Origin of the sequence: Catellatospora coxensis (assembly GCF_016862635.1) — a bacterium.
Taxonomy (GTDB): Bacteria; Actinomycetota; Actinomycetes; order Mycobacteriales; family Micromonosporaceae; genus Catellatospora; species Catellatospora coxensis.
Map to the genome: position 1 here is coordinate 1 of NZ_BONI01000068.1, position 51,366 is coordinate 51,366.

Annotated in this window: 46 protein-coding genes; 26 read left to right on the forward strand and 20 right to left on the reverse strand. The window is 71.6% G+C overall.

The genetic code is table 11. The annotated features are described in order from the left end of the window. Nucleotides 1–80 precede the first annotated feature (80 nt). The 3 genes from Cco03nite_RS31225 to Cco03nite_RS31235 all read left to right on the forward strand — a co-directional run bounded on the left by Cco03nite_RS31225 (nt 81) and on the right by Cco03nite_RS31235 (nt 2,846). On the forward strand, nt 81–908 hold the full coding sequence (locus tag Cco03nite_RS31225; RefSeq protein WP_239167807.1) for an ABC transporter permease: 828 nt from the start codon (nt 81–83) through the stop codon (nt 906–908). After that, on the forward strand, nt 905–1,966 hold the full coding sequence (locus tag Cco03nite_RS31230; RefSeq protein ID WP_239167808.1) for an ABC transporter ATP-binding protein: 1,062 nt from the start codon (nt 905–907) through the stop codon (nt 1,964–1,966). The genes Cco03nite_RS31225 and Cco03nite_RS31230 overlap by 4 nt, the downstream gene beginning before the upstream one ends. Before the next feature lie 124 nt (nt 1,967–2,090). After that, the gene (locus Cco03nite_RS31235) at nt 2,091–2,846 is read left to right on the forward strand and encodes a DUF6928 family protein (RefSeq protein WP_203696747.1); all 756 of its coding nucleotides are present in this window, start codon (nt 2,091–2,093) and stop codon (nt 2,844–2,846) included. Nucleotides 2,847–2,899: 53 nt separating this feature from the next. Here Cco03nite_RS31235 and Cco03nite_RS31240 read toward each other — a convergent pair whose 3' ends face one another. The 4 genes from Cco03nite_RS31240 to Cco03nite_RS31255 form a co-directional block, all read right to left on the reverse strand. Then, on the reverse strand, nt 2,900–3,493 hold the full coding sequence (locus Cco03nite_RS31240; RefSeq protein ID WP_203696749.1) for a hypothetical protein: 594 nt from the start codon (nt 3,491–3,493) through the stop codon (nt 2,900–2,902). 145 nt (nt 3,494–3,638) lie between these two features. After that, nucleotides 3,639–5,375, reverse strand: a complete 1,737-nt coding sequence (gene poxB / locus Cco03nite_RS31245; protein WP_239167809.1) for a ubiquinone-dependent pyruvate dehydrogenase — start codon at nt 5,373–5,375, stop codon at nt 3,639–3,641. 113 nt (nt 5,376–5,488) lie between these two features. Beyond that, entirely contained in the window at nt 5,489–5,947 is a 459-nt protein-coding gene (locus Cco03nite_RS31250; protein ID WP_203696751.1) for an SAM-dependent methyltransferase, read from the reverse strand. 136 nt (nt 5,948–6,083) lie between these two features. Next, a complete protein-coding gene (locus Cco03nite_RS31255; RefSeq protein WP_239167810.1) occupies nt 6,084–6,641 on the reverse strand; it encodes a GNAT family N-acetyltransferase in 558 nt (185 codons plus the stop codon). A gap of 161 nt (nt 6,642–6,802) precedes the next feature. Between Cco03nite_RS31255 and Cco03nite_RS31260 the strand changes: the two genes are divergently transcribed. From Cco03nite_RS31260 to Cco03nite_RS31270, 3 genes are all read left to right on the forward strand, one after another. Continuing rightward, on the forward strand, nt 6,803–7,207 hold the full coding sequence (locus Cco03nite_RS31260) for a hypothetical protein (protein WP_203696753.1): 405 nt from the start codon (nt 6,803–6,805) through the stop codon (nt 7,205–7,207). Between the two features lie 651 nt (nt 7,208–7,858). Then, entirely contained in the window at nt 7,859–8,659 is an 801-nt protein-coding gene (locus Cco03nite_RS31265; protein ID WP_239167811.1) for a MerR family transcriptional regulator, read from the forward strand. A gap of 32 nt (nt 8,660–8,691) precedes the next feature. Beyond that, on the forward strand, nt 8,692–9,594 hold the full coding sequence (locus Cco03nite_RS31270) for a YobF C-terminal domain-containing protein (protein ID WP_239167812.1): 903 nt from the start codon (nt 8,692–8,694) through the stop codon (nt 9,592–9,594). Nucleotides 9,595–9,695: 101 nt separating this feature from the next. Here the strand turns inward: Cco03nite_RS31270 and Cco03nite_RS31275 are convergent, their stop codons facing one another. Then, a complete protein-coding gene (locus Cco03nite_RS31275) occupies nt 9,696–11,018 on the reverse strand; it encodes an aspartate aminotransferase family protein (RefSeq protein ID WP_203696755.1) in 1,323 nt (440 codons plus the stop codon). Nucleotides 11,019–11,103: 85 nt separating this feature from the next. Between Cco03nite_RS31275 and Cco03nite_RS31280 the strand changes: the two genes are divergently transcribed. Further along, on the forward strand, nt 11,104–12,009 hold the full coding sequence (locus Cco03nite_RS31280) for a LysR family transcriptional regulator (protein WP_203696757.1): 906 nt from the start codon (nt 11,104–11,106) through the stop codon (nt 12,007–12,009). A 108-nt stretch (nt 12,010–12,117) separates the two neighbouring features. On the opposite strand, the gene Cco03nite_RS31285 is transcribed toward Cco03nite_RS31280, so the two are convergent. Beyond that, entirely contained in the window at nt 12,118–13,746 is a 1,629-nt protein-coding gene (locus tag Cco03nite_RS31285) for an MFS transporter (protein ID WP_203696759.1), read from the reverse strand. Between the two features lie 293 nt (nt 13,747–14,039). On the opposite strand from Cco03nite_RS31285, the gene chvE reads away from it, so the two are divergent. The 3 genes from chvE to mmsB all read left to right on the forward strand — a co-directional run bounded on the left by chvE (nt 14,040) and on the right by mmsB (nt 18,039). Next, nucleotides 14,040–15,164, forward strand: a complete 1,125-nt coding sequence (chvE, locus tag Cco03nite_RS31290; protein WP_203696761.1) for a multiple monosaccharide ABC transporter substrate-binding protein — start codon at nt 14,040–14,042, stop codon at nt 15,162–15,164. A gap of 69 nt (nt 15,165–15,233) precedes the next feature. Next, on the forward strand, nt 15,234–16,763 hold the full coding sequence (mmsA, locus tag Cco03nite_RS31295) for a multiple monosaccharide ABC transporter ATP-binding protein (RefSeq protein ID WP_203696769.1): 1,530 nt from the start codon (nt 15,234–15,236) through the stop codon (nt 16,761–16,763). Between the two features lie 4 nt (nt 16,764–16,767). Further along, nucleotides 16,768–18,039: a multiple monosaccharide ABC transporter permease gene (gene mmsB, locus Cco03nite_RS31300; RefSeq protein WP_203696771.1), complete on the forward strand. Its 1,272-nt coding sequence runs from the start codon at nt 16,768–16,770 to the stop codon at nt 18,037–18,039. A gap of 45 nt (nt 18,040–18,084) precedes the next feature. On the opposite strand, the gene Cco03nite_RS31305 is transcribed toward mmsB, so the two are convergent. From Cco03nite_RS31305 to Cco03nite_RS31315, 3 genes are all read right to left on the reverse strand, one after another. Further along, nucleotides 18,085–18,831, reverse strand: a complete 747-nt coding sequence (locus tag Cco03nite_RS31305) for an alpha/beta hydrolase (RefSeq protein WP_239167813.1) — start codon at nt 18,829–18,831, stop codon at nt 18,085–18,087. Nucleotides 18,832–19,180: 349 nt separating this feature from the next. Then, nucleotides 19,181–19,714, reverse strand: a complete 534-nt coding sequence (locus tag Cco03nite_RS31310) for a hypothetical protein (RefSeq protein ID WP_203696773.1) — start codon at nt 19,712–19,714, stop codon at nt 19,181–19,183. A gap of 103 nt (nt 19,715–19,817) precedes the next feature. After that, nucleotides 19,818–20,555 carry an SMI1/KNR4 family protein gene (locus Cco03nite_RS31315; RefSeq protein WP_203696775.1) on the reverse strand — a complete coding sequence of 246 codons (738 nt, stop codon included), beginning with the start codon at nt 20,553–20,555 and terminating at the stop codon, nt 19,818–19,820. Between the two features lie 72 nt (nt 20,556–20,627). Between Cco03nite_RS31315 and Cco03nite_RS31320 the strand changes: the two genes are divergently transcribed. The 3 genes from Cco03nite_RS31320 to Cco03nite_RS31330 are packed head-to-tail and all read left to right on the forward strand — an operon-like array spanning nt 20,628 to nt 22,557. After that, a complete protein-coding gene (locus Cco03nite_RS31320) occupies nt 20,628–21,008 on the forward strand; it encodes a MerR family transcriptional regulator (RefSeq protein WP_203696777.1) in 381 nt (126 codons plus the stop codon). Continuing rightward, complete coding sequence (locus Cco03nite_RS31325) at nt 20,989–21,960, forward strand: aldo/keto reductase (protein ID WP_203696779.1); 972 nt, start codon at nt 20,989–20,991, stop codon at nt 21,958–21,960. The genes Cco03nite_RS31320 and Cco03nite_RS31325 overlap by 20 nt, the downstream gene beginning before the upstream one ends. A 42-nt stretch (nt 21,961–22,002) precedes the next feature. Further along, nucleotides 22,003–22,557, forward strand: coding sequence for an SMI1/KNR4 family protein (locus Cco03nite_RS31330; RefSeq protein WP_203696781.1), 555 nt, complete (start codon nt 22,003–22,005; stop codon nt 22,555–22,557). A gap of 97 nt (nt 22,558–22,654) precedes the next feature. On the opposite strand, the gene Cco03nite_RS31335 is transcribed toward Cco03nite_RS31330, so the two are convergent. Continuing rightward, complete coding sequence (locus tag Cco03nite_RS31335) at nt 22,655–25,339, reverse strand: transglycosylase domain-containing protein (protein WP_203696790.1); 2,685 nt, start codon at nt 25,337–25,339, stop codon at nt 22,655–22,657. A gap of 419 nt (nt 25,340–25,758) precedes the next feature. Here Cco03nite_RS31335 and Cco03nite_RS31340 point away from each other — a divergent pair, with 419 nt between their 5' ends. The 8 genes from Cco03nite_RS31340 (at nt 25,759) to Cco03nite_RS31375 (ending at nt 35,693) form a co-directional block, all read left to right on the forward strand. Further along, nucleotides 25,759–26,844 carry an aldo/keto reductase gene (locus tag Cco03nite_RS31340; RefSeq protein WP_203696792.1) on the forward strand — a complete coding sequence of 362 codons (1,086 nt, stop codon included), beginning with the start codon at nt 25,759–25,761 and terminating at the stop codon, nt 26,842–26,844. Between the two features lie 426 nt (nt 26,845–27,270). After that, entirely contained in the window at nt 27,271–28,263 is a 993-nt protein-coding gene (locus Cco03nite_RS31345) for a pyridoxal-phosphate dependent enzyme (protein WP_203696794.1), read from the forward strand. Then, nucleotides 28,260–29,180: a diiron oxygenase gene (locus Cco03nite_RS31350; RefSeq protein WP_203696796.1), complete on the forward strand. Its 921-nt coding sequence runs from the start codon at nt 28,260–28,262 to the stop codon at nt 29,178–29,180. The genes Cco03nite_RS31345 and Cco03nite_RS31350 overlap by 4 nt, the downstream gene beginning before the upstream one ends. Nucleotides 29,181–29,182: 2 nt before the next feature. Next, complete coding sequence (locus tag Cco03nite_RS31355; protein ID WP_203696798.1) at nt 29,183–30,271, forward strand: ornithine cyclodeaminase; 1,089 nt, start codon at nt 29,183–29,185, stop codon at nt 30,269–30,271. Then, nucleotides 30,268–31,248, forward strand: coding sequence for an ornithine carbamoyltransferase (locus Cco03nite_RS31360; RefSeq protein WP_203696800.1), 981 nt, complete (start codon nt 30,268–30,270; stop codon nt 31,246–31,248). Before Cco03nite_RS31355 ends, Cco03nite_RS31360 begins: the two co-directional genes overlap by 4 nt. A gap of 29 nt (nt 31,249–31,277) precedes the next feature. Then, on the forward strand, nt 31,278–32,636 hold the full coding sequence (locus Cco03nite_RS31365; protein ID WP_203696802.1) for an ATP-grasp domain-containing protein: 1,359 nt from the start codon (nt 31,278–31,280) through the stop codon (nt 32,634–32,636). 70 nt (nt 32,637–32,706) lie between these two features. Then, nucleotides 32,707–34,467 (forward strand): carbamoyltransferase family protein, encoded by a 1,761-nt coding sequence (locus Cco03nite_RS31370; protein ID WP_203696804.1) that lies wholly within the window; start codon nt 32,707–32,709, stop codon nt 34,465–34,467. Continuing rightward, the gene (locus Cco03nite_RS31375) at nt 34,467–35,693 is read left to right on the forward strand and encodes an MFS transporter (protein ID WP_203696806.1); all 1,227 of its coding nucleotides are present in this window, start codon (nt 34,467–34,469) and stop codon (nt 35,691–35,693) included. Before Cco03nite_RS31370 ends, Cco03nite_RS31375 begins: the two co-directional genes overlap by 1 nt. Nucleotides 35,694–35,716: 23 nt before the next feature. Here Cco03nite_RS31375 and Cco03nite_RS31380 read toward each other — a convergent pair whose 3' ends face one another. From Cco03nite_RS31380 to Cco03nite_RS31405, 6 genes are read right to left on the reverse strand one after another with little or no spacing between them, the layout of a single operon-like run. Further along, nucleotides 35,717–36,724 carry a glycosyltransferase family 2 protein gene (locus Cco03nite_RS31380; RefSeq protein ID WP_203696808.1) on the reverse strand — a complete coding sequence of 336 codons (1,008 nt, stop codon included), beginning with the start codon at nt 36,722–36,724 and terminating at the stop codon, nt 35,717–35,719. Then, a complete protein-coding gene (locus Cco03nite_RS31385) occupies nt 36,718–38,121 on the reverse strand; it encodes a cytochrome P450 (protein WP_203696810.1) in 1,404 nt (467 codons plus the stop codon). The genes Cco03nite_RS31380 and Cco03nite_RS31385 overlap by 7 nt, the downstream gene beginning before the upstream one ends. Then, a complete protein-coding gene (locus tag Cco03nite_RS31390; protein ID WP_203696812.1) occupies nt 38,118–39,206 on the reverse strand; it encodes a hypothetical protein in 1,089 nt (362 codons plus the stop codon). Before Cco03nite_RS31390 ends, Cco03nite_RS31385 begins: the two co-directional genes overlap by 4 nt. Beyond that, on the reverse strand, nt 39,193–40,440 hold the full coding sequence (locus Cco03nite_RS31395) for a glycosyltransferase (protein WP_203696814.1): 1,248 nt from the start codon (nt 40,438–40,440) through the stop codon (nt 39,193–39,195). Before Cco03nite_RS31395 ends, Cco03nite_RS31390 begins: the two co-directional genes overlap by 14 nt. Continuing rightward, complete coding sequence (locus Cco03nite_RS31400) at nt 40,437–41,666, reverse strand: MFS transporter (protein ID WP_203696816.1); 1,230 nt, start codon at nt 41,664–41,666, stop codon at nt 40,437–40,439. The genes Cco03nite_RS31395 and Cco03nite_RS31400 overlap by 4 nt, the downstream gene beginning before the upstream one ends. Nucleotides 41,667–41,669: 3 nt before the next feature. Beyond that, entirely contained in the window at nt 41,670–42,293 is a 624-nt protein-coding gene (locus Cco03nite_RS31405) for a flavodoxin family protein (RefSeq protein ID WP_203696818.1), read from the reverse strand. A gap of 314 nt (nt 42,294–42,607) precedes the next feature. Between Cco03nite_RS31405 and Cco03nite_RS31410 the strand changes: the two genes are divergently transcribed. After that, a complete protein-coding gene (locus Cco03nite_RS31410) occupies nt 42,608–42,928 on the forward strand; it encodes a hypothetical protein (RefSeq protein ID WP_203696820.1) in 321 nt (106 codons plus the stop codon). Nucleotides 42,929–43,048: 120 nt separating this feature from the next. Here Cco03nite_RS31410 and Cco03nite_RS31415 read toward each other — a convergent pair whose 3' ends face one another. The 3 genes from Cco03nite_RS31415 to Cco03nite_RS31425 all read right to left on the reverse strand — a co-directional run bounded on the left by Cco03nite_RS31415 (nt 43,049) and on the right by Cco03nite_RS31425 (nt 46,100). Then, entirely contained in the window at nt 43,049–43,984 is a 936-nt protein-coding gene (locus tag Cco03nite_RS31415) for an NmrA family NAD(P)-binding protein (RefSeq protein WP_203696822.1), read from the reverse strand. A gap of 20 nt (nt 43,985–44,004) precedes the next feature. Next, entirely contained in the window at nt 44,005–45,483 is a 1,479-nt protein-coding gene (locus tag Cco03nite_RS31420) for a dihydrolipoyl dehydrogenase family protein (RefSeq protein WP_203696824.1), read from the reverse strand. A 143-nt stretch (nt 45,484–45,626) separates the two neighbouring features. Continuing rightward, on the reverse strand, nt 45,627–46,100 hold the full coding sequence (locus Cco03nite_RS31425; RefSeq protein WP_203696826.1) for a VOC family protein: 474 nt from the start codon (nt 46,098–46,100) through the stop codon (nt 45,627–45,629). A gap of 356 nt (nt 46,101–46,456) precedes the next feature. Between Cco03nite_RS31425 and Cco03nite_RS31430 the strand changes: the two genes are divergently transcribed. The 3 genes from Cco03nite_RS31430 (at nt 46,457) to Cco03nite_RS31440 (ending at nt 49,496) form a co-directional block, all read left to right on the forward strand. Beyond that, nucleotides 46,457–46,909 (forward strand): MarR family winged helix-turn-helix transcriptional regulator, encoded by a 453-nt coding sequence (locus Cco03nite_RS31430; RefSeq protein ID WP_203696828.1) that lies wholly within the window; start codon nt 46,457–46,459, stop codon nt 46,907–46,909. Nucleotides 46,910–47,027: 118 nt separating this feature from the next. Continuing rightward, nucleotides 47,028–48,338, forward strand: coding sequence for an alpha/beta fold hydrolase (locus Cco03nite_RS31435; RefSeq protein WP_203696830.1), 1,311 nt, complete (start codon nt 47,028–47,030; stop codon nt 48,336–48,338). A 69-nt stretch (nt 48,339–48,407) separates the two neighbouring features. Continuing rightward, nucleotides 48,408–49,496, forward strand: coding sequence for a PIN domain-containing protein (locus Cco03nite_RS31440; RefSeq protein WP_203696832.1), 1,089 nt, complete (start codon nt 48,408–48,410; stop codon nt 49,494–49,496). Between the two features lie 59 nt (nt 49,497–49,555). Here Cco03nite_RS31440 and Cco03nite_RS31445 read toward each other — a convergent pair whose 3' ends face one another. Further along, nucleotides 49,556–50,473 (reverse strand): hypothetical protein, encoded by a 918-nt coding sequence (locus Cco03nite_RS31445; protein WP_239167814.1) that lies wholly within the window; start codon nt 50,471–50,473, stop codon nt 49,556–49,558. A gap of 68 nt (nt 50,474–50,541) precedes the next feature. Between Cco03nite_RS31445 and Cco03nite_RS31450 the strand changes: the two genes are divergently transcribed. Next, on the forward strand, nt 50,542–51,216 hold the full coding sequence (locus Cco03nite_RS31450) for an alpha/beta fold hydrolase (protein ID WP_203696834.1): 675 nt from the start codon (nt 50,542–50,544) through the stop codon (nt 51,214–51,216). The last annotated feature ends 150 nt before the right edge of the window (nt 51,217–51,366 follow it).

The window sequence follows — 51,366 nt, forward strand, 5'->3', positions numbered from 1 at the left end:
TCCGCGCTGGCCCTGGACATGGTCGTGGTGGCCGCGCTGGTCATGGCGATCTACCTGCCCCTGCAACGACGGAGCGCCCGTTGGCTGCGCTGACCCGCCGCGCCCGCGCCTGGCACGGCTTCGTGCTGGCCCTGGCCGGGCTCTACTTCGCCGTACCGCTGGTCGCGTCGTTCGTGTTCACCGTCGACGTGCCGGGGCAGGGCCTGACCGGGCAGGCGTACACGCGGATCCTCGGCGCGCCCGGCTTCCTCGACGGGCTCGGGCTGTCGCTGCTGCTGGCCGCCGCGACGATCGTGCTGGTGCTGGCGCTCGTGGTGCCCGCGCTGGTCGCGGTGCGGCTGCGACCCGGCCGGCTCGGCTCGGTCATCGAGGTGCTGTGCACCCTGCCGCTGGTCGTGCCGCCCATCGCGTTCGTCGCCGGGATCGGCTCCATCCTGCGGCTCGGCCCCGAACGGCTCTCCCACACGCCGCTGTACCAGACGTTCCTCGCCGTGCAGGACGAACGTTTCCCGCTCGCGCTCGTGCTGTCGTACACGGTGCTGGCACTGCCGTTCGTGTTCCGCTCCCTCGACTCGGGCCTGCGCGCCGTCGACGTGCCGACGCTGACCGAGGCCGCCCGCAGCTGCGGGGCGAGCTGGTGGCAGGTGCTCGTCCGGGTACTGCTGCCCAACCTGCGCAGCTCGCTGGCCGGGGCCGCGTTCCTGACCCTGGCGCTGGTGCTGGGCGAGTACACCATCGCCCGGATCCTGACCTTCGAGACGTTCCCGGTGTGGATCGTCAAGGTCAGCGGCAGCGAGGCGCGGCTGTCGGTCGCGGTGTCGCTGCTCAGCCTCCTGATCACCTGGTTGCTGCTGCTCGCCCTGTCGAGCGCGGGCACCCGGACCACCAAGAACGAGGAAAAACGATGACCATGTCGGCGACGAAGCCGGGTGCCGGCGTCGAGTTCCGCGCCCTGCGCCGCACCTTCGGCAGCACCGTCGCGCTGGACGGCCTCGACCTCACCATCGCACCGGGCGAGCTGCTCGCCCTGCTCGGCCCGTCCGGCTGCGGCAAGACCACCGCCCTGCGCATGGTCGCCGGGTTCGACCACCCCGACTCCGGGCAGGTGCTCGTCGACGGGGCCGACATCGTCGGGGTGCCCGCCAACAAGCGCGACGCGGGCATGGTGTTCCAGTCGTACAGCCTGTTCCCGAACCTCACCGCCCGCGACAACGTCGCGTTCGGGCCGCGCATCCGCAAGGTCGACGCGGCCACCCGCCGCGCCCGCGCCGACGAGCTGCTCGCGATGGTCGGCCTGCCCACCCAGGGCGACCGGTATCCGCACCAGCTCTCCGGCGGGCAGCAGCAGCGGGTGGCGCTCGCGCGGGCGCTGGCGCTGCAGCCCCGGGTGCTGCTGCTCGACGAGCCGCTGTCGGCGCTGGACGCGCAGGTGCGGCTCACCCTGCGGGAGGAGATCTCCCGGCTGCAGAAGAACCTCGGCATCACCACGATCTTCGTGACCCACGACCAGGAGGAGGCGCTGTCCATGGCCGACCGGGTCGCGGTGCTGCGCGACGGGCGGCTGGAGCAGTGCGCGACACCGGTCGAGCTCTACCACCACCCGGCGACCGCGTTCGTGGCCGAGTTCGTCGGCACGATGAACCGCGTGCCGGGACGGCTCACCGGCGAGGGCCGCGTCGAGGTGGCCGGACAGCGACTTCCGGTGCTGGGTGACGTCCCCGCCGAGAACACGGTCGACGTGCTGATCCGGCCCGAGGACGTTCGCGTCAGCGCGGACGCCGACGGGGCGGCCCGGGTGGTGACCGTGTCGTTCCTGGGGCCGACCACGCGGCTGTACGTGGAACTTCCGGACGGGGTCGGGGTCAAGGCCGACCTGGCGACCCGCCAGGCCGCGGGCCTAGGTCCCGGTGCCGCCGTCCGGGTGGAGCTGGCCGAGCACCCGGTGCGGGTGGCCGCGTCACGCTGACGTCGCGAGCGGGCACGGCAACGCTCTGGAGCGGCCGTTGCCGTGCCTCCCGGTGCCACCGCTTGTCGTCGGACCCGCACCGTAGTCTGCGTGGCCTCGGTCCGGTGGATTACTGGGAGTGGTGATGGGCGCGAAGACCGCGTTGCTGGCGTTCGCGGACGGGGACGTCCGTGCGGCCCTACGGGGCGCGGCACCTGCCGGGCAGGCGGAGGCGGAACGGGCGGTGCGCCGGATCCACCCCGGCCATCAGGTCGAATTCGACGACGAGACCACTCTCGACGCCACCTACCCCGCCGACGACGTCACCAACGTGACCGTACTGGCCGGTGCGGAGATCTTCTGCGACCGCCGGCTCGTCCTCGACCGGCCGTCGGAACTGCCCGAGCATGTGCTCGCCCTGGGTGCGGGCCGGCGGATCGTCATGCACGGCATGCACTCGGTCGTCGACTGGCTCTGCTTCGCGGTCTGGGAGGACGGCCGGCTGGTCCGGTCGCTGAGCCTGTCGCCGGACAGCGGCATCATGGAGAACATCGGCGAGCCGTACGCGTTCGAGCTGCCGTACTGGGCCGGCGAGCACCCGGTCGAACCCTGGCCGGGCGAGGACGACGAGCCCTACCCGCTGCCGTTCCACCCGCTTGAACTGGGCGAAGAGGCGCTGCGGGAGCTGTTCGGCTTCGTCCTCGAAGGGTACCCGGAACCGGACGACCTCGACGTGGAGTCCGTGCCCATGTTCGGTTTCCAGGTCACCGATCCCACCGGGGCCGAGCAGGCCGCCCGGGAGGCCATGTACGCACAGATCAGCGCGTCGATGGGGCCGCCGAGACTGTTCCGGATGGGATCGGACGGCCGGATGCACGAGGTCGGCCTCGACGAGCTCTGAGCACCCGACGTGCCGGTGGCCGCCATCGGGCTGCCACCGGCACGGTGCACAGATCAGGGCAGGGTGTACTTGACCTGGTAGGAGCCGCCGTCGCCGACGTAGTACGCCCAGCCGCCGATGCTGCTGCTGGCCGTGGCGACCATGTCGTCGTTGGACAGGTAGGTCGCGGTCGTGTTGCGCAGTGCGGCCCGCATCTCCGAGATCAGCGTGGTCGTTGGCTTCCAGAACGACAGCTGGTACTGGTTGTACATGTTGGTGCCGATGTCCTGGAGCTCAGCGGCGTTGAGGTCGTTGTCGTAGTCCTCCTCCACCATCAGCGAGATGAGCCGCCAGCTGCTGCTGCTCACACCGCTGACGATCGAGGCGTTCGGGCTGTAGGAGTCGCCGGTGGCGATCTCGGCGTCCCAGCCGCCGGGGCCCCACTTGCCGAAGGCCGTGGCGCCCGGGTTGGTCGTGCTGGCGGCGAAGACCAGGAAGTACGGGCTGTCGTCGCCGATCTCGTCGGTCTCCTCGTTGCAGATGACGGTCGCGACCTTCAGCGTGGTGGCGGCCTGCGCCGGAGTGCCGACGGCGAGACCCGCGGCGAGCGCGACGCCGGTCAGCGCGCCGAGCGCGCCGAGCCTGCGCAGGAGGGAGATGGTCTGCATGGGGGACTCCGTTCCGCCGCGGGCCGGGTGGACCTCGCGGCTGCTGTGCGGGGAACGGGCCGGTGGTCCCGGCCGCTGGGGGCAGCGAACGCGACCGGGGTTGTGACGGGGTTGTGTCCGGGTTGTCGTGCAGGTCAGCGGCCGGTCATTCGGTGTCGAGGTCGCGCAGGTTCGTCTTGGCCAGCTCGACGATCTCGGAGCCGCGCCCGGACAGGATGGTCCTGGTGGCGTACAGCGTGAAGCCCTTGATCTGGCCGAAGGTGAGCTTGGGCGGCAGGGACAGCTCCTGCCGCGCGGTGCGCACGTCGAGCAGCGCCGGGCCGGGATGCGCGAACGCGGCCCGCACGGCGTCCTCCAGGTCGCCCGCCTTGTCGACGCGGGCCCCGAACAGACCGGCGGCCTCGGCCATCGCGGCGAAGTCGGGGTTGTCCAGCTCGGTGGCGAAGGTGACGAAGCCCGCGGCCTTCATCTCCAGTTCCACGAACGACAGCGCACCGTTGTTGTACACCACCACCTTCACCGGCAGCCGTAGCTGGCGCAGCGTGATCAGCTCGCCGAGCAGCATCGCCAGCCCGCCGTCGCCGGACAGCGAGACGACCTGGCGGGCGGGGTGTTCGGCCTGCGCGCCGATGGCCTGCGGCAGCGCGTTGGCCATGGACCCGTGGTTGAACGAGCCGATGAGCCGGCGGCGGCCGTTCATGTGCAGGTAGCGGGCGGCCCAGATGCAGGGCGTGCCGACGTCGGCGGTGAAGATCGCGTCGTCGGCGGCGAGCCGGTCGATGACCGCGGTGACGTGCTGCGGGTGCAGCGGCGAGTCGTCGGCGGCGGACTCGGCGAGCCGGTCGAGCTTGGCGCGGGCCCGCCGGTAGTGGGCGGTCATCCGGTCCAGGTGCGCCGAGTCCGCCTTGGCCGTGAGCCTCGGCAGCAGGGCGTCGACCGTGTCGCGGACCGTGCCGACGAGCGGCACGTCGACGGGCACCCGGCGGCCGATCTGCTCCCCGCGCACGTCCACCTGCACCACCGGCACGCCCTCGGGATAGAACTGGCGGTAGGGGAAGTCCGTGCCGAGCATGAGCAGCGCGTCGCAGTGCTCCATCGCCCGGTAACCGGAGCTGAAGCCGATCAGCCCCGTCATGCCCACGTCGTACGGGTTGTCGTACTCGACGAACTCCTTGCCGCGGAACGCGTGCACGACCGGAGCCTGCAGCGCCCCGGCGACCGCGAGCAGCCGGTCGTGCGCTCCGGCGCAGCCCGCCCCGGCGAGGACGGTGACCCGCTCGGCGGTGTTCAGCACCGCCGCCGCCGCGTCGAGCGAAGCGTCGTCGGGTCGCACCAGCGGCGTCACGGGGCGGATCGCCAGCGGCTCGGCGTCGTCCGGCGCGTCGGCGAGGAACACCTCGCCGGGCACCACGACGACGGCGACCCCGCCGCGGGCCAGCGCGGTGCGCAGCGCGGTCGCCAGCACCTGCGGCAGCTGGCCGGGGACGCTGACCAGCTCGCGGTAGACGGAGCACTCGCGGAACAGCTCCTGCGGGTGCGTCTCCTGGAAGTAGCCGGAGCCGATCTCGTCGCGCGGGATCTGCGCGGCGATCGCCAGCACGGGGACGCGGCTGCGGTTCGCGTCGAACAGGCCGTTGATCAGGTGCAGGTTGCCCGGTCCGCAGCTGCCCGCGCAGACCGCCAGCTCGCCGGTCACGGCGGCCTCGCCCGCGGCGGCGAACGCGGCGGCCTCCTCGTGGCGTACGTGCTGCCAGGTGATCCCGCCGTCGCGGCGCAGCGCGTCGGTGAGCCCGTTGAGCGAGTCGCCGGGCACCCCGTACATGCGGCGCACCCCGGACGCCTGCAACGTCGCGACCATCAGGTCGGCCACCGTGCGTGCCATCGTCGCCCCCATCGCCGGCATGGACGTGGTATCGGTCCCGGTTGCGCAGGCCGACGGGGGCTCGCACCATTATCGCCCGCGATGGGCGCGGTGTGCTGCGGAAAGAGCGAGGTTCAGGCGAAGTACTCCGACATCAGCTGGTCCACCCACTCGGGCTGCCGGACGTCGCGCGGGACGAACTGGCGCATGACGGGTTTGAGGTCCAGGACCGGGGTGCCGTCGATCGCGTCGAGCCCGCGGACCCGCAGCTCGCGGCCGTCGACCGCGACGATCTCGGCCACGGTGCAGCCGATGCGGTTGGGCCGCCGCGGCCCGCGGTCGGCGAACACGCCGACCTCGGGCAGGTCGGCGCGGCCGCGCGGGCGCAGCGGACTGCCGTAGTCCTCGCGTTCGGCCAGGCGGTCGAAGAAGAAGAGGACCTCGACGTGCGAGAAGTCGGCCAGGCCGGTCAGGCCGGCGTCGCCGAATCGCGCGTCGACCACGATCGTGCTCTCCTCGCCACCCCAGTGGTCGGAGTTCTGCGGGTCGGTCCGTGCGTTGTGGACCGTGCCCACCGGGGTCATGTCGATCATCGTCTGCTCCCGAAGTGGTGATACTCGTCGCCGGGGTGCCGGTGCGCGCCCGAAATGCAGAACACCGCGATGATCGTGGGAGATTCCCGATAATCCGATCATTCCCAGGCAGCCGGCGGGCCGCAACCGGTCCGGACTACGGTTGCCAGTCGCGCCGGAGCAGGCCGTAGACCCACGAGTCGGAGACGTCGCCGTTGACGATGCAGTCTTCGCGCAACGTGCCCTCGCGTACGAAGCCGAGCTTCTCCAGCACCCGGGCGGATGCCACGTTGCGGGTGTCCGCCTCCGCCTGGACGCGGTTGAGGTCCAGCGTTTCGTACGCCCAGCCCAGCAGGGCGCGCCCGGCCTCCGTCGCGTACCCGTGGCCCCATGCCGCCTCGCCGAAGCAGTAGCCCAGCGACGCGCTGCGGTAGTCCGGATTCCACCGGTTCAGGGTGCACCAGCCGAGGAAGGCGCCGTCCGCGCCGCGCTCCACGGCCAGCCGTGCTCCGGTGCCCTCCTCGGCCAGCTGCCGGCAGACCGCGAGGAAGCGCGCGGCGCGCGCGGGTTCGGTCCACGGCGGCGAGTCCCAGTAGCGCAGCACGTGGGCGTTGCTGTGCAGCGCGAAGAGGTCGTCCGCGTCCGCGTCGTCGAAGGGACGCAGGCGCAGGCGGGCGGTGTGCAGGGTGGGGGTGGGCAGCGACATGCGGGTCATGTTCCTTCCGCGATCGGGGTCGATCAACCAGACATCTGATGCCCGCCGCTCGCAACGGGTTTTCCTGGCGCTCGACAACCGCGCGGGTGGGAATGTCTGTCTACTGTGGTCGGAGGTTCCCGGCGGAGATGCCGCCGGGACCATTACGAAACGGGGTAAACGTGTCCACCCTTCGGACCAAAGCATTCCGGGCGCTCGGTGTCGCCGGTGTCGCGCTCGCCACGACGCTGCTCGTGCACGAGGTCGCGCTCGCGGGCACCGCGCAGACGCCGGTCGGCCAGCTGACCAGCAGCCTGGAGGGCTGCAACGACCACGGTGGGGAGGTGCTGGTCGTGCTGACCGGCGGACAGCCCAACACGGTGTACAGCGCGAGCACCGCCCGTGGTTTCCACCACGACGACACCTTCACCACCGACGCGAGCGGCAACGGCCAGGGCTACTTCCACAACGCGTGGGCCGACGTCGACCCGCACTGGTCCGGCCAGGCTGTCATCACGGTCACCGGGAACGGTCAGACCGGCACCGTGACGGTGCAGATCGACTGCCTGGACCCGAAGGGCGAGTAGGCTCCGCCGCGCGGGTCCTGCCGGCCGCGCCGACGGAAGGAACGTCCGCTGACAGGGGCCGAGGCTGCCTGCCGGCGGACGTTTCGCGTCGGTCGCGATCGAGGCGCTGTACGCGGACAGCCCGGGGGCCGACGCGGCCAACGCCCTGCACGGGTAGGTGTCCCGGCTGCGGCGTGTGCTGCACGGCACCGGGGCCCTGCGGCGCGCCACGGAGAGGCGCTGGTCACGGTCGGCGGCGGCGAGGACGCGGGCCTGGCCCGCCTGAAGGCCCTGCGCGGACTGGGCTGGGTCGCCGCGTTCACCGGCCGCGCCGAGGAAGCCGCCCGGCACCACCGCGCCGCCCTCGGCGAAGCGGTCGGGCGGGGCAACTACCTGCTCGCCGCGGACGCGGTCGCCGGCCTCGCCGGTGCCGCCCTGCAGGCCGGGGACGGCGTACGGGCGGCACGGCTGCTCGGTGCGGCCCGCGCCGTGCACGGCGGGCGGCTGGCTCCGGGCTCGGACATGATGCGGGTGGCACGGGCGACGCTGGAGTTGATCGGCTCGGCGACGTACACGGACGCGGTCGCCGACGGCCAGGCGCTGAGCCGGGCGGAGGCGCTGGCGGTGGCCACGGGTTGACCTCGCCCCAAGGGCACGCCGCAGACTGGCCGGGTGGCACAGGATCATCTGCTGGCGGGGGAGTTCGGGGCGGCGGCGCGGCTGTCGCCGAAGGCGCTGCGCCTGTACGCCGAGCAGGGCCTGCTCCCGCCCGCGCGGGTGGACCCGGCCACCGGCTACCGCTACTACCGCCCTGACCAGCTGCCCCGCGCCCGCCTGATCGCCCGGCTCCGGCGGCTCGGGCTGCCGCTGGCCCGGATCGCCGTGCTGGCCGACCTGAGCCCGCAAGACCGGGCGCTGGAACTGCGCGGCTGGCTGCACGCCCAGCGCTGCCTGCTCGACGACCGGGCCGCCGTGGTGGAGGCCGTGCAGGGCTCATCCGACGGCTCGGGGCTCGCCGCGGCCGTGGCGCAGCGGGACGTGCCGGTGACGAAGGTGCTCGGCCGCCGTCGCCGGATCGACTCCACCGCGCTGCCCGGCTTCACCCAGTCGGCCGAGCGGGACGTCCGCGCCCAGCTCCGGGCCTGCGGGCTGGCCGCGGACGGTCCCCGGTTCGTGTTCTTCGAAGACCTGATCACCCCGGACAGCGACGGGTACGTGGAGGTCGCGGTCGCCTGCGACGGGTGCGTCGAACCGGTCGACGACCTGCACGTCCGTCTCGTGCCGGCGCACACGGCGGTGTACCTGCCCGTGCCGCCCGGCTACGAGGACCTGCCGCTGATCCTGCGCGTCTACGACGCGATCGAGGCCTGGACCGACGCCCGCCCCGGCGTCGTCTGCACCGGCCACCCCTACGAGATCTGTCCGGGCACCGGCACGCGCTTCGACGTCGCGTACCCGGTCGCCGTTCACTGAGCGAGAGGCTTCCCGTGCGTCACCTTCCCTACGTGGGCAGCGGCCCCTACTGCTACTCGAACTCGTTCGCGATGCTGCTCGGCGCGCAGGCGCCGTCGACCGCGGTCATCGAGGTCGCCACCGGCGGGCCGTTCGGCATGCAGCTCATCGGCGGCACGCTGGTGTTCTTCGACGCGTACGGGTGGGACCCCGAGCAGGGGTTCGACCGGGCGCTTGCCGCGATCGGCTGGACGTCGACCGTCAGCAAGGGCGGCGACGCCGATTCGGCCCTGGCCCGCCTCGCGGCCGCCGTGCGGCAGGGACCGGTGTGGGTCGGGCCGGTCGAGATGGGGCACCTGCGCCACCAGCCGGAGATGACGGGCCCGATCGGGGCCGATCACTTCGTGGTCGCGCTCGACGTGGACGACGAGCGGGTGCTCGTGCACGACCCGCACGGGTATCCGTACGCCGAGGTGCCGGTCGGCGACTTCATGACGGCGTGGCGGGCCGAGACGGTCAGCTACGGCGACGCGTACACGATGCGCACCGGCTTCGCGAAGGTCGCCGAGGTCAGCGACGCCGACGCGATCCGCTCGATCATTCCGGCCGCGCTCGACTGGCTGTCGATGCGCACCGAGGCCGAGATGCCGCCCGGCAGCCTCGGCAACGGCGCGGCCGCCGAACGGGTCGCCGGGCTGGTCGAGGCCGGGGCCGGGGACGGGCTACGCGAGCACCTGATGTACTTCGCGATCCGGGTCGGCGCGCGCCGGCTCAGCGACACCGCCGACTGCCTGCTGCTGGCCGGCTACGACGAGGCGTCCCGGATCGCCGCGGAGCAGGCCAGGCTGGTCGGCTCGCTGCAGTACCCGATGGTCACCAAGGATTTCCCGGCGGCAGCCGCCGCGCTGCGCAGGCTCGCTCCGACGTACGACCGGCTGCGCGCGGCGCTCGCTTAGCGCGGGTCGAACCCCGCGCTGGTGGGTCACGCGGTGAGTGCCTACATCTATTTTGATGTGCCCACATCGAAAAAGATGTAGGCACTCGGAGCGTTGCCCAGTCAGTCCGTGGTGGTGTCGGTGAGTGCCTGATCGAGGATCTCCAGGCCGAGAGCGAGTTCGTCCTGGGTCGCGGTCAGCGGCGGTGCGATGCGGAACGTGCCGCCCATGCCCCGTAACTGCACCACGTTCAGGTGCAGGCCGAGGTCCAGGCAGCGGCGGGTGACCTGCGCGCCGAGCGCGTCCGCGCCCTGCTTGGTGGCCCGGTCGACGACCAGTTCGAGGCCCTGCATCAGCCCTCGGCCGCGCACGTCGCCCACCACCTGGTGCCGCTGCTGGAGCTGCAGCAGCCCAGCACGCAGGAACGCGCCCAGCTCCCGCGCCCGCACGTCTAGCTGCTCCTGCTGCAGCACGTCGAGCACGCTGTTGCCGACCGCCGCGACCAGCGGGTCCGACACGTGCGTGGTGTAGAACAGGTAGCCGCGCTCGTGGGCCCGCTGCTCGATCTCCTCGCTGGTGATCACGGCGGCCAGGGGCAGCCCCGCGCCCAGCGTCTTGGACAGCGTGAGGATGTCGGGCACGATGCCGTCGCGCTGGAAGGCGTACCAGTCGCCGGTGCGGCACAGGCCGGTCTGCGCCTCGTCGACGATCAGCAGCATGCCGCGCTCCCTGCACTTGGCGGCCAGCGCCGCGAAGTAGCCCGGTGGCGGTTCGATGACGCCGCCGGAGCTGAGGATCGGCTCGACGATGCAGGCCGCGAGGCTGCCGGTCGACTGGGCGTCGATCATGGCGAAGCCGTGGTCGAGCTGCCGCCGCCAGTCGAGCTCGCCGTCGGCGGTGGTGAAGTCGGGACGGTACGGGTTGGGCGTCGGCAGCGCGAAGTTGCCGGGGGCGGTCGGCCCGTAGCCCTGGTGGCCTGCGCTGTACGTCGCGGCGGCCGCGGCGCCGGTCATGCCGTGCCAGGAGCGGGCGAACGCCACGATCTCGTGCTTGCCGGTGACGAGCTTGGCCATGCGGATGGCGGCCTCGTTCGACTCGGCGCCGGTCGTCAGCAGCAGCACCTTGTCCAGCGGAGCGGGCAGGGTCTCGGCGAGCCGGCGGGCCAGCTCTACGACCGGGCGCGACAGCATGCCGCTGAACAGGTGGTCGAGGGTCGCGATCTGCTGCTGCACCGTCGCCACGATCGCCGGATGGCAGTGGCCGAGGATGGCGCTCATCTGCCCCGAGGTGAAGTCGAGGATCCGGCGGCCGTCGGCGGTGTACACGTAGCTGCCCGCCGCCCGCTCGATGATCTCCGGCGTGAACGGGCCGCCGTAGCGCACCAGGTGACGATCCGCGTCGGACCAGAACTGCGCGGCGGTGGACTGCTCGCTCGTCAGCGTCATGCCCCTCACGATAGGGACCGCCGCTGTGCACGAAAAGCTCTGATGTCCGGCTAGCCTGTGCGTATTCCGTGCACAGGGAGCCGCGATGCGACTGAACACCACCCGCCTCGAAATGCTCAGCCTGCTGGACAGCCTCGGCACGGTGCGGGCCGTCGCAGCCGCGCTGCACCTCAGCCCGTCGGCGGTGTCGGCGCAGCTGGCGGTGCTGGAGGCGGAGACACACACCGACCTGCTGCAGCGGGTCGGCCGCCGCGTCCGGCTCACGGCCGCCGGGCGCACCCTGGCCAGGCACGCCCGCGTCATCCTCGACCAGGTGCGGGCGGCCGAGGCCGAGTTGCGCGACCTCTCCGGGCAGCCGGCGGGACCGGTGCGCCTGGCCGCGTTCTCCAGCGCCGTGCGCAAGCTGGTAATCCCGCTGGCTGCCCGGTTGCGGCAGGTCCACCCGCGCATCGAGCTGGAGGTCAGCGAGCTCGATCCGCAGGCCAGTCGGCCGGCCCTGCGGCGCGGCGACTGCGACATCATCGTGGCCGCCGATTTCGTCGACGGGTCCACGCCCCCGGACCCGGAAGTTCACACCATCCCACTGCTCGCCGACGCCATCGTGCTGGTGACTTCGCGGGGTCAGGCGGGGCCGGACGCACCGGTGGACCTGACCGACTTCGCCACGGCGGCGTGGTCGGTCGACCTGCCGGGAACGTACCTGTCCCGGCTGGTGTCGAGCAGCTGCCGCCAGGCGGGCTTCGAGCCGATCGTGGCCGGCCGGTTCAGCAGCTACGATCTGCTCCTCGCGCATGTCGAGGCGGGTCTGTCCGTGTCGCTGCTGCCCGAACTGGCGGTGGACGGCAGATACCGGGTGGCGGCCCGCCCGCTGCGCGAACCGCTGACCCGCCAGGTGTACGCGGCCGTGCGCAGCCCGTCGGCGCTGACCGCCGCCGGCCGGATCGTCCTGAACGAACTGCGCGACCTCGCGGCGGCGCGCACCCGCGCCTGAGGCCAACCCGTGATCGTCCAACTTGCCTGGCATTCGTGCGTATCTTGAAGCTCCATTTCCACAGGTGCCTGGCAAGTCGGGTGACCTTGGCGCGGTCGGCGACCGGGCTCACGTCCGGGGTGGGGGAGCCGGTTCCGGTGTGCCCGGCTGGTGGACGGGGATGCCGCGGGTGAGGAACAGCGCCGCGAGCGCGATCAGTGCGAGCAGGCCGAGCGCCGCGCGCAGGCCGTCGAGCCGGGACTGCTCGTTCTGCTCGATGGCGGCGGTCGCGGTGGCCTGGTCCACGCCGGCGTCGGACAGGGCCGCGGCCAGCTGTTCGTTCGACAGGAAGGGGACGCCCGCCGCCAGCTGCACCTGCGCCTGCGCGGACAGGTCCGCCGGGATGGCCGGGTTGGCCTGTATCCCGGTGAGGAAAGAGGTGGTGAGACCCGCGATGAGCACCGCGCCGGCCAGCGCGGTGCCGATGGACGCGCCCAGGTTGGTCACGGTGTTCTGCAGGCCGCCCACCTCGGCGCTGCGCTCGTCGGGGACCGCCGACACGGTGACGCTGCCCAGCTGGGAGGCCAGCGCGCCGATGCCGAGCCCGGCCAGCAGCAGCGGCAGCGTGACGATCTCCGGTCCGGCTTCGGCGTTCAGTGCGGCGGCGAGCGCGACGATCCCCGCGAACAGGGCCGCGAAGCCGAGCTGCACCACGCGGCGGGGGGACGCGTCGGGGAAGAACCTGGGCACGCCGACGGCGGCCAGCAGCAGCGTCAGGGACAGCGGGAGGATGCGCAGGCCGGTGTCGATCGCGGACAGACCGAGCGCGACGGACAGGTAGAGCGGCACGGTGAAGAACAGGCCCGCCTGCAGCAGGTACTGGAACAGGAACGAGTTGAGGCCGCCGCGCAGCAGCCGGTTGTCCAGGAGACCCGGGTCGAGCAGCACCGGTTGTCCGCGGCGCCGGCGGGCCCGTTCCCGGGACAGGAACCAGCGCAGCACCAGGCCACCGGCGATGACCAGCCAGAACACGGGCGACAGGCCGAGCCAGGCCGGTCCGCCGGGTTTGGGGTTGAGGAAGCCCCAGGTGCCGCCGCGTAGCACGCCGAAGACGACCAGCACCAGGCCGAGGCCCGACAGGGCGGTGCCGCCGAGGTCGAGGCGGGTGGCGCGGTCGGGCGGCAGGCCGCGCATCCGCCGGGTCAGCAGCAGGATGCCCAGGACCACGACCACCTCGCCGGCGAACACCCAGCGCCAGGAGGCGTACGTGGTCAGCAGTCCGCCGATCAGCGGACCGACCGCGACCGCGATCGCGCCGAACGCGGCGACCAGGCCGTATGCCCGGGGGCGTTCGCTGCGGCCGAAGTTCGTCGCGACCAGCGCCACGATGGCGGGCAGGATGAGCGCGGCCCCGATGCCTTCGAGCAACGACCAGCCGATGAGCAGCACGGTGAGGTCCGGTGCCAGCGCGGTGGTCAGCGAGCCCACGCCGTAGATGACGCAGCCGATCGCGAACGAGCGCTTGAAGCTGATGATCTGGCCGATCTTCCCACCCGTGATCATCAACGCGGCCATGACGAGGGTGTACATCGTGATCGCCGTCTGGATGCCGGTCACGGTGGTGCCCACGTCCTCGGCGACCGTCGCGATCGACACGTTCATGACCGAGCTGTCCAGCGTCATCAGGAACTGGCCGCAGGCCAGGGTGAACAGCACTGTTCCGGTCGCGACCTGGCGATCGCCTGATGTCGGGGCCATGGCCCGCTCCTCCGCGATCGGTCCCAGGCTGATTTGACAAGTTTTCATCCTATATGACCCTTGTCTGCGTCGGAGGGTGCGCGCCGCTCCAGGTGCGCCTCCGAAGGCCTCGGCCGTAATGCAACCGTGATCTGGTGTCCATTGACCTTGCCCCCCTCGCCGTCGAATTATGTGAGCGTTCACAAGCCCGTAATCTGCGAAAGTCGCCGGTTACCGAAAAAGTTTGTGAGCGCTCACAGCCTGCCGCCTGTCCTGGCGGCCGGTGGGCCGTTCCCGTCGGGAGAAGGAGCGACATGAAGATCGCAAGATTGGCCGCCGCCGCGTTGGGACTGGTCGTGGCCACGAGCCTCGCCGCCTGCGGTTCGAGCACCAAGACCGCCGACCAGGAGCAAGCCGGCGGCACGGAGGGCGCGCTGGTGGGCGTGACGATGCCGACCAAGTCCTCCGAGCGCTGGATCCACGACGGGGAGAACCTGAAGACCCAGCTGGAGGCGCTCGGCTACAAGGTCGACCTGCAGTACGCCGAGAACGACATCCCGACCCAGGTCAACCAGATCGAGAACCAGATCACCCGGGGCGCGAAGCTGCTGATCGTCGCCTCTATCGACGGCACGGCGATCACGACGCAGCTGCAGCAGGCCGCGGACAAGAAGATCCCGGTCATCGCGTACGACCGCCTGATCCGCAACTCGCCCAACGTCGACTACTACGCCACGTTCGACAACTACAAGGTCGGCGTGCAGCAGGCGACCTCGCTGCTGGTGGGCCTGGGCCTGAAGAAGGCCGACGGCTCGGACGGCACCGCGAAGGGCCCGTTCAACATCGAGCTGTTCGCCGGTTCGCCCGACGACAACAACGCGACGTTCTTCTTCAACGGCGCGATGGACACCCTCAAGCCCTTCATCGACAAGGGCACGCTGGTCGTCAAGAGCAAGGAGACCGAGTTCAAGACGGTCGCGATCCTGCGCTGGGACCCGGCGACCGCGCAGAAGCGCATGGAGGACCTGCTCACCAAGACCTACGCCAAGGGCGACAAGGTGCAGGGCGTGCTGTCGCCGTACGACGGCCTGTCCATCGGCATCCTGTCCGCGCTCAAGAGCAGCGGCTACGGCACCGCCAACCAGCCCTACCCGGTGGTGACCGGCCAGGACGCCGAGGTCGCCTCGGTCAAGTCGATCATCGCGGGCGAGCAGTACGCGACGATCTACAAGGACACCCGGGAGCTGGCGAAGGTCACCGTGAAGATGGCCGACGCGGTCCTCAAGGGCGGCAAGCCCGAGGTCAACAACACCAAGGACTACGACAACGGCATCAAGGTCGTCCCGTCGTACCTGCTCGAGCCGATCGTCGTCTACAAGGACAACTACAAGGCGACCCTGATCGACACCGGCTACTACACCGCGGACCAGCTCAAGTAGCACCGCCGCGCCCGTCCGGCCGGTCACCCCGGCCGGGCGGGCGTCCCGCCGAACCGGAGGAGGACGACCTTGACCGACGTGATCCTGCAGATGCGTCACATCACCAAGACGTTCCCGGGGGTCACCGCCCTCGACGACGTCAACCTCACGGTCCGCCGCGGGGAGATCCACGCGATCTGCGGCGAGAACGGCGCGGGCAAGTCCACCCTGATGAAGGTCCTGTCCGGGGTCCACCCGCACGGCGACTACAGCGGTGAGATCACCCTCGACGGCCAGCCCTGCCGGTTCGCCAACATCCGCGACAGCGAACGCCTCGGCATCGTGATCATCCACCAGGAGCTGGCGCTGTGCCCGAACCTGTCGATCGCGGAGAACATCTTCCTCGGCAACGAGCGGGCTCCCGGCGGCGTCGTGAACTGGAACCGCACCCACGCCGAGGCCGCCGAACTGCTGCACCGGGTGGGCCTGCACGAGAACCCGGCCACGCTCGCGATGGACCTCGGCGTCGGCAAGCAGCAGCTGACCGAGATCGCCAAGGCGCTGTCCAAGCGGGTGCGCCTGCTCATCCTCGACGAGCCGACCGCCGCGCTCAACGACGAGGACTCCGCGCACCTGCTCGACCTGCTGCGCGGCCTGCGCGACCAGGGCATCACCTGCGTGATCATCTCGCACAAGCTCAACGAGATCCGGGAGATCGCCGACACCACCACCATCCTGCGCGACGGCCGGACCATCGAGACCCTCGACATGTCCGCCGGTGTCACCGAGGACCGCATCATCGCCGGCATGGTCGGCCGCGACCTGGAGCACCGGTTCCCCGACCACGAGCCGAACATCGGCGACGAGGTGCTGCGCATCGAGGACTGGACCGTGCACAGTCCCACCCAGCACGGGCGGGTCGTGGTCCAGGGCGCGAACCTCAACCTGCGCCGCGGCGAGATCGTCGGCCTGGCCGGGCTGATGGGCGCGGGCCGCACCGAGCTGGCGATGAGCGTCTTCGGCCGCAGCTACGGCATCGGCATCTCGGGCCGGATCTTCAAGGACGGCCGCGAGATCCGCCTGAAGACCGTCGGCGACGCGATCCGCCACGGCATCGCGTACGCCACGGAGGACCGCAAACGCTACGGCCTCAACCTGATCGAGGACATCAAGCGCAACGTCTCCGCGGCCGCCCTGAACAAGCTCGCCACCCGCGGCTGGATCCACGACAACGAGGAGTACCGCGTCGCCGACGGCTTCCGGGCCGGCATGAACATCAAGGCCCCGAACGTCGCGGCCGTCACCGGCAAGCTCAGCGGCGGCAACCAGCAGAAGGTCGTCCTGTCGAAGTGGCTGTTCACCGACGCCGACGTCCTCATCCTCGACGAGCCCACCCGCGGCATCGACGTCGGCGCCAAGTACGAGATCTACTCGATCATCAATCACATGGCCGACCAGGGCAAAGCCGTACTGGTCATCTCCTCCGAACTGCCTGAGCTGATCGGCGTCTGCGACCGCATCTACGCGATGTCGGCCGGACGGATCACCGGCCAGGTCACCCGCGAGCAGGCCACCCCCGAGCGGCTCATGCAGTTCATGACCAAGGTGAAGGAGCAGTAGGACCATGACCAGTGTCGGCCCCACGACCGGCCCGGCCACCGCAGTGCCGGCGACCGCGAGCGAACTCGCGGTGACCAAGGCACCGGACCGATTCGGCGGTCGGCTCTTCTCGGCCAACCTGCGCCAGAACGGCATCTACATCGCGTTCGCGCTGATCATCGCCCTGTTCGCGTACCTCACCGACGGAGACCTGCTCGCCCCGCAGAACATCTCCAACCTGGTGGTGCAGAACTCCTACATCCTGATCCTCGCCATCGGCATGATCCTGATCATCATCGCCGGGCACATCGACCTGTCCGCCGGCTCGGTCGTCGCCGTCACCGGCGCGATCTCCGCCGTACTCATGGTCAACAACGATGTGCCGTGGCCGCTGGCCATCCTGATCACCCTGATCTGCGGCGGCCTCATCGGCGCGTGGCAGGGCTACTGGGTCGCCTACTTCGGCATCCCCGCGTTCATCGTGACGCTGGCCGGCATGCTGCTGTTCCGGGCGCTCACCCTCGCGGTGCTCGGCAACCAGGGCATCGGCCCGTTCCCGGACGAGGTCCGCACCATCGCCAACGGCTTCATGCCGACCACCCTGGGCAACATCGGCCTCGGCCCGCTGGGCGGCGCGGACCTGCTCACCCTGCTGATCGGCGTCGCCTTCGTCGCCGGCATCGTCGTCACCCAGTGGCGCAGCCGCGCCGGACGCGCCCGCTACGGCCAGGTCGTCGAGCCGACCGCGCTGTTCGTCACCAAGATCGCCATCGCCGCCGTCGTCGTGATGACCGTCATCGTGCAGCTGGCCAGGTTCAAGAACCTGCCCTGGGTGCTCGTGCTGCTGGCCGCGCTGGTCCTGGCGTACTCGCTGCTCACCGACCGGGTCGTGTTCGGCCGCCACATCTACGCCATCGGCGGCAACCTCAACGCCGCCACCCTGTCCGGCATCAAGGTCAAGTCCGTCACGTTCTGGCTGTTCGTCAACATGGGCGTGCTCGCCTCGATCGCGGGCATCGTCTTCGCCGGGCGGCTCAACCAGGCCGGCCCGACCGCGGGCAACGGCTTCGAACTCGACGCCATCGCGGCCGCGTTCATCGGCGGCGCGGCCGTGCAGGGCGGCGTCGGCCGGGTCGTCGGCGCGATCACCGGTGGGCTCATCATGGGCGTCATCAACAACGGCATGTCCCTGATCGGCGCGCCGAGCGAGCGGGTCATGCTGTTCAAGGGCCTGGTGCTGCTGGCCGCCGTCGCGTTCGACGTCTTCGCCAAGCGCCGCGCCGGAACCGCACGCTGACGGGGGAGGTCGGGGCCGCTGCCGTGCGGCGGCCCCGACCACGTGTCAGCTGCTGAGGCGCTGGATGAAGGCGACGCTGCCGTCGAAGATGCGCGGCGCGTCGTGGTCCAGCGTCGCCACGTGGTAGCTGTCCTGCAGGACGATCTCCTGCACATCCGTCGACGTGATGTGCTTCAGCACGATCTCGCTGTTGACCGGCTCCACGACGTGGTCGTTGGCGGAGTGGTACAGCAGCACCGGCTGAGCGACCTTGGCCAGGTCCTGACGGACCACCGCCTGGAAGCGGCGCAGCGACGCGGCGGCCCGCACCGGCGTACGCGGGTAGGCACCCTCGTCGACGCCGGGCTTGGCGATGTCGTTGCCGATCGCGGGCACCGACGGGACGAGCATGCCCAGCACGGGCAGCAGCTTCGCGTCCCAGCGCAGCATCGTCACGGCCGGGTTCACCAGCACGATGCCGGCCAGGTCGGGGTGCTGCTGGGCCAGGCGCAGGGCGAGCGTGCCGCCCATCGACAGGCCGACGGCGTACACCGAGGTGCAGTGCCCGCGCAGCTCGGTGACCGCGCGCTCGACCTCGGTGTACCAGTCCTGCCAGGTGGTGCGGTTCGCGTCGCGCCAGCTCGTGCCGTGGCCCGGCAGCAGCGGCAGCCGCACCGACCAGCCCTGCGCGGCCAGGTGCCGGGCCCAGGGCCGCATGCTGTGCGGCGAGCCGGTGAAGCCGTGGCAGACCACGACCCCGATGCCGCTGTCGCCGTCATGGTGCAGGGGAGCGTGGTCGATGGCGTTGTCCATGGGTGCTCCAGCGGCGGGGTGAACGGGGTGTGGGACGGGTGCCGCCATACTGCCATGTCCCGGTGCGGGTGGGCAGGGTGCGAGCGGGCGAATGCACATCGGTGGGCCAGGTCGTCGGTGAAACCGGCGATCGGTGCGGGTGGGGCAGGGCGAGAAAGCGGGACGATGGAACGTGCGGGGCGCGAGTCACACCGAGGTCGTTCGACTTGCCAGAAACCTGGTGGATTCGGGGCTCAAGATACGCACAGGTGCTGGGCAAGTCGGATGATCGAGGGCTTGGCGTGGAGGATGCGGGTGACCCGGAACTCAGCTGAACCGGCAAACTGCGCGGCGGCGTGGTCGAGTCCTCTCAGCGCAACACCTGGCCCGGGAACTCGGCACACCCGGTCGAGCCCACAGAGTGGATCCTGAAGCCGGAGGGCGGAATCGAAGCTTCTACGCATGCGTAGGACCAGAAGAGTGCGAACCGCATGCCATATCGCCGGTCGAGAGCGAAGGTGGCGGTATGAGTGATGCCACTGCGTGAGTTCTCGAACGTCTTTCGGGGATGCCGGATGCAGTCCCAGTCATCCGCCTCCAGCCAGGTGCCGTCCTCGAATTCGATCCGTGGGATGGTTCCTGTCTGCAGGTAAGGCCCTAACGGGCCGGGCCTCAGCTCGGAGTGCACGGGCTTCGGGCAGCTCACCGACTCGCCGGGAGGGTAGAAGACGGAGAACACGATCGTCGTGCTACGTACCTCGACCCTTCGCAGTCGCATGTGGCCGTCGGGGGTCATGTGAACGTCGCCCGTCGTGACTGCGGGGCTCGGCTGCACGGCCGCCTCGATGCGCCGATCCGCCTCCCACTGAGCCACCTTCATGAACACTGTGAGGACCGCGATCATTCCGCAAAAGCAACACATGAGAAGTATTGCGGCGATCAGCTTTAGCGCCCGGAAATCCATGGATGCCGTTGTCCAATGTCGAGCTGAGCTGAGCTGAGCTGAGTCAATCCTCGTCCCCTTCGTCTTCCGGGACCATCAGCCAATCGCCCGGTAGCCTGTCCCGCACGGCTTGCACCGCCGCCGGGGTCCGGCCGTGGACCCACAGCCACGTGCCGCTGTCCTCGCGCAGCAGCACGTCGGGACCGGCGAACCAGCGCACGGGCGACTGATCCGGAGCGGCCCAGAGCGGGAGATCCGGCAGCGGCAGGCGTACGAACATCGCCCTCAGTGCCACCCGGGCGGCATCGTCGAGGTCAGCCCGGTTGTCGACGGTCTCCTCGTCAGCCGAGAACATCGCCTCCGACAGCACCATCTCGACCAGGGCGATCGACAGCCGATCGGCGTACGGCATCCAGCGGCCGCCGGTGCTCATCAGGACCGGCGGGTCGTCGTGGGCGTCGGACTCGGGCGACACGCCCCACGACGCGCAGTGCTGGTTCTCGACGCGGAACACGAGGACACCCTCGGCATCGCACCGAAGCTGGCCGGGTGTCAGCAGGCGGTCCTGTGCGGCAGTCAGGTCCCTGCGTCGCCCGAACAGCAGGTACGCCTCACGCAGCGCAGCCGGTAGCGCGATGCCGAGCCGTTCCTCGGCGGCCCGCAACCGGTCGGCGTCGACACCGTCGCCCTCGACCACGGGGCGGCCGTACGCCGCAGCCTGCGCGTGGACGAACTCCCACCCCCGGCGGCAGTCGCGGTCCTCGCCGCACAGCGCCTGAAGCGCGTCGAGACCGTCCAACATGCCGCCAACCCTACTGACTGACGCATTGTGCGGCTTGACTTCGAGTGTGCTCCAACTGCGAGGCTGGGCGGCATGGAGGAAGGGCTGTCGGTAGGCGAGGTCGCGGCCAAGACCGGGCTGACGGCATACACCCTGCGCTGGTACGAGCAGGTCGGGCTGCTCGACCCGATCCCGCGCGACCACGCGGGCCGCCGCCGCTACCGGCTGCGCGACGTCGAGCGGCTCGACCTGCTGACCAAGATGCGCGCCACCGGCATGCCGGTGCGGGAGATGCTCCGCTACATCGAGCTGGTCCGCGCGGGCACGCACAACCGCCGGGAAAGGCTGGAGCTGCTGGAACAGCACCGTACGACGGTGCTGCGCCAGATCAGCGAGCTGGAGCGCGACCTGGCCGTCATCGATCGGAAGATCACCAGATATCGGGGGTACCTAGATGCAGAGCAGACTGATTGACCCGGCCGGACCGGCGATCCCGGCGCTCGGCCTGGGCTGCATGGGCATGAGCACCAACTACGGCCCGGCCGACCAGGACGAGTCGCTGGCCACCCTGCACCGGGCGCTGGAACTGGGCGTGGTGCACTTCGACACGTCGGCGTCCTACGGCGAGGGCCGCAACGAGGAGCTGCTGGCGCGGTTCCTGCCCGGCAACCGCGACCGGGTCTTTCTGGCCACCAAGTTCGCCATCCGGCGCGACGGCGGCGTGCACCGGGTCGACTCCAGCCCCGGCTGGGCCCGGCAGTCCTGCGAGAACTCGCTGCGCCGCCTCGGCGTGGACGTGATCGACCTGTTCTACCTGCACCGGCGCAACCCCGAGGTCCCGATCGAGGACACCGTCGCGGCGATGGCCGACCTGGTCGCGCAGGGCAAGGTGCGCCGGCTGGGGCTGTCGGAGGTCGGTGCGCAGACGATCCGGCGGGCGCACGCGGTGCACCCGATCAGCGCGTTGCAGATCGAGTACTCCCTGTTCAGCCGTGACATCGAGGACGAGGTGCTGCCGGTGTGCCGGGAGCTGGGCATCCGGCTCGTGGCGTACTCGCCGATCGGGCGGGGCCTGCTCACCGGCACGATCCGGTCGACCGACGGCCTGGACGGCAGCGACAACCGGCTGAACCACCCGCGTTTCGCCGCCGGCAACCTCGATCACAACCTGGCGCTGGTCGACCGGATCCGTGACATCGCGGGCGCGGCCGGGTGCACCCCGGCGCAGGTGGCCATCGCGTGGGTACTGGCGCAGGGCGACGACGTGCACGCCATCCCGGGCACGACCCGCCGCACCCACCTGGCCGAGAACGTCGCCGCCGCCGACGTCGTGCTCACCGAGGAGCAGCTCGCGGCACTGAGCGGGCTCGGCCCCGCGGCGGGGGCGCGACTGTCGGCGTTCGCGCAGACGATGGTCGGCCACTGATGCCTGGGTGGCGCTCAGGTCGTATCGCGAGCGGGGAGGGCCATGATTGTGCCGTCCGAGGTTGACTTCTCCCGTGTTCTGCAACTGCTCCGGAGGGTTCCTTTGCCCCCCGAGGGCGAGGTTGTCCAAGGTGCGGACGACGCCCAGGTTGCCGCGATCGCAGAAAGATACGGCCAGCCTCTACCCAGTAGTTATGTGGAATGGCTGCGTGTCTGCAACGGTTCATCTGCGGGGCCGGGCGGGATATTCGGCGCACGTGTCCAGGCGAACCGGCCGGATGCTCTGGACATCCTGGATTTCCATCCCGAGTGGATCGATTTCGGCTGGATACCCGTGGCGGGCGATGGGTGCGGAAATTACTATGTGTTGGATTTCTCCAGGCGGTATATAGATCGGGACGCCGTTTTCTTTGTGGATTCCATGGATGGTGAAGGGCTGACCTATGTAGCTGCGAGCTGCCTGCCGATATTCCTTGAATCCCTGCTGGAGAGGGAGTTGGGCGAGCGGAGCTGGCCCTTTTCGGCTGCCTATGTCAAGGACAAGGATCCTGACATCATGCTGATTCGGGACGCGATTCTACTGCCCTGGTACGGCTGATCGCCTTCTCGGATGGTGCCGTCGCGCCGACATGCCGGCGCGACGGCCCTTCTCGGTGTGGATATGTTCAGGTCGTGCGCAGTGGTGGACCTGCCGGTCAGTCCGAGGCGGACGGCAGAGGGCCGGGTGGTGTGTGGCCCGGTCCCTGTCCGCCGGTCGAGGGCGACGGCACCAGGTCGGCGTTGCCGGGAACGTTCGGGCTGGCCCCGAGGCACAACGGCATGGGTTTGCAGCCGTCCGGCTTCGGCTTCTTCGACGGTTCGACGCCGTCGCCCACGCCCTCGGACTCGCCGAGCTTGCCGTTGGTGCCGTTGGCCAGGGGTTCCAGCGGGAGTTTCATGTCGGCGTGGGCCTGGTTCATGAAGCCCTGCCAGATCTCGGCGGGCAGGCCGACGCTGGTGATGTTGCCGCCGCCGAGCGCGGCGGGCCGGTAGATCGGGTCCGAGGCGTTCTTGACGTTGCCGACCCAGATGGCCGAGGCGATCTGCGGGGTGTAGCCGACGGTCCAGACGTTGGAGTGGGCCTTGTCCTGGACCTTGCTCTCCCAGGTGCCGGTCTTGGCGGCGGCCTGGCGGCCGCCCGCGAGCGCCCGGTAGTAGCTCTTGGGCAGCTGCTTGAGCATGCCGGTGACCTCGTCGGCGACTTCCTGCCGGATGCGCCGCTCGGCCTTGCTGACCTCGCCGGTGTTGGGCACCAGCCGGTACTTGCCGTTCTCGTCCTTCTTCTCGACGCGGAGCACGACGTGCGGCTTGTTGTAGACGCCGTGGTTGGCGAAGGTGGCCATGCCGGTGGCGTGGTCGAGCACGGTGATCGGGTACTGGCCGAAGCCGACCTGGTAGTCGAAGGAGGCGCGGCTGGTGTCGGTCTCGGGCTTGGTGAGGTCGCGGGCCTTGCCGTCGCTGACCGCCCACATGGTGTCGATGCCGGCGGCGTGGGCCATGGCGACGACGTTCTTCGGCTCGATCTTCTTGGCGATCTTGAAGAACGGCACGTTGAGGGAGAGCCGGGTGACGTCCTGCAGCGTGCACTTGCGCTTGCACTTGAGGCTGCCCGCGTCGCGGCCGGCGTTCTCCACCTCGTACGGGCAGAGCTTGTACTTGTCGCAGTTCCTCTTCTTGCCGGTGGCGACGATGGGCGTCGGGTCCCAGGTGGACTTGAGCGAGATGCCCGCGTCGATCGCGGCGGCCAGCGTGTACACCTTGAACGACGACGCCGGCGGGTGGCCGCCGTCCTCCCAGATGGTGCCCTCGTTGATCTTTCCGGCGTAGTCGATGCCGGTGCCGTCCGCGCCGCCGTAGTAGGCCAGGATGCGGCCGTTCCTCGGGTCGATGGCCACCCCGGCCGCGATCACGTTCTTGGGATAACCCTTGATCTTCGTGTACGCCCCGTCGACCTTGTGGTCCACGGCCTTGACGACGTCGTTGGTGCACTCCTTCTCGTCGCCCTTGCCCTTGCAGGTCTCCTTCCACTCGAACGTGCGGTACAGCTGCGCCTCCAGCGCCTTCTGCGCCTTGGAGTTGATCGTCGTGGTGATCCGGTACCCCTTGTTGCGCCAGTCGGTGATGCCCCAGGCGGCCATCTCCCGCTCGACGTATTTGTTGATCACGAAGCCGGTGCCGGTGCCCTGGATGCCGGTCTCGCCGGACCGGGCGGAGTACTTGCGCAGCGTCTTGTCCGGGTAGACCATCGCCGCGCGCTTCTGCGGGTCGAGCCGGCCCATCTCGACCATGTTGTCGAGCACGTAGTTCCAGCGGGTGCGGGCGGCGTCGGGGCTGAGGTGCGGGTCGTAGCCCTTGGTGCCGTCGTAGTCGTTGGGCTCGGGCTGCTTGAGCACCGCGCCGAGCACCGCCGCCTGCTCGACCGTCAGCTGGCTGGCCGACCTGTTGAAGTAGGCCTTCGCGGCCGCGCCGACGCCGCTGGAGCCGCGGCCGAACCAGACGGTGTTCACGTAGAACCCGAGGATCTCGTCCTTGGAGTGCTCCTCCTCCAGCCGCCGCGCCATCACCGCCTCGCGCAGCTTGCGGGCGTAGGTGACCTCCAGGTCCTTGGCCGCGTTGCGGGCGTACTGCTGGGTGATGGTCGATGCGCCCTGGGTCTCGCCGCCGGTCAGGTTGTTCCAGGCGGCGCGTGCGATGCCCCACAGGTCGATGCCGCTGTGGTTGAAGAAGTTCTTGTCCTCGCCCGCGATGAGCGCGACCTTCACCTCGTCGGACAGCCGGGACATGGGGACGATCTCGCGGTTCTCGCCGCCGAGCTTGGCGATCTGCTCGCCGTCGGCGGAGTAGACGAAGGTGTTCTCGTTGGGGCTGAAGTCGGCGGGCTCGGGGACCGAGTCGTAGAGGTAGGTGACGCCGATCAGGCCGCCGCCGGCGAGCATGACGACGATCGCCGCCGAGGCCAGCACGATGCTGCGCCACTTACGCCGCCAGCCCTTGCCCTTGCGGCCGGGGCTCTTGCCGGAGTTCTTGCCGTCCGGGTGGTCGCCGTCGGCGCCCTTGCTCGTGGGCAGCACGGTGGTGCGGTTCGTGCCGCCGACCGTGGCCCGGCCGGTGACGCCGCCGACGCTCGCCCGTCCGGCGGCGGACGGCACGGGGGCGCGGCCGGCGCCGGGGCGCAGCGGGGCCGGACCGGCCGGCGCGGGGCCGTGGCCGCCGCTGGTGCGGCCGGCCCGGTCGCCGCCGGGGCCGGGCCGGTCGGGGCGGACGCTGGGGCCGGGAGGCTTGCCGGGGCCGTCGGATGGCGCCGAGGCGCGGGCCGAGCCGGGTGCCGGGGGCGTGGTCATCGAGTCAACCCTTCCGGTCGGAGATGAGCTGAGTGCGGGGACAGGGGGAAGGAGCGGTGCGGCACCGCCCGGTGGGGCCTCGGCCCACGGCCAGGTGCGCCGCGTGGTGCTCAGGCGGCCCCGCTCAGCCCCCGGGAGACACCGTTCTCATGGGCGGCGAGGGCGACCTGTGCAAAGGCCACTCCACGTCCGACATCCTGCCTCACAAATCGGGTGAAGTCCGGCAAGACACCACGCTGCGGGCGTCGCGCCCGGCAGGGAGAAGCCCTGTGGCGTATCCCGAAAGCGGCGAGAAGTCCTCCGTGATGCGCCTGAGCTGGGGCAACGCAAGATCTGGACTTGACGGTCCAATTCTGCGGAGCTACGTTGGACCGAGCGGTCCAATACCGGCCGCGAGACTTCGATCAGGGACGGCGGCTGTGAACGACTACTACCTGCTCGGCAGGTCCGGGCTGCGGGTGAGCAGGCTGGCGCTGGGCACGATGAACTTCGGCGTGGACGGCTTCCATGCCGCGTACGGCAAGACCGAGAGCGAGGCCGAGCCGATCTTCCGGCGCTACCTGGAGGGCGGCGGCAACTTCATCGACACGGCGGACTTCTACACCGCGGGCGAGAGCGAGACCATCCTCGGGCGGCTGATCGCGTCCGCCGGGGTGCGCGACCGGGTGGTGCTGACCAGCAAGTTCACCAACACCGTCGACCCGTCCGACCCGAACGCGGCGGGCAATGGCCGCAAGCACGTCATGCGCGCCGTCGAGGCGTCGCTGAAGCGGCTCGGCACCGACTACCTCGACCTCTACCTGCTGCACACCTGGGACCGGATCACCCCGGTCGAGGAGGTGGTGCGCACCTTCGACGACCTGGTGCGCGCCGGCAAGATCCGCTATGCGGGGCTGTCCGACGTGCCCGCCTGGTACGCCGCCCGCGCCCAGAGCCTCGCCGAGGCCCACGCGCTGACCCCGATGATCAACCTGCAGCTGCCGTACTCCCTGGTCAATCGGGGCATCGAGGCCGAGTATCCGGCGATGGCCCAGTCGCTGGGCATGGGGCTGACCGCCTGGAGCCCGATCGGCGGCGGCCTGCTGTCGGGCAAGTACCGGCGCACCGGCGACGGGCTGGCCGGGGACGGGCGGCTCGGCGGGGGAGCGCAGCCGGTCGCCGAGCGCGACTGGGCGGTCATCGAGGTCCTGGAGCAGGTCGCGGGCGAGCTCGGCCGCAGCATGGCCCAGGTCGCGGTCAACTGGGTGGCGACCCGGCCCGCCGTGGGCTCGGTGATCATCGGGGCGAGCAGCGCCGGGCAGCTGGACGCCAACCTGGCCGCGCTCGACTTCACCATCCCGGCCGAGCTGCGCGACCGGCTGGAGCGGGCCGGAGCGCCGGAGCCGGGCGGGCCCTACGCGATGTTCACCCCGGGGTACCAGTCCTGGATCGTGAGCCCGGGTCTCGGCATCGGCGACAAGCCGGCCGGGTATGCCCCACCGGTCTGGAACGGCGCGGCCGCCTGACCTCAGCCGGCGCCGCTCCTCGCCGGGCGGCGCCGGCTCGCTCTATTTCGGACGGTCATTGCCGACCTGAGCTGCTGATATGCGGCATACTTGCATGTGTTCGGGCCGAAATCACGACCTTGTATGGTTGACACTGTCGATGCGTGTCGCAAGAATTACCTCCGGTCACCCCCGGGTGCGGCATCGCGACTGATGCTGCGCTCCCTCACCCCTGCCGGATCGTGCCGCCACGATCGCCGGACGGGGTGCCTTCTTGCTGCCCTCAGCGGGCCAGCGACTGCGCGCAACGGGGCTCGCGGACGATCCGTCACGCCATGATGCAGCCAGGGTCCGAAAGAGATGCGCCGTGTCCGAACGAACCATGCCCTCGTTCCGGGAAGTTCGCGCCGCAGCCGTACGCGCCGGGGAACCGGCGAGGCCGGCCCGGTGAGCTCCGCCCGCGGCACCTGCTTCGTCCCGCTGATGGTGGGCAACACCCCGCTGGTGGTGGTGCGCCTGCGCGTCGGCGGGCGGGCCGCCACCCTGCGGCTGAAGCTGGAGTCCTTCAACCCCTGCGGATCCATGAAGGACCGCACGGCGGTCGCGCTGTACGACTCGGTGGCGGACAAGCTCGACCCCGCCGTCGGCATCGTCGAGTCGACCTCCGGCAACCTCGGGGTGGCCCTGGCGAGCCTGGCCCGCGCCAACCGCGTCCGCTTCACCGCGGTCGTCGACCCGCGGGTGCCCTCGGCTGCCCTGCACGAGCTGCGCCGCCTCGACGCGACCCTGGTGCTGGTCGACGAGGAGGACGGCCGCGGCGGCTACCTGATGAACCGGCTGCGCCGGGTGCGGGAGCTGCTCGCCGAGCAGCCGGCCCTGTGCTGGACCAACCAGTACGACAACCCCGCCAACCCGCGCGCCCACGAGTTCGGCACCGCGCCCGAGCTGGCCGCGCAGGTGCCCGGGGACAGCGTGGTGCTGGTCGCGGTGTCCACCGGCGGCACGCTGGCCGGCATCCGCCGCTACGCCGCCGGGGCGACCCGCTGGGACGTGCGCGGCGTCGACGTGTACGGCTCGTACGCCGTCGGGCACGTGCCGGGCCGGCGGGTGCTGCCCGGCATCGGCTCCAGCCGCCGCTCGGAGTTCGCCGCGGCCGTCGACGGCCCCACCGAGTGGGTCGGCACCGACGACGCGGTGGCTGCCTGCCTGTGGCTGCTGGAGTCGTGCGGCATCGGCGTCGGGGCCAGCGCCGGGGCGCTGGTGTCGGCGGCGCTGCGCCTGATCGAACGCGAGGGTCTCGACGACGTCGTGTGCGTGTGCCCGGACGGGGCCCGCAACTACCTGAGCACCGTGTACTCGGCGGGGTGGCGGCGCGCGCACGGGGTCGACCCGGTGCCGCCGGCCGCCGTGTGCGAGTCGGTGGACTGGGAGGCGCCGTGAGCGAGTCGCCGCTGGCCGACTGGCACGAGCGGGCCGGGGTGCGGGTCGATCCGCGCCGGGTGCTCGGCGGCGACCTCGACGCCGGCAAGGTGCTGTTCCCGGAGCGGCTGATCCCTTACCTGGCGCATCCGCTGGTCGCCGGGCTCGACCCGGGGACCCGCGAGCAGCTGGTGGCGCGGCACGCGTACCAGTACTTCGCGTTCACCGCGCACTTCGAGACCCGGGTGGTCAACCGGGCCACCGAGCTCATCGCCAACGGCCGCACCGACGTCGTGCTCGGCGGCGACGTGCGCGAGGACGCGTACAAGATCTACTGCGACGAGGCGTACCACGCGCTGTACTCGTTCGACGTGGTACGGCAGCTGGAGGCGGCCACCGGCGTCGCCGCGCTGCCGTACACGTTCGAGCCGGTGATCACCGAGCTCGACGCCGTCGCCGCCGAGTGCCTGCCGCAGGCCGGGTCGCTGCCGTACCTGCTCCAGGTCGTGGTGTTCGAGACGCTGATCACGAGCCTGCTCGCCGAGCTGCCCAACGATCCCGACCTGGTCGGCCTGGTGCGCACCACGGTTCGCGACCACGCCCGCGACGAGGGCCGCCACCACGCCTACTTCGCCCGTTTCTTCCGGGAGCTGTGGACCGGCTGCGACCTGCGTACCCGGCGCGAGATGGCGACCGCGCTGCCCCGGCTGATCACCCAGAGCCTGCGCCCGAATCAGGACGCCGTCGCCGCGACGCTGCGCGCGGCGGGACTGGCCGAGCCGCAGGTGCGCGACGTGCTCGCCGACGTGTACGCCCCGGACCGGGTCCGGCAGACCGCCCGTGAGCAGTCCGTGCAGTCGGTGCGGCTGTTCCGGGCCGCCGGAGTGCTCGACCTGCCCGGCGCCGACGAGGCGTTCGCCCAGGAAGGACTGATCTGAACGTGTCCACAGAGGAACTCACCCGGACGCCCTGGTTCACCGCCGGGCTGCGCGGCCTGGGCGGCGCGGGACCGGTGCTGCTGATCTCCCGGGACGAGGTGGCGCGCTGCCTGGCGCTGCTGGATCCGGTGGCGATCGTGCGGGAGGCCCTGGTCGACCACCACGCGGGCCGCACCGTGCTGCCCGCCGAGGCGTACCTGCGCTGGGACAACGACCAGGGGGCCTACACCCGCTCGATCGCGATGCCCGGCGGTGTCGTGCGCGACGGCGGCCCGGCCGCGTACGGCATGAAGATCATCAACGCGAGCGTGTCCAATCCCGCCGCGGGCCTGGAACGGGCCGGCGGCGTCGGGCTGTGCTTCGACCCGCAGACCGCCCGGATCAGCGCGATCATCGAGATCGGCCTGATCAGCTCGGTACGCACCGCCGCGGTGTCACTGGTCGGCGTGCAGGCGGCCGGGCACGCCGACGCGACCTGCCTGGCCGTGCTGGGTTGCGGCACGCAGGGCGGCACCCACCTGTTCCTGCTCGCCGACCGGCTGCCCGGCCTGCGCCGGGTCGCGCTGCACGACGCCGAACCGGCGGCCGCCGCGGCCCTGGCCGAGCGGGTGCGCCGGCACCGCCCCGGGATCGAGGTGGCGGTGCTGCCCGACGCCCGAAGCGCGTTGCGCGACGCCGAACTCGTGGTCACCGCGACCACCGCCGACGACGGCTACCTCCCGCCGGACTGGATCAGGCCCGGCGCGGCGGTGGTCAACGTGTCCCTGGCCGACCTCACCGCCGAGGCCCTGCTGCAGGCCGGGCGGCTCTACGTCGACGACGTCGAGCTGGTGGAGCAGAACCCGCGCCGCCCGCTCGGCCGGCTCATGCAGCAGGGCCTGGTCACCGCCCCGGGTTCGACCGGCGGCGGCCGCCCGATCGACGCGACCATCGGCGCGCTCGCCGCCGGGGCCGTGACCGCCGCGCCGCCGGCGCCCACGTCGTACACGGTGATCAACCCGTTCGGCATGGGCGTGCTGGACGTGGCGCTGCTCGACGCGATCCGGCGCGCCGCGACCGGCCTGGGCCTGGGCACGGAGGTGGCGCTGTGACCACGACGCAGCCCCCGCAGGTCACGCCCGCGCTCGTCGACGTCGCGCGCAACCGCCGCCGCAGCCTGCTCAGCGTGCGGCAGCTGACCGCGGCGCAGCTCGACGCGCTCGTCGAGCGGTCGGTGGGCATCGCCGCCGCGCCCGCCGACGTCGCCCCGGTGCTGGACGGGCTGGTGGTCGCCACGCTGTTCGAGCGCACCTCTACCCGCACCCGCACCGCGTTCAGCGTCGGCGCGCTGCGCCTGGGCGCGAAGCTGCTCACCTACGACGCGGCCGGGCTGCAGCTGCAGACCGGCGAGACCATCGAGGACACCCTGCGGGTGCTCGGGCTCATGCTCGACGGCGTCGTCATCCGCAGCACCCGTACGCTGGCCGAACTCGACGGGCTGCTCGACCGGGGCGCGCCGCCGATCGTCAACGCGATGGCCCGCGAGGAGCACCCCACTCAGGCCGTCTGCGACCTGGCCACGATGCGCGCCCACCTCGGGGCGCTCGGCGGGATCTCCGTGCTGTACGTGGGAGAGGGCAACAACTCCGCCTCCGCGCTGGCGTACGCGCTGGCCCGGGTGCCCGGCGCGAAGCTCTCGCTGTACGTGCCGCCCGGCTACGGCCTGCCCGAGGAGCAGCTGGCGCTCGCCGTCGCCGACGCCGCGGCGCACGGCGCGCAGGTCCGGCAGGTCGAGCGGGCCGACGAGCTGCCCGACCACGTCGACGTCGTCTACACCACACGCTGGCAGACGACAGGCACCAGCAAACCCGACCCGGCCTGGCGCGAGACGTTCCGCCCGTACCACGTCGACGAGGCGTTCCTGGGCCGCTGGCCGGCCGCCCGCTTCCTGCACGACCTGCCCGCCCACCGCGGCGAGGAGGTCACCGGCGCGGTGCTCGACGGCCGGGCCAGCCTGGCCTGGCAGCAGGCGCGGATGAAGCTGTGCAGCGCCATGGCGGTGCTGGAGACCTGCTGGACGGCGCGATGACCACGCCGTGGCGAAAGGACGGATGAGGCATGCAACCCGCGGTTCTGCTCGTGTACGCCAAAGGCGGCCCGGCCCTGGAGTTCCTGCTGCCCCGGCTGGTGAGCCGGGCGCTGGTGGACGTGCTGCTGATCGGCGAACCCCAGGCTTGGCAGCGTGAGCTGCTGGAACGGCTCTGCCGACGGGTTGTTCCCGCCGATCCGTCGGCCGCCCTGCCCGACGAGATCGTCCGGGTGGCCACCGAGCTGCGCAGCGACGGGGTGCTGACGTTCTCCGAGTTCTGCGTCGTCGCCACCGCGCAGGCCTGCCTGCGGCTGGGCATCCCGGGGCCGGGGGAGGGCGCGGCCCGCTCGCGCGACAAGGTGCTGATGCGCCAGGCGTGGCAGGCGGCCGGCGTGCCCAATCCGGCGTTCCGGCCGGTGGACTCGCTGGCGGAGCTGGAGGCGGCCCGCGCCGAGATCGGCGGCGACGTGATCGTCAAGTCGGCGCTGGGCGCGGGCTCCATCGGGCAGGCGATGCTCAGCCCGGGTGAGGACGGCGCGGCGGTGTGGCGCGAGGTCGAGGCCGCCACCGAAGCGGCCCGCCGCTCCGGCATGAGCGAGCACGGCGACCGCACCGGCCCGCGCTACCTGGTCGAGGAGATCATCCAGTCCAGCGTGGACGGCTGGTACGACCAGCCCGGCTACGGCGACTACCTCAGCGTCGAAGGCCTGGTGGCCGGCGGGGTCTACCACCCGGTGTGCCTGACCGCCCGGCTGCCGACCGTGCCGGTGTTCGTCGAGCTGAGCAACCACGCGCCCTGCACGCTGGCCCCCGAGCTGCAGCAGCGCATCGCCGACGTGTGCCGCCGGGCGGTCGACGCGCTGGGCCTGGACACCTGCGCCACGCACACCGAGGTCAAGCTGATGCCGGACGGCACCGTGCGGCTGCTGGAGTCCGCCGCGCGGGCCGGTGGCGCGGCGGTCACCCGCGAGCTGGTCGAGGCGTACGGCGTGGACCTGATCGGGCTGCAGCTGGCGGCCGCGCTCGGGGAGCGTCCCGCGGTGCCGGACCGGTTGCTGCTGCCCGCCGACGCGCGTGGCGCTGCCGCGTCGCTGTCGGTCATCGCCGTCGACTCCACCGGCAAGCCCTGGTCGTCGCTGCCGCCGTTCCGGCCCGACCTGGTCGCCTGGGAGGAGCTGGTGTCCGCCGGCACCACCGTCGAGCTGGTGCGCGGGCAGTCCCAGCCGCTCGGCGCCCCCATGCCCGCGTTCCACCCGCACACCGGGGTGCTGGCGTACGCGGGCCTGCTGCTGGTCCGCGCCGCCGATCCGCTGACCCTGCGCGACGACTGCTACCGCATCCTCGACGGCCTCGAAGAGGCCATGACCAGGGCCGCTGCCGACGCCTGACCGAGCACCACCGCCGATCGAGTACGCACCGCCGCCGCCGCGGCGGCATCCGAGCGAAAGCGAGACTGCCATGTCCCTCGTGCTGGGGCTGAACCTGAGCCACGACCGTTCCGCCTGCCTGGTCCGCGACGGCGAGATCGTCGTCGCGATCGAGGAGGAGCGGCTCGACCGGATCAAGCACTCGGAGGGCTTTCTCATCCAGGGCCACTTCGAACGCCTGACCAAGACGATCCCGATCAAGTCGGTGGCGTACTGCCTCGACGCCGCCGACGTGGGCATCGACGACCTGGACCTGGTGGTCGGCAACCGGCCGCTGGGCGACGGTGCGGTGTGGCGCATCCGCCGCGACCTGCCGATCCGGGACAAGTCGAAGATCCGGGAACTGCCGCTGCCCGGCCACCACCTCGGGCACGCCTCGGTGGCGTTCTACCCGTCCGGGTTCGAGCAGGCCGCGGTGCTCGTCGTCGACCAGGCCGGCGCGCGGTGGCCGGGCACCGGCCGGATCGAGAAGCACACCCTGTTCCGGGGTGAGGGCAGCAGACTGACCCGGGTCGCGGCCGTGGACTACCCGTCGGACTACTCGGACATGAGCCTGGGCCTGTTCTACGACTTCTTCACCACCAAGCTCGGCTTCGTCACCCGCTACGGCACCGCCGACTGGGGCGTGTTCGGCTGCGGCGGCTACCCGGAGGCGGGCAAGACGATGGGCCTGGCCCCGTACGGGCGGCCGCGGCCGGACTGGGGCAACTGGCTGGCCTTCGACGGGTTCGACATCAAGGTGTCGCAGCAGTCCCTGGAGGACATCTGGCAGCGGCTGCTGGCCGCCGAAGGCGGCGAGTTCTCCGCCGCCGACCCGCTGCGCTGGCAGACCCAGTTCGCCAAGGACGTGGCCCGCAAGATCCAGGACGAGCTGGAGACGGCCATGCTGCACCTGGCCGAGCACGCCCGGGAGGTCACCGGGTTGGACCGGCTGTGCCTGGCCGGCGGGGTGCTGCTCAACTCGGTGGCCAACGAGCGGGTGCGGGCCGAGTCCGGGTTCACCGACGTGTTCATCCCCGCCCCGGCGGGCGACTCCGGCGTGGCCATCGGCGCGGCCCTGTACGGCAGCATCGAGCTGCTGGGCGAGGCCCGGCCGGCGCCGATGCGGCACGCGTCGTTCGGCCGCGCGTACACCCGCACCGAGGTGCTGGAGGCGCTGGCCACCGTCACCGGCTACACCGGCGTGGAGCTGACCTGCCGCGACGCGGGCCCGCGCGACGTCGCCGAGCTGCTGGCCGGGCACCAGGTCGTCGGCTGGTTCAACGGCGGCTCCGAGATGGGGCCGCGGGCGCTGGGCCACCGCAGCATGCTCGCCGACCCGCGCCACCCCGAGATGCGCGACTACCTCAACAACGTGGTCAAGCACCGCGAGCCGTTCCGCCCGTACGCCCCGTCGGCGGTGGCCGAGGAGGCCGGCAAGTGGTTCGACTTCTCCGGGGAGAGCCCGTTCATGCTGCTCGTGCCGAAGGTGGCCGGGCACGCCCAGCAGCTGCTGCCCGCCGTCACGCACGTCGACGGCACCGCGCGGCTGCAGACCGTCTCGGCCGAGGCCAACCCCGCCTACCACCAGGTCATCGCCGAGTTCGGCGCGCTGACCGGGGTGCCGATCGTGCTCAACACGTCGTTCAACGACGCCGGTGAGCCGATCGTGGAGACGCCGCTGCACGCGCTGTGCACCTTCGTACGCACCGAGATGGACCACCTCTACCTGGACGGGCTGCTCGTCTCCAAGGCCGGCCGGGACCTGCCCGCCGCGCACCCCGCCCGCTCCCCGCTGGCCGCGGCCCGCTGATGGAGCAGCCCGCGCCGTATGCCCGGATCAGCAACGGCTTCCTCGTCAGCCAGGTGTTCTTCGGCCTGGCGACGAGCCTGTTCGACATGTACTACGCGCTGCACCTGCAGCAGGTCGGGATCGGCCCGGCCGGGGTCGGGCAGATCTTCTCCGTCGGCTTCATCGTGATGGCCGTGGTCGTGCTGCCGCTGAGCGCGGTCACCGACCGGTTCGGGCTGGAGCCGTCGATGGTGGTCAGCAGCGTCGGCTTCGGCCTGACCATGCTGGTCATGCCGCTGTTCGACGGGTTCGCCGCCCAACTGCTGCTGTTCGCGGTCAACAGTGTCGCCGCGGCGATGATGCTGGTCAGCGTGAACGCGGTGGTGGGCGCGTCGATACCCGACGAGCAGCGCCGGCTGAGCCTGTTCCGCCACGGGTTCGTGGCGTTCCTCGCGGCGTCGGCGGCGGGCAACCTGCTGGGCGTCGGGTTGGCCGCGTTCGGTGAAGCCGCGACCGGTGACTACCGGTTCGAGCTGCTGCTGTCCGGGGCGCTGGCGCTGCTCATCGGTGCGGCGCGGGCGATGATGTGGCAGCGCGGCACGGTGCGGTCCGCCCCGGCCGGCGGCACCATGCGCGCGCTGCGGGACGCGGTGCGCGACCACGGCGCCCGGCTCGGCGAGCTGCTGCTGCTCGCCGGGCTGGTCGGCGGGGCCGGGGTGCTGGCGATCCGGTTCGTGCCGCTGCTGGTGGTCAACCACCTGGGCCTGGACGAGCAGTGGCTCGGCTGGGTGCTGGTCGCCGACCGGGTCGCCAGCGTCGTCGGCATCTTCGTGCTGTTCCCGCTGATGCACCGGGGCGGGGTGTTCCGCGTCGCGGGCTGGGGCATGTGCGCGGCGCTGCTGTTCCAGGGCCTGGGCGCGGCGGCGACCGGCGCGGCGCTGTTCCTGCTCTGGTACCTGCTGCGCCAGGGCAGCCACTACGCGCAGATGCCGGTGCTCGACCACACCGCGAACCTGCTCGCCCCGACCGGGGCCCGCGCGTTCGTCAACGGCGTGCAGCGCATGGGCATCTTCGTCGGCAGCGCCGTAGCGTCCCTGGCGTACGGCGCGCTGATGGACCACGGCGCGTACCGGACGGCGATCGTGCTGTCCGGGGCGCTGTCGTTCCTGGCCGGTCTGCTGTACCTGCGCCGCGCGCGGGCGGAGCGACGGGTCCCGGTCGCCGTGGAGCAGGCCGTGTCCCGGTGACCGCGGGTGCGCCGGCCGCGCCGTCAGCGGTCGGCGTACAGGACCGCCAGCTCGCGGCGCAGCAGCGGCGGGCTCTGCTCGACGAGCTTGAGCAGCGCGTCGGCCTCGGCGAGGGTCATCGCGTGCTCCCAGCGCCTGCGGAACAGGAACGCGTCGAGGGCCTGGTGCCGGCGGCAGAAGTGGTCCAGGTTGCGCATCAGCTGGGCGCGCATGACGCGCTGCGCCACCGCCGGGTTCGGGTCGGCCAGCGGGTGCACCTGGTGGTAGTTGACCGCCGTGGTGCGCACCGAGAACGCGACCCCCGCCCGGTGCAGCCGGTAGCTCAGGTCGGTGTCCTCCAGCCCCCAGCCGGTGAACGACTCGTCGAAGCCGCCCACCTCCTTGACCGCGGCCCGGCGCACCGACAGGTTCGCGGTCGTGGCCAGGGCCCAGCCGAACCGGAAATCGGCCAGCTCGGGTCCGTACTGTTCGACGATCGCGTGGTAGTTGTCGGGCTCGTCGCCGAGTTCGGTGCGGGCGAACGCGGCGGCCGGGTCGGCGGCCACCTCGCCCGGCGCGAGGAAGTGGATCGGCACGGCCAGCCGCTCGACACCGCCGACCCGGTCGACCAGGGTCAGCAGGTCCTGCTCGCCGAGCGGCAGGAGGCCGGGCCGCCACCAGGTCAGCGCCCGGCGCTTCCAGCCGATGACGCCGTCGCGGTCGTGCCGCGCCGCCGCGACGTGCTCGGCGACGAACTCCGGCGCGGCCATCCGGTCGTCGTCCAGGAAGACGATCAGCTCGCCGTCGGCGTGGGCCAGCGCGGTGTTGCGGGCGGCGGCCCGGCCCCGGTTCTCCTGGGTGATCAGCCTGATGTCGAGCCGGTCGCGCAGCGGCGCGACGACGTCCTCGACGCCGCCGGCGGTGCCGTCGTCGCAGAGCACGACCTCGAATCCGGGGTACGTCTGCGCGAGCAGCGACTCCAGGGTGAGTGCCAGGTACTCACGCTTGTCGCAGGTCGCCATCACCAGGCTGACCGGGAGCCGTTCTACCATCCGAGCCTCCACCGCTCGTCGCCGTACAGGTCCACCATCTCGTTGAGGTCGCCCTCGACCCGGTCCACGCGCGACGGCACCGCCGACACGGGGTGCGCGACCACGGGCACCGGCCCCTTCGGCGACATCAGCAGCCCGACCTCGCGCGAGACGGGGTTGCCAGGCACGGGGACCAGCACGTGGCGGCTGAGGATCGCGCCGAGCACGATCTTCATCTCCAGGTCGGCGAAGGCCGCGCCGATGCACACGTGCGGCCCGGCGCCGTAGGGCAGGTACTCGTACCGGGTGGGGCTCGCCGTCTCCCAGCGCTCGGGCTGGAACCGCAGCGGCTCGGGGAATCGGGCCGGGTCGCGGTGGGTGACGTACTTGCTGGTCACGACCTGGCACCAGGCGGGGATCTCGTGCTCGCCGAGCATCGTCGGCGCGACCGTGATCCGGGCGGTGTTCGGCCCCGGCGGCAGCAGCCGCAGCGTCTCCTTGAGAATGCGGTCGAGCACCGTGGACCCGGCGTGCTCCTCCGGAGTGCGCCCGGCGGCGGCGTCGAGCACCTCGTCGAGGTCGGGGCGGTGCTGCGAGAGCAGGATCAGCGCCCAGGACAGCGTGCTGGACGACGTCTCGTGCCCGGCGACCAGCAGCGTCGTGAGCTGCCCGACGAGCTGGTCGTCGGACAGGCCCCGGCCCTGCTCGTCCCGGTCGGCCAGCAGCGACTGCAGCAGGTCGGGCTGCTCGCCGGCGGACCGCCGGGCGTCCACGATGGAGGCCAGCGCGTCGTCCAGCCGCCGGATGACCGTCAGCAGCCGCCGGTACGGCGTGCCGGGCAGGTCGAACGGGAAGTAGCGGATCGGCGTGGCGAAGTAGCGCAGGGCCAGCATCTGCTGCACCAGCGCGCCGATCGAGTCGGCGTCGCGGGCGATGTCGACGCCGAAGAAGCACTGGCAGGCGATCCGCAGGGTGAGCCGGCGCATGCTCGCGGTCAGGTCGAACGCCCGCCCCGGCACCCACGAGTCGACCTCCTCCGCGGCGAGCCGGGCGATGACGGCGGCGTGGCGGCCCATCGCCTGCGGTCGGAACGACGGCGTCACGGTGTGCCGGGCCGCGCGGTGGTCGGGGCCGTTCATGTTGAGCAGCCCGATGCCGCGGCGCGCCTGCCGGATCCGGGCCGGGATCGCGTACTCCAGCACGGTGTGGAACACGTCGCCGCCGGTCAGCACCGTCCGGTTGTGCTCCGCGCCGAACGCGAACACCTGCCGGCGGTCGCCGTGCACCAGGCCGCTGACCGGGCCGAACTCGTGGTGCAGGCGCGCGGTGTAGGCGACCGGATCGGCGGCGTACGCGTGCGCGTTGCCGCGCCGGCCCGTCCAGCGCGACGGCGGCGGACCCGGGACCGGCCGGCTCACTCGGCGTACCAGCCGGGATACGGCCGTTCGAGGCCCGCCTGCCCGCCGTGCCGGAACGCCGTTGCCGCGAAGCGCCCAGCCGGCCCGCGCAGCGCCGACACGGTCGTCATCGGCAGGTAGCGCCGGAACAGCCCCGGGAACGCGGTCGCGAACGCGCGTTCGGCCAGCGGTCCGGGCTCGGGGCGCACCGGCTCCGGCGTGGCCAGCCCGAGCATGAAGCAGGTCGTCCAGTACTCGAACAGGGTCAGCTCGCTGACCGCGCCGGTCAGCGCCGGCTCGGCGGCCAGGTCGGCGTAGAAGCGCCCGGACAGGTCCGCCTTGCGTTGCCCGTCGGGCAGCCTGGTGTCGGCGAACTCGCCGAGCCAGGCCAGCTCGCCCTCGTCGCCGCAGTAGAACCACTCGGCGTGCACCCGCATCCAGGACGCCCACGGCACCCAGGTCAGGCCGTCACCCGCCACGGGGGTGCCGAAGTCGACGGGCGCGTCGCCGTCGGCGGGGCAGGCGGCGTGCCGCAGGCCCTGGAAGCCGTTGCCGGTCAGGCTGAGGTGGTCGTCGTGCTCCAGCAGGTGCGGCACGGTGACCAGGGTGCGCCGCCCGGTGGCGCGCAGGTGCGCCGCCAGGGCGAGGTCGTCCGCGCCGGTGGGGTCGGTGATGCTCGCGGCGAAGTCGAGCGCCGCCTGCCGGGGCAGCACCAGGCCCTGCGACGGGGTGTACACGTCGACGGCCCGCGCCCAGGACCAGCCCTGCCAGGCGGCGGCGCGGACCAGGCCGGCGGTGCGCGAACCCCACTCGCAGAACAGGCTGACCGCGTCGTCGGGCCGGGCCCGCACGGCCCGGTGCAACTGCTCGGCGAACCCGGCGCAGGGGATGACGTCGTCCTGCAGCACCAGGTGGTGGGTCGCGCCGTCGCCGGCCGCGGCCCAGGCCCGTACGGCGTTGCCGAGGTTGCCGCGCCCCGGCTCGCCGGTGTCGACGACCAGGTCGGGAGACAGCTCGGTGAGTTCGTCGGCGAGCGCGCGGGCGCGGTCGGCCCGCGCCGGATGAGTCATGATCACCGTCGACAGCCGGACGTCACTGTGCGGCATGGACGCTCCTCGTGATCCGGTGCAGGGCGACGGCGCGCTCCACGTGGTCGATCATCGCCTGCGCGCCGTCGGCGGCCCGCAGCGTGGCCGCGAACGCCGTGTGCGCCGCGCGGTCCGGCGGGGCCAGTATCGACCTGATCTTCTCGGTGACGGCCTCCACCGGATCGTCCGGCGCGACGGTCGTGCCCAGGCCCAGGTCGGTGATGCGGCCGGCGTTGCCGCGCTGCTCGGCCGAGTGCGGCACGAATACCAGCGGCGTCGCGCACAGCAGGCCCTCGATCATCGAGGAGTGGCCGCCGTGCACGACGGCGGCGGTGGCGCGGGCCATCAGGTCGACGGCGTCGTGCCGGAAACCCACGACGTCGACCTCGGCGTCGCCTGCGGCGGCCCGCACCTGCGCGGCGAGGGCTTCGCTGCCAGGACCTTCGACGCCCAGCGTGACCGCCATCGGCACGCCGAGCCCGCGGGCGGCGGCGACCACGCGGAGCAGGTCCTTGTCCCCGGCGCCGCTGCCGCCGAGGGTGATGTTGAGCAGCGGCGCGCGCTCGCCGTGCTCCGGCGCCGTGCCGCTCGCGCCTGCCGCGACCGCCGGCACCGCGCACAGCTCGGCCGGAATCAGGGCTCCGATGTGGCGGATCTCGCTGACCAGGCTGGTGACCAGGCCCATCGTCTCGGCGGGCACGTCGGACAGCGGGTCGAGCAGCGCCAGATCCGGCACCAGCATCGCGTCGCCGAGCACCTTGCCGGCGTGCACGTCGGCGATGCCGAGCTGGTCGAGGGTGATGAGCACCTCGGGCAGCACGGCGTGCATCGGGTGCCGGAACAGCCGCAGGTTGTGGCAGGTGACACTGGGCAGCCCGCGCATGGCGGCGGCCACCGAGGCGGTGTTGCGCATGTCGCTGACCACCAGGTCGGGCCCGAAGCCGTCGATCGCGCGCAGCTCGTCGGCCAGGCAGGTCTCGACGTACGCGGGACTGGCCAGCCGGGTGCGGGCGAACGCGCGCAGCTCCGCGACGTCGTCCATGCCGCGCCAGGCGGGCGCGGGCCCGATCTCGTCGATGCCGATCCAGGGCAGCCCGGCCCGTTCGACGATCGGGCGGACCTCCTCGTGGGCGGCGACGGCGACCTCGTGCCCGGCGAGCCGGAAGCGCTGCGCGGCCGTGCGCATCCGGGTGACGTGGCCGAGGCTGGAGCGGCTGAACGCCACGAACAGCACCCGCAGCGGAGTGGTCATCGGACTGCTTCCTCCAGGGTGAGCGTGCGCGGGGTGCGCACGGCGACGACCAGGCCGGCCAGGGCGCACGCGGCCAGCAGCGCCAGGGCCTGGCGCGGCCCGGCGACCTCGGTGAGCCAGCCGCACAGCAGCGTGCCCAGCGGCACCGAGCCCCACGCGATCATCCGGCCGACCGCGTTGACCCGGCCCTGCAGGCTCAGCGGGGTGATCACCTGCCGTACCGAGATGCCCACCACCATGAAGCAGGTGTGCACGGTGTTCCAGCACAGCAGGGCGGCCAGCGCCACGGCCCAGTTCGGCGCGGCGGCGTACGCCAGCAGCAGGACGAGGTCCGCACCGATCAGCCAGCGTGCGGTCGGGACCGGGGGCGCGTTCTTGAGCCGCCGGGCCGCGAGTGCCCCGAGCAGCGCGCCGACCCCGCACGCGGTCATGATCCAGGCCAGCCGGTAGTCGTCGGTGGGCAGGCCGAGTGCCCGCGAGGCGAAGACCACGAGCATGCCGTACACCGCGCCGGCGCTGATCCCGACGCCGATGTTGACGATCGTGTACGCGCGCAGCAGCGGCTGCCCGCCGATGAACCGCAGGCCCGCCCAGATCGCGCCGCGCTCCCGTGCCCGGCCCGGCTCCGGCGCGGCGGCGTCCGGCAGCCGCAGCAGCGCGATCAGCACCGCCGACACCAGGTAGAAACCGGCCAGCACGGCGAACGTCGGGCCGAGCCGCAACGCGTCCAGCAGGAAGAAGCCGACGGGTGCGGCGACCGAGGTGACGACCGTGCCGGCCATCCACAGGTAGCTGTTGGCGCGGAACACCCCGTCCTTGCCGACGACCGCCGGGATGGCCGCGGAACTGGCCACCTCGAACCACACGTACACGGTGGCGGAGGCGAAGCCGACCAGGATCAGCGCCGCGGGGTGCGTGCCGACGGCGCCCGCCAGCAGCGGCACGCACAGCAGCACGGCGGCGTTGCCGGTCTCCATCCACACCATGACCCTGGTCGGCGACGACCGGTCGACGACCGCCCCGGCGAGCAGCCCGAACACCAGGAACGGCAGCACGTTGACGGCCGAGGCCAGCGCCGCGACGAGCGCGGACCCGCTGGAGCGGTACACGTACAGCGGCAGCAGCACCCACAGGATCGAGTACGCCACCGTCGAGGCGAACTTGCTGGCGACGAGCAGGCCGAGCCCGCTGCCGGCGGACGAGCCGGCCTTGGCGATCACGGTCACGGGTCAGGAGGTCCTTCCGACGCGCCGCTCGACCTCTTCGGGCCGCGGCAGCCTCGTCCCCGACTCGATCAGCGCCGTGCCGACGTCGACGATCCGGTCGACGGTGCGGCGCAGCGCGTCCATGCCCTCGGTGTCGGACAGGATGCCCTGCTCGCCGCCGGAGTGGATGGTCACCGGGAAGCCGCTGCCGACCAGGATGAAGCGGTTGAGCAGCAGGTTGTGCAGCAGCTGGGCGTGCACGTCGAGGTGGCCGTAGCGGCGGCCGACGACGATCGCCGCGCCGATGGTGTTGGTCAGCGGCCGGGTGAACCGCAGGTGGCCGACCCCGGCGCGCTCGATGAAGGTCTGCATGAGCGACGACAGCCCGAATCCGTGCACCGGGGCGGCGAAGACGACCGCGTCGGCCTCGATCATCGCGGCGACCACCTCGCCGACGCTGTCGTCGACCGGGCAGGGGTCGGGCCGGGAGTTGCAGGCCCCGCAGTCGCAGGCGAGCACCCGCTGCTCGGCCAGGTTGATGACCTCGGTCCGGCAGCCGCGCTGCTCGGCGTGGGAGGCGACCTCCTGCGCGGCCTGCCACGTCGAACCCCTGCTGCGCTCGGATCCGTTGATCGCCAGAATCTTCATGCTCACCCGATCATCTGTGCGGGATGCCCACGGCGTACGCATCGTCGCGTGATCGGGCATCGTCCCCCGGCCGCCGACCTGATTCGGTCCAATCAGGAGTCTAGCCACACCGTGGGAGCGCGATCGGGACCACGCATGTGCATGTCTCAAGGCGTGGACCGTGCCGCATAGCGGGCCGGGTCAGGCGGGCGCAACCAGGTCACCCGGCCGAGGACAGATCTTTGACGTAACTGCCGGTGACCGAGGCTTCACTGCCACGCTGGCTGTGGCGGCGTCCCGCACCGGGCGGCGCGTACAGGTGGCGGGGGTCGGACATGGGTGGGGTCTGGGTGGGAGTCGGCTGGTTCGGCCTGGCGCGGCGGCGTGTCCCGAATTCGGCGGTGATCTTCGCGGTGCGCCGGGACTGGCCGGACTGGCATACCCACGATTTCGTGGCGCCGCGGTCGACCGAGGCCGAGGCGGTGCGGGCCGCGCACAACGAGCTGGCGTACTGGCGGCGCGGCCCGGCCCGCCCGGCGGTGAGCATCGTCCGGATGAGCGTCAACGACTACCGCATCCACCGCGACCGCCGCGACTGCCGAGCCCCGGACTGCGCGGCGGCGACCTCACGCCGGGCCGGCCAGGCCCGGTCGTGACGTCGCCGCGTTCAGTACACCTGGGCGAAGCAGCCCACGGCGACGACCAGTGACAGCATCGCCATCGACAGCACCATGAGGGGTTTGGGCATACGCATCGTGCTTCTCCGTTTCGTGTGATCAGCCGGCAACGGCTGGTGTTTCCGCAGCTCCACCCAGGTAGAAGTCCTTGCGGGCGGCCACGAACGACGCGATCGTCCGCGCGGGCGAGCCGGTGACGCGTTCGACGCCGTCGGAGGTGCGGTCGTAGCGGTTCTCGTGGTGCAGCCGGGCCATGGTGGCGATGTGCTGCTCGGTGTGCGGCGGCAGGCCCGCCTTGGCCAGCACCTCGGTGCGCCACCGGTCCAGCGGCACGTCCACGTACCTGATCTCGCGGCCGAGCGCGCGGGAGAACTCCTCGGCCAGCTCCGTCATGTCGACGGTGCGCGGCCCGGTCAGTTCGTACACGTGCCCGACGTGCGGGGCCGGGTCGGCCAGCACGGTCGCGGCGACCCGGGCGACGTCGTCGACGGCGATCGGCGAGGTGCGGCCGGTGCCGAACGGCAGCGCGATGGTGCCGTCCGTGCGGATCGTCGCCGCGGCCAGGGTGGTGAACAGCGGGTTGTCCAGGAACGAGGTGGGCCGCAGGTGCACCATCGGCAGGCCCGACCAGTCGAACACCTGCTCGGCGAGCCAGTGCAGCCGCTGCTGGTGGGACTCGGCGGTGCTGGTCGCGGTCATCTGCGACACCGTCATCTGGGACATGTCGACCAGGGCCGCCAGCTGCCCGTACTCCCGGGCCACGCTGGCCGTCACGGTCGCCGCCAGCAGGTGGTCGGGCGACACGGGCATCGCGAAGTACATTCGCCCGACGTCGCGCAGCGCGGCCGCCACGGTCTCCGGGCGGGTCAGGTCGCCGAGGACCACCTCCGCGCCGCGGGCGCGCAGCCTGTCGGCGTGCTCGCCGTCGCGGCGCACCATCGCCCGTACCGGCACGTCCTGCGCCCGCAGCTTGTCGAGGACGGCGCTGCCCACGCCGCCCGCGCCGGCGATGAGCACCAGCTCACTGGTTGCCATGGGGTTGCTCCTTCGGTGGATCAGTGCGTGGGCGGCTTGCGCCGGGGCTGGTGGCGGTCGCGGTAGGTCTCCAGCAGGCGCAGCCACACCTCGCTGATCGTCGGGAAGGCGGGGACCGCGTGCCAGAGCCGTTCCAGCGGGACCTCGCCGGTCACGGCGACGGTGGCCGAGTACAGCAGCTCCCCGACGCCCGGCCCGACGAACGTGGCCCCGGCGACGATGCCGCGGTCCAGGTCGATCAGCAGGCGGGCCTGCCCCCGGTAGCCCTCGGCGAACTGGTGCGCGCCCGCGACCCGGGCGATGTCGTAGTCGACGACCTCGATCCGGCGGCCGCTGCCGGCCACGTCGCGGGTGGTCAGGCCGACCGTGGCGACCTCGGGGTCGGTGAACACGACCTGGGGCACCGCCGTGTGGTCGGCCGTCGAGACGTGGGCGCCCCAGCGAGCGTCGTCGACCGGCTCGCCGTTGGCGCGGGCGCCGATCGCGGCCCCGATCATCCGGGCCTGGTACTTGCCCTGGTGGGTCAGCAGCGCCCGGTGGTTGACGTCACCTGCGGCGTAGAGCCAGCCGTCGGCGACGGCGGTGACCTGGCCGGTGTCGTCCACGGTCAGCCAGTCGCCGGGAGTGAGGCCGACGGTGTCCAGTCCGACGTCACCGGTCCGCGGGCTGCGCCCGGTGGCGTACAGGATCTCGTCGGCGGCCAGCGCGGTGCCGTCGGCCAGCGTCATCCGGGCTTCGCGGCCCTCGCGGTGCACCGTCGCCACGGTCGCGCCGAACCGGATCTCGACCCCCGCTTCGCGGAGCCCGTCGGCGACCAGCTCCCCGGCGAACGGCTCCAGCTTCGACAGCAGCCCCGCGTCGCCGCGCACCACCATGGTCACCTGGGAGCCGAGGGCCTGCCAGGCGGCGGCCATCTCGACGGCGACCACGCCGCCGCCGACGATGACGAGCCGGCCGGGCACCTCGCCGGCGCTGGTCGCCTCGCGGCTGGTCCACGGGCGGGCGAGGTCGAGGCCCGGGGTGTCCGGCAGGGCCGCGCTGGTGCCGGTGCAGACCGCCACGGCATGCCGCGCGGTCAGCCGGACGGTCCCGCCGTCCGGGGTCTGCACGGTGACCTGGCGCGGGCCGTCGAGCCGGCCGTGGCCGCGGATGAGGTCGACATCGACCGAGTTCAGCCAGTCGACCTGGTCCTCGTCGTGCCAGTGGTTGGCCAGGTCGTCGCGGTGGGCGAGCACCGCGGGCACGTCCAGCGGCCCGACGGACTGGCGCAGCCCCGGCACCCGGCGCGCGTCGGCACGAGCGATCACCGGCCGCAGCATCGCCTTGCTGGGCTCGCAGGCCCAGAACGAGCATTCACCGCCGAGCAGCTCGCGCTCGATGATCACGGTGCTGAGCCCGGCCGCGCTGGTCCGGTCGGCCACATTCTCGCCGACCGGACCAGCGCCGACGACGATCACGTCGTACGTCCGGGCTGCCTCGTTCGTCGCTGCTTCGCTCATTGCTGCTCCTGTGGGTCGGATCGAATGCTGTCGGCTCCCGTTCTCCCGATCATCGCGGAGAGCGGCCGGGCGCCACGGGTGCGCCCGGCCGGGCCGCTGGGCGAGTTCCCGCCCCAGCGGCCCGGCGCCGGCGTCGTACGGTGTCAGCGGCCGGGGGCACGCATCCGGACCTCCTGGAGCACCCAGCCGTTGCCGTCCGGGTCGCTGAAGGTGGCGAAGGAGCCGTAGTCGGCGCGCTCGGGGTGCCTGCCGGTGACGCGGCCCTGGCCGGGGCCGTCGTGGGTGATGTCGCCGCCCCCGTGGCCGTGGTACACCAGCGCGTTCGCGTCGTGGAACACCTCGCTCACGGCGACCCCGCGGGCGACCAGCTCCGCGCGGGCCTGCTCGATGTCGGGCACGACGAGGTAGAGGCCCTGGACGGAGCCCGGAGCGGCGGCGGTGAGTCCCTTACCGAACATGATCGAGGCCTCGGATCCGGGCGGGGTCAGGTGCACGGCACGCCACTGCTCGTTGGCGGCCTTGTCCAGGTCCAGGCGGAACCCGGCCGACTCGTAGAAAGCCTTGGCCCGATCGACGTCGGATACGGGCAGCACGATGAGTTCGAGCTTAAGGTCCATGAGTTCGTCCTTCTTTCCCGACGCGGTCAGATAAGTCGACCGGTCTACTATTTCTGGCCGCGGCGGTTTCAACCGTCGCCGGCCACCTGGTGTTCCCCGGTCGGGGAGGGCACGCCCGCCGCCTGTCTCATCGTCCGCTGCCCGTCCGGGCTGTGACCACCAGATGCGCCTGCTGGTCATGACTCTGTAAGGGCTGGGGCGTGCGGTGGAACGATACGAGCATATGCTCCTATCGGCTCGCGACAAGGAGGTCGGCGTGCCCGCCGGCCGGGCTGTCAGGAGCGGCTGCGGGCGGGTGCTCGCAGTTGCGAGCAGCTACTCGTATTCTTGGTCGGGTAGACGGGGAGGGGGAGACGGTGACCACAGCGGGTGGCGACCCCACCGACGCGTGCAACAACCTGGCGCTGCGCAAGGCGGCCCGATACCTCGGCGCGACCTACGACAAGGCGCTGGCCCCGTCCGGCCTGCGCGCGACCCAGTTCACCATCCTGCAGAAGCTCAACGCGCACGGCGAGCTCACGATCGGCGGCCTCGCCGACGCCATGGCCATGGACCGCACGACGATGGCGTCCAACCTCAAACCCCTCGCCCGGCAGGGCCTGGTCACCGTCGAGCAGTCGGCGAGCGACCGCCGCGCCCGGACCGTCACGCTCACGCCCGACGGCCTGGCCCGGATGAAGGCGGCGCTGCCGCTGTGGCAGGACGTGCAGGCCCGGTTCGAGGAGAGGTTCGGGCACGACGAGGCGGCCGGGCTGCGGGCCTGCCTCAAGGGTGTGCTGGACACCGGATTCGACCCCTGGGCCGAGTGACGCTCGGCCGGCGACCGGACCGGCAGCCGACCGGCGATTCTGCCGACTCGGCCGGGGCCCCCGCCGCCATAGCATCGGACCTCCTCATATCCATGGACGAGAATGGAGTACGGATCCGATGCGCACCGTTCTGCCGGCCGTCACCGCCGCGCTCGTGCTGACCGTCGTACCGGCCGCCGCGGGCTTCGCGGCCACGCCGCCCGCCCACGCCGCCGCACCGCCGCGGCCCATCGTGTTCCTGCACGGGGCGGCCGGGTCCGCGGCACAGTTCGAGACCCAGGCCAAACGATTCGCGAGCAACGGCTACCCGGTCGAGGTCATCGACGGCATCGACTACGACTACTCGTTCGGCGCGGAGAGCAGCAGCGCCGTGCTGAACCGCCTGGAACAGCGGATCGACCAGCTGCGCCGGCAGACCGGGGCGGACAAGGTCGACCTGGTCGCGCACTCGCTGGGCACGTTCCTGAGCCACAGCTTCCTGCGCACCCGGTCCCGGGCGGCGAAGGTCGCCCACTACGTCAACCTCGACGGGGCGACCGCGCTGAGCCGCCCCGGCGGCGTGCCCACCCTCGCCATCTGGGGCGAGGGCTCCACCAGCCGGCGCATCTGGGGCGCCACCAACGTGTACCAGAGCGACCAGTCCCACACCCAGACGGTCACCTCTACGCAGAGCTTCGTGCAGATGCACCGGTTCCTCACCGGCGCGGACCCGGCCACCACCGCGGTCGCCGCCGAGACCGGCCCGATCACCCTTACCGGCCGGACCGTGCTGTTCCCGTCGAACGCCGCCGCGACCGGGGCACGCGTCGACGTGTACGAGATCGACGCCGGCACCGGCCGCCGCCTGACCGCGCAGCCCTTCGCCCGGTTCACCGTCGCCGCCGACGGCGGGTTCGGCCCGCTCACCGCCGCGCCGCAGGCCCGCTACGAGTTCGCGATCGTGCACAGCGAAGGCCACGTGCAGCACCACTACTTCCAGCCGTTCCAGCGCACCGACCGGCTGCTGCGCCTGCTCACCAACCGGCCCGGCGAGGGCATCAGCAGCCGGGTGCCCGTCGACCCGCGGCACAGCGCGCTGTCGCTCACCCGGTACAAGGAATGGTGGGGTGACCAGGGCACGGGCAGCGACCACCTGACGGTCAACGGCGTCGACATCCTCAACGCGGTCACCGCGCCGCGCGACAAGCGGGCCAGCCTGTTCGCCCACGACCAGCTCGTCGACCAGCGCACCGACCTGAACGCGGCCATCCCCGACTTCGACGAGGTGTTCATCACCGCCGCCGACGTCTACATTCCCGCCGCCGCCGACGCCTCCGGCACGGTCACCGTGACCATCCAGTCCCGGGCAGGCGGCGGCGCCCAGCGGTTCACCGTGCCGAACTGGCCGTCGCACACCGACCGCATCACCCTCAACGCCCTCGACCTCTGACGAGCACCGCCCGGGGAGGCGCCACGGTCCTCCCCGGGCGCACGCGCCGCAGGGCGTACGCTGACCTGCGTGGATCAAGAGGAGCGCATTGCCCTGTTCCTGGACTACGAGAATCTGGCGATCGGGGCCCGTGATCACCTCGGCGGGATGACGTTCGACCTGCGCCCCATCGCTGATGCGCTCGCCGAACGCGGGCGGGTCGTGGTGCGCCGGGCATACGCCGACTGGTCGTACTTCGACGCGGATCGCAGGCTGCTCACCAGGTCGCATGTGGAGCTGATCGACATCCCGCAGCGGATGGGCGCCTCCCGCAAGAACGCCGCCGACATCAAGATGGCCGTCGACGCCCTCCAGCTGGCCTTCGAGCGGGACTACATCTCCACGTTCGTGTTCGGCACCGGCGACAGCGACTTCACGCCGCTCGTACACAAGCTGCGCGAACTCAACAAGCGTGTCATCGGTGTCGGCGTCGAGCAGTCGACCTCGGCGCTGCTCCCACCCGCCTGCGACGAGTTCCTCTACTACGACCGGCTCGAAGGCGTCGAGATCAGGCCGGCGCGCACCCGGCCCGGCCGGACCCCCGCGCCGGCCAAGCCCCAGGAGACCGCACCGCAGCCGGTCGAGCAGGAGATCGAACTCCCGGTGGCCGCCGAGGAGTCGCCCCGTGACGTCGACACCCTCGCGGTGCTCGCCGCGCAGACCGTCGCCGGGCTCCAGGGCAGCTCCGGCGGTGCGGTGACCGCGTCGACGCTCAAGCGCACCCTGCTGCGCAAGGACCCGACGTTCAACGAGGCCGACTACGGCTTCCGCACCTTCGGGGAGCTGCTGCGGTATCTCGCCGAACGCAACGTCGTCGAGCTGGGCGAGGGTCCCGCCAAGGGGGACCCGGAGGTCTCGCTGCCCGAGCCCGGCGGTCCGGAGGCGGAGTTCGGGCTGCTCGGCTCGGTCGTCGCCGACCTGAGCCGGAACGCCGGCCCGGTGGCGCTGTCCGGCCTGAAGAATCAGCTGCGCCGGGCGAAGCCCGATTTCAGCGAGAAGAAGCTGGGGTATCGGAGCTTCCTGCAGTTCTGCAAGGCGGCGGCGACGGCCGGGGTCGTCGACCTGCGCTGGGACCCCGAGACCGACGACTACCTGCTCACCACCGTGCCGCGACCCTGAACAGGAGGGGAGTCGGATCCGAGCGTCCTCGGATCCGACTCCCGATCATGCAGCCCCGTCTACTGGTGAAGAGTCGCCACCTGGATCGCGTTCAACCGCGAGTCCCGGACGAACCCGCTCTCGGCGTCGCCCCCGTTGTCGATTTCGCAGGTGAGGCTGACTTCGGTGTTCGCATCGGTCAGCACCGCGCCGGCCGTCAGCGTGAAGGGCACGGTGTTGTTGGGCAGCTCATGGATGTCGATCCGAATGTTCGACAGCTGATCCGTGTCTGCCAACAGGTTGCAGACCACGGACGAAAGTCCGTCGCCGCCCGCCACGCCGTTTGCGATGAGCAGGAACGACCCTGCGGGCAGGGTCACGCTTGCCACCTCCTCCGGTTGCTGGTCCGGTGGCAGGGTTGCGTTGCCGCTCGGCTCCATCACCCATGCGTCGCTGGGTCCCCGCAGCCCTGGAGGTCCGCTGGGTCCAGGCAGGCCTTGTGTCCCCGGAGCGCCGCTGGGTCCGGGTACGCCCTGTGCCCCCGTGGCACCCGGTGGGCCGGGCGGGCCGGGAATCCCCGGCAGGCCGGGCAGGCCCGCGACTCCCGGCAGGCCTGGCAACCCGGCAGCGCCCGGCGGCCCCGGGGGGCCGGGCGGACCCTGCTGGTTCCAGGTCAGCGGTGACTCGTTCTTGCCGCACTTCTCCTTCTCGGTGATGACCCGCACCTCACCGCGGGCATCCCCGGACCCGACGCACGACTTGATGCGGTCGCGGCCCTCTCCGTTCTCACCGTTCATCGCGGACGCGGCCGTGCCGCCCAGCACCACGACGAGCATCGCGCCGGCCACGGCCAGCCAGCGGCTACGGCGAAGGCCCCACCTGGTAGTTGATCTCAATGCGCGCCCCTCCGGCCTGTTCGGCATCCGGTCCGTGCCGAATGCCGCAAATCGACGACCCTCAGGGGGATCATGCCGGTCGTGACGGCGTTTGCGCTGCATGCGGGCAGTGTGTCGAACGGGATCGGCAAACCGCGGCAATGACCGTCGAGCGCACTAACCTGGGTCGCATGACGACCTTCGTGCTCATTCCTGGCGGGGGCGGCGACGCCTGGTACTGGCACCTTGTCGAGGCCGAACTGACCAGGCGCGGCCACGACGTCGTCAACGTGGACCTGCCCGCCGATGATGAGAAGGCAGGCCTGCGCGAGTACGCCGACGTGGTCGACGCGGCGGTGGGGGAGCGGACCGACCCGATCCTGGTCGCGCTGTCCATGGGTGGGTTCACCGCCGCGATGGTGGCCGCGCGGCGGCCGGTGTCCGCGATCGTCTTCGTCAACGCGATGATCCCGCTGCCCGGGGAGAAGCTCGAGGACTGGGGAGAAGCCACCGGTCAGTCCGCGGCCCAGCGCGAGCAGTCCGTCCGGGAGGGCAGAGATCCCGACGCAGACTTCGACCTGCGCGCCGCCTTCTTCCACGACGTGCCCGCTGACCTCACCGAGTACGCCCTCAGCCACGATCGCGACCAATCGGAGCGGGCCTTCGGCGATCGGTGTGAGTTCGAGGCCTGGCCGTCGGTGCCGATCCGCGTGCTCGCCGGTCGTGACGACCACCTGTTCCCGGCGGAGTTCCAGCGGCGCGTCGCGCACGAACGGCTCGGCGTGGAGGCGGAGCTGGTGCCGGGCGGTCACCTGGCGCCGCTCAGTCACCCGGTCGAGCTCGCCGACCGCGTCGAACGGTCCTGACCGGCGCGCTGCTCGTTGCCAATTAGGCACGTATTGGCTGGTCAGAGCGATGACCGAAATACCGTTGAAAGCGAAGGTGATTCAAGGATCGGCAGGCGGTGATGATGTGACGGGGGACAACCGACCCCGATTTGCATCCCGGCTGACGGG

Bases quoted from the DNA above. Each gene is read 5' to 3' on its own strand.
- Cco03nite_RS31410 (WP_203696820.1), top strand. From the start codon at position 42,608: ATGGGTGGGGTCTGGGTGGGAGTCGGCTGGTTCGGCCTGGCGCGGCGG.
- Cco03nite_RS31420 (WP_203696824.1), bottom strand. From the start codon at position 45,483: ATGAGCGAAGCAGCGACGAACGAGGCAGCCCGGACGTACGACGTGATC.
- Cco03nite_RS31240 (WP_203696749.1), bottom strand. From the start codon at position 3,493: ATGCAGACCATCTCCCTCCTGCGCAGGCTCGGCGCGCTCGGCGCGCTG.
- Cco03nite_RS31235 (WP_203696747.1), top strand. From the start codon at position 2,091: ATGGGCGCGAAGACCGCGTTGCTGGCGTTCGCGGACGGGGACGTCCGT.
- Cco03nite_RS31250 (WP_203696751.1), bottom strand. From the start codon at position 5,947: ATGATCGACATGACCCCGGTGGGCACGGTCCACAACGCACGGACCGAC.
- Cco03nite_RS31320 (WP_203696777.1), top strand. From the start codon at position 20,628: ATGGAGGAAGGGCTGTCGGTAGGCGAGGTCGCGGCCAAGACCGGGCTG.
- Cco03nite_RS31325 (WP_203696779.1), top strand. From the start codon at position 20,989: ATGCAGAGCAGACTGATTGACCCGGCCGGACCGGCGATCCCGGCGCTC.
- mmsB (WP_203696771.1), top strand. From the start codon at position 16,768: ATGACCAGTGTCGGCCCCACGACCGGCCCGGCCACCGCAGTGCCGGCG.
- Cco03nite_RS31280 (WP_203696757.1), top strand. From the start codon at position 11,104: ATGCGACTGAACACCACCCGCCTCGAAATGCTCAGCCTGCTGGACAGC.
- Cco03nite_RS31380 (WP_203696808.1), bottom strand. From the start codon at position 36,724: ATGGTAGAACGGCTCCCGGTCAGCCTGGTGATGGCGACCTGCGACAAG.
- Cco03nite_RS31365 (WP_203696802.1), top strand. From the start codon at position 31,278: ATGCAACCCGCGGTTCTGCTCGTGTACGCCAAAGGCGGCCCGGCCCTG.
- Cco03nite_RS31395 (WP_203696814.1), bottom strand. From the start codon at position 40,440: ATGACCACTCCGCTGCGGGTGCTGTTCGTGGCGTTCAGCCGCTCCAGC.
- Cco03nite_RS31275 (WP_203696755.1), bottom strand. From the start codon at position 11,018: ATGACGCTGACGAGCGAGCAGTCCACCGCCGCGCAGTTCTGGTCCGAC.
- Cco03nite_RS31305 (WP_239167813.1), bottom strand. From the start codon at position 18,831: ATGGACAACGCCATCGACCACGCTCCCCTGCACCATGACGGCGACAGC.
- Cco03nite_RS31335 (WP_203696790.1), bottom strand. From the start codon at position 25,339: ATGACCACGCCCCCGGCACCCGGCTCGGCCCGCGCCTCGGCGCCATCC.
- Cco03nite_RS31230 (WP_239167808.1), top strand. From the start codon at position 905: ATGACCATGTCGGCGACGAAGCCGGGTGCCGGCGTCGAGTTCCGCGCC.
- Cco03nite_RS31370 (WP_203696804.1), top strand. From the start codon at position 32,707: ATGTCCCTCGTGCTGGGGCTGAACCTGAGCCACGACCGTTCCGCCTGC.
- Cco03nite_RS31450 (WP_203696834.1), top strand. From the start codon at position 50,542: ATGACGACCTTCGTGCTCATTCCTGGCGGGGGCGGCGACGCCTGGTAC.
- Cco03nite_RS31415 (WP_203696822.1), bottom strand. From the start codon at position 43,984: ATGGCAACCAGTGAGCTGGTGCTCATCGCCGGCGCGGGCGGCGTGGGC.
- Cco03nite_RS31390 (WP_203696812.1), bottom strand. From the start codon at position 39,206: ATGCCGCACAGTGACGTCCGGCTGTCGACGGTGATCATGACTCATCCG.
- Cco03nite_RS31285 (WP_203696759.1), bottom strand. From the start codon at position 13,746: ATGGCCCCGACATCAGGCGATCGCCAGGTCGCGACCGGAACAGTGCTG.
- Cco03nite_RS31445 (WP_239167814.1), bottom strand. From the start codon at position 50,473: ATGCAGCGCAAACGCCGTCACGACCGGCATGATCCCCCTGAGGGTCGT.
- Cco03nite_RS31310 (WP_203696773.1), bottom strand. From the start codon at position 19,714: ATGATCGCGGTCCTCACAGTGTTCATGAAGGTGGCTCAGTGGGAGGCG.
- chvE (WP_203696761.1), top strand. From the start codon at position 14,040: ATGAAGATCGCAAGATTGGCCGCCGCCGCGTTGGGACTGGTCGTGGCC.
- Cco03nite_RS31435 (WP_203696830.1), top strand. From the start codon at position 47,028: ATGCGCACCGTTCTGCCGGCCGTCACCGCCGCGCTCGTGCTGACCGTC.
- poxB (WP_239167809.1), bottom strand. From the start codon at position 5,375: ATGGCACGCACGGTGGCCGACCTGATGGTCGCGACGTTGCAGGCGTCC.
- Cco03nite_RS31405 (WP_203696818.1), bottom strand. From the start codon at position 42,293: ATGAAGATTCTGGCGATCAACGGATCCGAGCGCAGCAGGGGTTCGACG.
- Cco03nite_RS31315 (WP_203696775.1), bottom strand. From the start codon at position 20,555: ATGTTGGACGGTCTCGACGCGCTTCAGGCGCTGTGCGGCGAGGACCGC.
- Cco03nite_RS31255 (WP_239167810.1), bottom strand. From the start codon at position 6,641: ATGACCCGCATGTCGCTGCCCACCCCCACCCTGCACACCGCCCGCCTG.
- Cco03nite_RS31375 (WP_203696806.1), top strand. From the start codon at position 34,467: ATGGAGCAGCCCGCGCCGTATGCCCGGATCAGCAACGGCTTCCTCGTC.
- Cco03nite_RS31330 (WP_203696781.1), top strand. From the start codon at position 22,003: ATGATTGTGCCGTCCGAGGTTGACTTCTCCCGTGTTCTGCAACTGCTC.
- Cco03nite_RS31425 (WP_203696826.1), bottom strand. From the start codon at position 46,100: ATGGACCTTAAGCTCGAACTCATCGTGCTGCCCGTATCCGACGTCGAT.